Annotated in this window: 49 protein-coding genes (1 of these 49 running past the window's edge); 14 read left to right on the top strand and 35 right to left on the bottom strand. The window is 39.8% G+C overall.

All coding sequences use genetic code 11. The annotated features are described in order from the left end of the window. The 7 genes from C727_RS0104260 to tatA all read right to left on the bottom strand — a co-directional run. A protein-coding gene (locus tag C727_RS0104260) for a c-type cytochrome (RefSeq protein WP_420196316.1) crosses the window boundary here: on the bottom strand, positions 1 to 116 show its start. It extends 334 nt beyond the left edge of the window; 116 of the gene's 450 nt are visible here — the first part of the coding sequence; the start codon lies at positions 114 to 116; its stop codon lies beyond the left edge, outside the window. A 94-nt stretch (positions 117 to 210) separates the two neighbouring features. Further along, complete coding sequence (locus C727_RS0104255) at positions 211 to 1,566, bottom strand: DUF4397 domain-containing protein (protein ID WP_017444384.1); 1,356 nt, start codon at positions 1,564 to 1,566, stop codon at positions 211 to 213. A gap of 120 nt (positions 1,567 to 1,686) precedes the next feature. Continuing rightward, the gene (hemB, locus tag C727_RS0104250; protein WP_017444383.1) at positions 1,687 to 2,685 is read right to left on the bottom strand and encodes a porphobilinogen synthase; all 999 of its coding nucleotides are present in this window, start codon (positions 2,683 to 2,685) and stop codon (positions 1,687 to 1,689) included. Between the two features lie 6 nt (positions 2,686 to 2,691). After that, positions 2,692 to 3,513 carry a TatD family hydrolase gene (locus C727_RS0104245; protein WP_017444382.1) on the bottom strand — a complete coding sequence of 274 codons (822 nt, stop codon included), beginning with the start codon at positions 3,511 to 3,513 and terminating at the stop codon, positions 2,692 to 2,694. Beyond that, complete coding sequence (tatC, locus tag C727_RS0104240; RefSeq protein ID WP_017444381.1) at positions 3,500 to 4,234, bottom strand: twin-arginine translocase subunit TatC; 735 nt, start codon at positions 4,232 to 4,234, stop codon at positions 3,500 to 3,502. The genes C727_RS0104245 and tatC overlap by 14 nt, the downstream gene beginning before the upstream one ends. Further along, positions 4,227 to 4,574 carry a Sec-independent protein translocase protein TatB gene (tatB, locus tag C727_RS17945; protein WP_017444380.1) on the bottom strand — a complete coding sequence of 116 codons (348 nt, stop codon included), beginning with the start codon at positions 4,572 to 4,574 and terminating at the stop codon, positions 4,227 to 4,229. The genes tatC and tatB overlap by 8 nt, the downstream gene beginning before the upstream one ends. Further along, positions 4,574 to 4,828, bottom strand: coding sequence for a twin-arginine translocase TatA/TatE family subunit (gene tatA / locus C727_RS0104230; RefSeq protein ID WP_017444379.1), 255 nt, complete (start codon positions 4,826 to 4,828; stop codon positions 4,574 to 4,576). Before tatA ends, tatB begins: the two co-directional genes overlap by 1 nt. 140 nt (positions 4,829 to 4,968) lie before the next feature. Here tatA and C727_RS0104225 point away from each other — a divergent pair, with 140 nt between their 5' ends. Together C727_RS0104225 and C727_RS0104220 are read left to right on the top strand one after the other, a co-directional pair. Then, on the top strand, positions 4,969 to 5,856 hold the full coding sequence (locus C727_RS0104225; RefSeq protein WP_017444378.1) for a hypothetical protein: 888 nt from the start codon (positions 4,969 to 4,971) through the stop codon (positions 5,854 to 5,856). Between the two features lie 117 nt (positions 5,857 to 5,973). Further along, complete coding sequence (locus C727_RS0104220; RefSeq protein WP_017444377.1) at positions 5,974 to 6,618, top strand: DUF2959 family protein; 645 nt, start codon at positions 5,974 to 5,976, stop codon at positions 6,616 to 6,618. 80 nt (positions 6,619 to 6,698) lie between these two features. On the opposite strand, the gene C727_RS0104215 is transcribed toward C727_RS0104220, so the two are convergent. From C727_RS0104215 to C727_RS0104200, 4 genes are all read right to left on the bottom strand, one after another. Beyond that, the gene (locus tag C727_RS0104215) at positions 6,699 to 8,351 is read right to left on the bottom strand and encodes a porin family protein (protein WP_017444376.1); all 1,653 of its coding nucleotides are present in this window, start codon (positions 8,349 to 8,351) and stop codon (positions 6,699 to 6,701) included. Continuing rightward, positions 8,329 to 9,204: an XrtA-associated tyrosine autokinase gene (locus tag C727_RS0104210; protein WP_017444375.1), complete on the bottom strand. Its 876-nt coding sequence runs from the start codon at positions 9,202 to 9,204 to the stop codon at positions 8,329 to 8,331. Before C727_RS0104210 ends, C727_RS0104215 begins: the two co-directional genes overlap by 23 nt. 11 nt (positions 9,205 to 9,215) lie before the next feature. After that, on the bottom strand, positions 9,216 to 10,829 hold the full coding sequence (locus C727_RS0104205) for an XrtA system polysaccharide chain length determinant (protein WP_017444374.1): 1,614 nt from the start codon (positions 10,827 to 10,829) through the stop codon (positions 9,216 to 9,218). 97 nt (positions 10,830 to 10,926) lie between these two features. Next, a complete protein-coding gene (locus C727_RS0104200) occupies positions 10,927 to 11,565 on the bottom strand; it encodes an XrtA/PEP-CTERM system exopolysaccharide export protein (RefSeq protein WP_026052552.1) in 639 nt (212 codons plus the stop codon). Between the two features lie 472 nt (positions 11,566 to 12,037). Here C727_RS0104200 and C727_RS0104195 point away from each other — a divergent pair, with 472 nt between their 5' ends. From C727_RS0104195 to C727_RS17930, 5 genes are all read left to right on the top strand, one after another. After that, entirely contained in the window at positions 12,038 to 13,456 is a 1,419-nt protein-coding gene (locus C727_RS0104195) for a TIGR03013 family XrtA/PEP-CTERM system glycosyltransferase (RefSeq protein ID WP_017444372.1), read from the top strand. A 3-nt stretch (positions 13,457 to 13,459) separates the two neighbouring features. Further along, a complete protein-coding gene (locus C727_RS0104190) occupies positions 13,460 to 14,308 on the top strand; it encodes an XrtA system polysaccharide deacetylase (protein WP_017444371.1) in 849 nt (282 codons plus the stop codon). A gap of 14 nt (positions 14,309 to 14,322) precedes the next feature. Further along, complete coding sequence (gene xrtA / locus C727_RS17940; RefSeq protein WP_017444370.1) at positions 14,323 to 15,843, top strand: exosortase A; 1,521 nt, start codon at positions 14,323 to 14,325, stop codon at positions 15,841 to 15,843. 8 nt (positions 15,844 to 15,851) lie between these two features. After that, entirely contained in the window at positions 15,852 to 17,306 is a 1,455-nt protein-coding gene (locus tag C727_RS17935; RefSeq protein WP_017444369.1) for an oligosaccharide flippase family protein, read from the top strand. A gap of 87 nt (positions 17,307 to 17,393) precedes the next feature. Then, positions 17,394 to 18,488, top strand: a complete 1,095-nt coding sequence (locus C727_RS17930; protein ID WP_017444368.1) for a right-handed parallel beta-helix repeat-containing protein — start codon at positions 17,394 to 17,396, stop codon at positions 18,486 to 18,488. Here the strand turns inward: C727_RS17930 and C727_RS0104170 are convergent. From C727_RS0104170 to C727_RS0104160, 3 genes are all read right to left on the bottom strand, one after another. Beyond that, a complete protein-coding gene (locus tag C727_RS0104170) occupies positions 18,454 to 19,056 on the bottom strand; it encodes an acyltransferase (protein ID WP_017444367.1) in 603 nt (200 codons plus the stop codon). The genes C727_RS17930 and C727_RS0104170 overlap by 35 nt on opposite strands. Continuing rightward, on the bottom strand, positions 19,049 to 20,254 hold the full coding sequence (locus tag C727_RS0104165) for a TIGR03087 family PEP-CTERM/XrtA system glycosyltransferase (RefSeq protein ID WP_017444366.1): 1,206 nt from the start codon (positions 20,252 to 20,254) through the stop codon (positions 19,049 to 19,051). Before C727_RS0104165 ends, C727_RS0104170 begins: the two co-directional genes overlap by 8 nt. Positions 20,255 to 20,330: 76 nt before the next feature. Continuing rightward, positions 20,331 to 21,665 carry a VanZ family protein gene (locus C727_RS0104160; protein ID WP_017444365.1) on the bottom strand — a complete coding sequence of 445 codons (1,335 nt, stop codon included), beginning with the start codon at positions 21,663 to 21,665 and terminating at the stop codon, positions 20,331 to 20,333. A 254-nt stretch (positions 21,666 to 21,919) separates the two neighbouring features. On the opposite strand from C727_RS0104160, the gene C727_RS0104155 reads away from it, so the two are divergent. From C727_RS0104155 to C727_RS0104140, 4 genes are read left to right on the top strand one after another with little or no spacing between them, the layout of a single operon-like run. Then, positions 21,920 to 23,254: a putative O-glycosylation ligase, exosortase A system-associated gene (locus C727_RS0104155; RefSeq protein ID WP_017444364.1), complete on the top strand. Its 1,335-nt coding sequence runs from the start codon at positions 21,920 to 21,922 to the stop codon at positions 23,252 to 23,254. Next, positions 23,238 to 24,416 (top strand): glycosyltransferase family 4 protein, encoded by a 1,179-nt coding sequence (locus C727_RS0104150; RefSeq protein WP_162131385.1) that lies wholly within the window; start codon positions 23,238 to 23,240, stop codon positions 24,414 to 24,416. Before C727_RS0104155 ends, C727_RS0104150 begins: the two co-directional genes overlap by 17 nt. Further along, the gene (locus C727_RS0104145) at positions 24,416 to 25,204 is read left to right on the top strand and encodes a hypothetical protein (protein ID WP_017444362.1); all 789 of its coding nucleotides are present in this window, start codon (positions 24,416 to 24,418) and stop codon (positions 25,202 to 25,204) included. Before C727_RS0104150 ends, C727_RS0104145 begins: the two co-directional genes overlap by 1 nt. A 1-nt stretch (position 25,205) precedes the next feature. After that, a complete protein-coding gene (locus C727_RS0104140) occupies positions 25,206 to 26,423 on the top strand; it encodes a hypothetical protein (RefSeq protein WP_017444361.1) in 1,218 nt (405 codons plus the stop codon). Here C727_RS0104140 and C727_RS0104135 read toward each other — a convergent pair. The 19 genes from C727_RS0104135 to C727_RS0104045 all read right to left on the bottom strand — a co-directional run bounded on the left by C727_RS0104135 (position 26,392) and on the right by C727_RS0104045 (position 50,680). Then, on the bottom strand, positions 26,392 to 27,669 hold the full coding sequence (locus C727_RS0104135; protein WP_017444360.1) for a glycosyltransferase: 1,278 nt from the start codon (positions 27,667 to 27,669) through the stop codon (positions 26,392 to 26,394). The genes C727_RS0104140 and C727_RS0104135 overlap by 32 nt on opposite strands. 2 nt (positions 27,670 to 27,671) lie before the next feature. Then, on the bottom strand, positions 27,672 to 29,186 hold the full coding sequence (locus C727_RS0104130; RefSeq protein WP_017444359.1) for a lipopolysaccharide biosynthesis protein: 1,515 nt from the start codon (positions 29,184 to 29,186) through the stop codon (positions 27,672 to 27,674). Positions 29,187 to 29,201: 15 nt separating this feature from the next. Further along, positions 29,202 to 30,128 (bottom strand): glycosyltransferase family 2 protein, encoded by a 927-nt coding sequence (locus C727_RS0104125; protein WP_017444358.1) that lies wholly within the window; start codon positions 30,126 to 30,128, stop codon positions 29,202 to 29,204. Next, entirely contained in the window at positions 30,121 to 31,227 is a 1,107-nt protein-coding gene (glf, locus tag C727_RS0104120; protein ID WP_017444357.1) for a UDP-galactopyranose mutase, read from the bottom strand. The genes C727_RS0104125 and glf overlap by 8 nt, the downstream gene beginning before the upstream one ends. Continuing rightward, the gene (locus C727_RS0104115) at positions 31,224 to 32,138 is read right to left on the bottom strand and encodes a glycosyltransferase family 2 protein (RefSeq protein ID WP_017444356.1); all 915 of its coding nucleotides are present in this window, start codon (positions 32,136 to 32,138) and stop codon (positions 31,224 to 31,226) included. Before C727_RS0104115 ends, glf begins: the two co-directional genes overlap by 4 nt. Continuing rightward, the gene (locus C727_RS0104110; RefSeq protein WP_017444355.1) at positions 32,135 to 33,238 is read right to left on the bottom strand and encodes a glycosyltransferase; all 1,104 of its coding nucleotides are present in this window, start codon (positions 33,236 to 33,238) and stop codon (positions 32,135 to 32,137) included. Before C727_RS0104110 ends, C727_RS0104115 begins: the two co-directional genes overlap by 4 nt. Continuing rightward, on the bottom strand, positions 33,231 to 34,304 hold the full coding sequence (locus C727_RS0104105) for an acyltransferase family protein (RefSeq protein WP_017444354.1): 1,074 nt from the start codon (positions 34,302 to 34,304) through the stop codon (positions 33,231 to 33,233). The genes C727_RS0104110 and C727_RS0104105 overlap by 8 nt, the downstream gene beginning before the upstream one ends. Continuing rightward, the gene (gene asnB, locus C727_RS0104100) at positions 34,297 to 36,213 is read right to left on the bottom strand and encodes an asparagine synthase (glutamine-hydrolyzing) (protein ID WP_017444353.1); all 1,917 of its coding nucleotides are present in this window, start codon (positions 36,211 to 36,213) and stop codon (positions 34,297 to 34,299) included. Before asnB ends, C727_RS0104105 begins: the two co-directional genes overlap by 8 nt. Before the next feature lie 15 nt (positions 36,214 to 36,228). Next, positions 36,229 to 37,272 carry a FemAB family XrtA/PEP-CTERM system-associated protein gene (locus C727_RS0104095; protein ID WP_017444352.1) on the bottom strand — a complete coding sequence of 348 codons (1,044 nt, stop codon included), beginning with the start codon at positions 37,270 to 37,272 and terminating at the stop codon, positions 36,229 to 36,231. Continuing rightward, entirely contained in the window at positions 37,262 to 38,263 is a 1,002-nt protein-coding gene (locus tag C727_RS17925; protein WP_017444351.1) for a polysaccharide deacetylase family protein, read from the bottom strand. The genes C727_RS0104095 and C727_RS17925 overlap by 11 nt, the downstream gene beginning before the upstream one ends. Beyond that, on the bottom strand, positions 38,244 to 39,386 hold the full coding sequence (locus C727_RS0104085) for a glycosyltransferase (protein WP_017444350.1): 1,143 nt from the start codon (positions 39,384 to 39,386) through the stop codon (positions 38,244 to 38,246). Before C727_RS0104085 ends, C727_RS17925 begins: the two co-directional genes overlap by 20 nt. After that, entirely contained in the window at positions 39,386 to 40,333 is a 948-nt protein-coding gene (locus C727_RS0104080) for a glycosyltransferase family 2 protein (protein ID WP_017444349.1), read from the bottom strand. The genes C727_RS0104085 and C727_RS0104080 overlap by 1 nt, the downstream gene beginning before the upstream one ends. After that, positions 40,330 to 42,867: an RIFT barrel domain-containing protein gene (locus tag C727_RS17920; RefSeq protein WP_017444348.1), complete on the bottom strand. Its 2,538-nt coding sequence runs from the start codon at positions 42,865 to 42,867 to the stop codon at positions 40,330 to 40,332. Before C727_RS17920 ends, C727_RS0104080 begins: the two co-directional genes overlap by 4 nt. A 2-nt stretch (positions 42,868 to 42,869) precedes the next feature. After that, a complete protein-coding gene (locus tag C727_RS0104070) occupies positions 42,870 to 43,964 on the bottom strand; it encodes a GNAT family N-acetyltransferase (protein ID WP_017444347.1) in 1,095 nt (364 codons plus the stop codon). 7 nt (positions 43,965 to 43,971) lie between these two features. After that, complete coding sequence (gene prsT, locus C727_RS0104065) at positions 43,972 to 46,734, bottom strand: XrtA/PEP-CTERM system TPR-repeat protein PrsT (RefSeq protein ID WP_081579177.1); 2,763 nt, start codon at positions 46,732 to 46,734, stop codon at positions 43,972 to 43,974. 171 nt (positions 46,735 to 46,905) lie between these two features. Beyond that, positions 46,906 to 47,667 (bottom strand): flocculation-associated PEP-CTERM protein PepA, encoded by a 762-nt coding sequence (pepA, locus tag C727_RS0104060; RefSeq protein ID WP_017444345.1) that lies wholly within the window; start codon positions 47,665 to 47,667, stop codon positions 46,906 to 46,908. A gap of 152 nt (positions 47,668 to 47,819) precedes the next feature. After that, positions 47,820 to 48,680, bottom strand: a complete 861-nt coding sequence (locus C727_RS0104055) for a ThiF family adenylyltransferase (protein WP_017444344.1) — start codon at positions 48,678 to 48,680, stop codon at positions 47,820 to 47,822. Positions 48,681 to 48,721: 41 nt separating this feature from the next. Then, the gene (locus tag C727_RS0104050; RefSeq protein ID WP_017444343.1) at positions 48,722 to 49,570 is read right to left on the bottom strand and encodes a PEP-CTERM/exosortase system-associated acyltransferase; all 849 of its coding nucleotides are present in this window, start codon (positions 49,568 to 49,570) and stop codon (positions 48,722 to 48,724) included. A gap of 327 nt (positions 49,571 to 49,897) precedes the next feature. Further along, positions 49,898 to 50,680, bottom strand: a complete 783-nt coding sequence (locus C727_RS0104045) for an ElyC/SanA/YdcF family protein (RefSeq protein WP_017444342.1) — start codon at positions 50,678 to 50,680, stop codon at positions 49,898 to 49,900. 52 nt (positions 50,681 to 50,732) lie between these two features. On the opposite strand from C727_RS0104045, the gene C727_RS0104040 reads away from it, so the two are divergent. The 3 genes from C727_RS0104040 to prsR are packed head-to-tail and all read left to right on the top strand — an operon-like array spanning position 50,733 to position 54,963. Continuing rightward, complete coding sequence (locus tag C727_RS0104040; protein ID WP_017444341.1) at positions 50,733 to 51,509, top strand: S1 family peptidase; 777 nt, start codon at positions 50,733 to 50,735, stop codon at positions 51,507 to 51,509. A gap of 50 nt (positions 51,510 to 51,559) precedes the next feature. Then, positions 51,560 to 53,596, top strand: coding sequence for an XrtA/PEP-CTERM system histidine kinase PrsK (gene prsK, locus C727_RS0104035; RefSeq protein WP_017444340.1), 2,037 nt, complete (start codon positions 51,560 to 51,562; stop codon positions 53,594 to 53,596). Between the two features lie 2 nt (positions 53,597 to 53,598). After that, positions 53,599 to 54,963, top strand: a complete 1,365-nt coding sequence (gene prsR / locus C727_RS0104030) for a PEP-CTERM-box response regulator transcription factor (protein ID WP_017444339.1) — start codon at positions 53,599 to 53,601, stop codon at positions 54,961 to 54,963. A gap of 19 nt (positions 54,964 to 54,982) precedes the next feature. Here the strand turns inward: prsR and C727_RS0104025 are convergent, their stop codons facing one another. Both C727_RS0104025 and C727_RS0104010 read right to left on the bottom strand, forming a co-directional pair. Further along, positions 54,983 to 56,071 carry an XrtA/PEP-CTERM system-associated ATPase gene (locus C727_RS0104025; protein WP_017444338.1) on the bottom strand — a complete coding sequence of 363 codons (1,089 nt, stop codon included), beginning with the start codon at positions 56,069 to 56,071 and terminating at the stop codon, positions 54,983 to 54,985. 803 nt (positions 56,072 to 56,874) lie between these two features. Then, on the bottom strand, positions 56,875 to 57,671 hold a 797-nt coding region (locus C727_RS0104010), incomplete at its 5' end, for a glycosyltransferase family 8 protein (protein WP_017444335.1).

Raw genomic sequence — 57,671 nt, 5'->3', positions numbered from 1 at the left:
ATATCTGCTGCAAATGTGAAAGGCGCAACAGCAATGCTAGAAACTAACAACAGCTTCTTAAAATTAAGTTTATTTAAAATACCCACGTATTTTCCCCGTTTGATAGAAATATTCATTTTTACTACAAACGATTATACCGCAATTTTTTGCCTGCTTGCAGATCATAATTAACCTGTTCCTGATAAAGTCAAAAACAGGTTAAACTTTGCTTTACATGGCCACTCTGTTAATCACAGAAGGGCTACCCTCTACCGGTGTATCAGTATCGCTTGCTGGTTCGGCAAAAATGATCCAATCGCCGGCTTCTGCATCTGTTGAAAAATGCACGTTGAGCTCTTCCGCAATGACTCTAGGCGCCCCTTCTCCGTCGTCAATTGCGACATAAATATCATAATAATCAGACGGTAATGCAATACGGGCAACGTCACTGAGTTCAGTATTTGTAATACGATAACTAGTGGTTTCAAAACTTGCGTCAGAGGCAACAAAGTAGATATCAACTTCATCATCACCCTGGTTATTTAACAAGTTAACAAAAGTTACCTGATGGTTAGTTGTGCTTGGGCGCTCGGTATTATTAAACGAAACATCATCTAGCTTACCGTCTTCATCACGATAAAATACCAGTGTGGTATCTTGACCTGCTGAGAAGTTATACAGCGCACCGTTAATTGAAGATCCACTTAAAACGACCTTGTAAGTCCCTGCTGTTAACTCAGTTGATAATTCAGGCAAGCTATCCGGATCTTGCGGATCTAATTGTTCGGTCGTTGCGCCTTTAGTAAGTGTTAACTGTGTCTGACCTAAACTCTCTGCGCTATTATAATAACGGAAGAATGAATTCAGACTTTCGTCTCGGTAAACGGTTGGACTAGTAAATGAGTCAACTAGACGCGCCATGGTTAAGATCTTATCACTGTTTAAAGTTTCGTTTTTCAAAACAAAATAGTATTGAATTTCGTCAATAAAAGTGGCATCCGGTGAGGTGTATAAAACTTCGCCTTGGCTGTCTTCAACTTGAATGTAATAAGTATCACCTTCTAGTGTTTCTGTTAACGACTCACCATAAGCTAATGTAAAGGTTTCAATTAATTCATTATCTTCGTTTTCAATGAATTTGATGGTCACAGTATCGCCAAAATCTTTAGCAAGATGAATTAAATTAAACTCAAACTCTTCATCGTCTAGATCTCGGCTTTCATAAGTAAATAACAAAGGCTCATCGCCGTTGGCCAACTCACCTACAGAGATTAAATAATTACGTTTGTCTTTTCCTAAATCCAATTCGCTTTCATACAAGGTTTTGGTGACATCACCTGCTTCTTCAGTTTTTAACGCTATGGTTTCAGAGCCTGCAGGCAATGTTTGACGCGTAGATTTATTTTCATACGAAACTGATGTTACTAAGCTATCATCATAATATAACTCAACCTGAGCGACATCTGACGATAAATTATAATAAGTCAGGAAACTGGAATCGTTGGAGCTGCCTGAATCACTACCGCAGCCTGATAACATAGCGGCACCCGCTACTAGTGCGCTAATCCCAACACTTTTTATTTTCATGAGCACCCCTTAGTCACTCTTATATTTTTGCATTACTGCAATAAACTAACATGTAAAAATTTTATTCTGTTTTGACAAATCGTAGAACCAGCCAATATGACAGAGTCATTGACAGATGGTTCATTCAGTTAACCAAATTGCGACATCTTTTGCAAAATAGGTCAAAATTCCATCGCAACCCGCCCGTTTAAACGCAAGCAAAGATTCTAACACAGTTTCTCGTTCGTTTAGCCACCCATTTTCAGCCGCAGCTTTAATCATCGCATATTCACCTGAAACCTGATAGGCAAAGGTCGGATAATTAAAACTTTGTTTAACTCGGCTGACAATGTCCAAATATGGCATACCTGGTTTAACCATAACCATATCAGCACCTTCTTCAATGTCTAAACCAACTTCTCGTAGGGCTTCATCTGAATTAGCTGGATCCATTTGATAATTTTTTTTGTCAGCGCCTTTTAAGTTAGCCGCAGAACCAACTGCATCTCTAAACGGGCCATAAAAAGAAGAGGCGTATTTAGCGGCATAGGATAAAATACGGGTATTTAGGTAGCCTTCAGCTTCCAGTGCTTCTCTAATTAATTTAATTCGCCCATCCATCATGTCGGAAGGGGCAACCACATCGGCGCCTGCTTTTGCATGTGACAAGGCTTGTTTAACTAACACTTCACAGGTTTCGTCGTTGAGAACATAACCCATCTCATCCACTATGCCATCTTGCCCATGGGTCGTAAATGGGTCAAGAGCGACATCTGTTATCACACCGAGATCCGGACAGGTTTCTTTTATCGCACGCACGGCCTTTTGCGCAAGGCCATCATCAGCATAAGCTTCTTCAGCATATAAACTCTTTTTTTCCACCGGTGTGACGGGGAACAAGGCAACCGCCGGTATGCCCAACTCAACTAACTGCTGACATTCTTTAACTAAAAGGTCAATTGATTTACGTTCCACTCCTGGCATAGATGTCACGGGTTCGCGTCGGTCTTTACCTTCAACAACAAAAACAGGGTATATTAAATCTTCAACATTTAATTTATTTTCAGCCATTAAAGCTCGGCTAAAGGCATCTTTGCGCATTCTACGCATGCGAGTTTTAGAAAATTGTGCAATTGCCATTATCTATTATTCCTCATTAATTTTTACCGCACTGTCTAAATTAAAAAACCGGACACTGTTTGCAAAAGTGGCACTTGCGACTTGCGCCAAGCTGATTGATTTAGCCTCTGCGATGGTTTGCGCGATCCAGGGTAAATAACTGGGTAAGTTACGCCGAGTTTTCGGTTTGGGCTGGATGTTTCTAGGTATTAAAAATGGCGCATCCGTTTCCAAAATGATCCGTGACAGCGGGATCTTCGGCAATAAATCTTTTAAGGCCTGTCCTCTCCGTTCATCACACACCCAGCCGGTTATACCAATGTAACATCCTAGATCTAGATAAGCTTCAAGTTCGGTTTGATTCCCAGTAAAACAATGCACTAGTTTTGGAACAGCTCGCAAATCTGTCTGTGCAATGAGCTGATAAAAATCTTGGTGGGCGTCACGTTGATGAAGATATAAAGGTGCCTGTAGACGAGACGCAATATCAAGTTGTTTTGCAAAAACTGTGCGTTGAACCTCTTGTGGAGAATAATTCCGGTTGTAGTCTAAACCACATTCACCAATGGCAACTAAACTATCATGTTGAGTATATAAATGTTCTATTTGGCTAAAGTCCTCTGCTTTTGCCGCTACAGCATCATGCGGATGAATGCCAACTGTGCTGAATAAATGGTTTTCAGTTTGGATAAATTCAAGATTGGCTTGCGCTTCAGCCAAATGACTCGCAATTAATAATTGATGTTGAATGCCAGCATCTTTACTGGCTCGCAAAACATCTAATCTATCTTTATCAAACTGGCCGTTTAGCAAATTAACACCAGCATCAAACCAATTAAGCGGTTTCATCTGTCTCTTCTTTTTTTTGGTAAAGTTTTGATACGATCAAACCCACTTCAAATAATAACCACATAGGTACCGCGAGCAGTGTTTGCGAAATAACATCTGGTGGTGTTAATAACATGCCTGCGACAAACACACCGACCACAACAAACCGTCGCTTTTGTGCTAACGAAGCAGGCGTTGTCATACCAGTCCAAACCATAAGAACGATAGCAATTGGGATCTCAAAAGCAATACCAAACGCAAAAAACAGCTTTAAAACAAAGTCCAAATAACTATTAATGTCAGTCGATACAGTAACACCTTCAGGTGCAGCTCCGACAAAAAACGGAAAAGCCAACGGGAAAACAACAAAATAAGCAAACGCCATACCCAAATAGAATAACAAAGATGAGCTGAATAATAACGGCGCAACCAGTTTTTTTTCGTTATTGTAAAGTGCTGGCGCGATAAATCCCCAAACATGGTACAGAGCGTACGGCATGCAAACAAAAATCGATAACACCATAGTTAATTTAAAAGGTGTTAAAAATGGTGTTGCAACCCCGGTAGCTATCATACTAGTAGATTCTGGTAACGCTTCAATCAGCGGCAGCGCAACCCAATGATAAATATCATTGGCAAAAGTTACAGACGCTGCAAACACGATCAAAACAGCAAGAATGATTTTAACTAAACGGTCTCTAAGCTCGGTTAAGTGACTAACTAATGACTGTGACTCACTCATCTGGTTGATTCTGCTTCTTTTGGCTATTTATTTTAGGTTGGTTAAATTCTTCTTTTAAATGATTAATCTCATCAGCCGCTTTTTTAAGCTCAGAAATTGCACTCTCTTCTTGGTCGGTTAAATCTCGCATGCCTTTTTCTTCAGCGCGTTTTAGATGCTCGTGCAATTCGCTCACTCGCATTTCATGATTGATATCAGCTTTAACGTTATTCACTGTCTGTTTAACCGAACGAACCGTCGACATCACCGAGCGAATAGCGCTGGGTAAGCGCTCTGGCCCTAACACCACAAGTGCCAACACGGCAATAATAACAAGTTCCCAAAAACCAATATCAAGCATTATTTTTCAACTTTTTGCTGATCTTTTACTCGCTCAGCGTTCGTATCAGATTTATCTGAATCAAGTTGTCTTTTTTGTTCTGTGCTTTCTGAATCTGTTTTGCTGCTGTCATCATCACCATTATATTCTTTTTTGAAACCTTTAATCGCAGCACCTAAATCACCGCCAATGTTTTTAAGTTTTTTGGTTCCAAATAATAAAATGACAATCACTAATATAATGACTAATTGCCAAATACTAATTCCACCCAACATAATTGACTCCTGTTTTTGTGGCAGACTGATGATCTATGCAGTATGCTCAATTATTATAAATTTAAATTGTTGTGTATATTAAATTAACAATGCAGACTTGGCTACACATAAGCCTATTAATAATTTTTTACTGTCCCAGGGTGTTAGCAGCACAAGCTGACAAAACTTCGCATACCTGGTATGACAGTTGGCATCAACAAGTTAACTCATCGATTCACAACAGTGTTGTATGGTTTGACAGTTTTTTTGTTACCGATAAAACAAACCCACAAAATATTTCTAAATCCCATGCTAAATTTACCTTAGCTTATGTCCCGTATGAGACACAGTTGGCAAATTTTGAGCACCAGTTTCGCATAAAAGCTAAACTTCCTAATTTAAAAGATCGCTGGGATATCATTTTTTCTGATTATGATGAAGATGATGAACGTAATCAAGCCGATAAAAATATTGCGGCGGCCAGAGCAAATCGCCGCAAGGACAACCCAAGCTTGGCTCTGCGCTTTAACCGTTTTATAAAAGATAACAAATATTTATCAGCTCGAGTTGGTATCGATGGCGGTTCTGATATTTATTTTAGAACACGCTACCGCAGAACATTTAATTTAACCAATGCAACAGAGTTGGAGTTTGAACCTGCCCTTTATTATTATTTGGACCAAGGCTATGGGGCGCGTTTCAACCTAGACTATAACTATGCTTTATCTTCACAAAGTTTATTAAGCTTTGCTAACGGGTGGGAGTATATTCAAGATGAACCTTTTTCGGAGTGGCGGCATAGTTTGTTACACTACTATCAGTTTGAATCGAACGCGGCCATGGTCAGTGGTTTTTTTTCTCATGGGCTCATTAATAAAAATGACGATTATTTAGTAGAAAACTACGGTTTGTTTTTTCGTTACCGATGCCAAACGATGAGAGAATGGCTGTATCTGGAAATTGAACCTTTCGTCCATCATCCACAAAAAATGGATTATGCTCAGACTTTTGGCATTGCTTTACGACTTGAAATAAATTTTTCGCACTAATCCACAATATTTTGCAAATCTTTAGCAATCTGGGTGCGTAGATATATACTTATATTCATCCGTTGTCATACATATAATCTCAACGGCATCCGGCATTCACATATGGAGAAAATTTTTATGAAGCCAATTTTACATTCGTTATTCGTTTTTAGCATTCTGTCACTGGCTGGCTGTCAATCCGCTTATTATTCCGCTATGGAAAAAGTCGGTTATCACAAACGAGACATTCTGGTAGATCGTGTTGAAGCAGGACAAGAAGCCCAGCAAGAGGCAAGAGAAGAGTTTACCTCTGCGTTAGAAAAATTTCAGTCACTCGTTAATTTTAGTGGGGGTGACCTACAGGTTGCTTATGATGAGTTAAACAGTGAATATGAAGACAGTAAAGACGCCGCGGATAAAGTGCATAAACGCATTAAAAAAATTGAAGCGGTCGCAGAGGAGTTGTTTGAGGAGTGGGAGGAAGAGCTTGAATTATTTCAAAACGCCAACCTTAAAAACCAGAGCCAGCAAAGGTTGAGTGATACGCGTATGAACTATGGAAAGCTCATTATGAGCATGAAACAAGCTGAAAATAAAATGCAGCCCTTTTTAACTGCGTTACGAGATAATGTACTATATTTAAAACATAACCTTAATGCTCAGTCTATGGGGGCGTTGCGAGGTGAGTTACGACAAATTGAACGCGAAGTGGATGACATCATTCAAGACATTGAAAAGTCATTGGCCCAATCTAATTTGTTTATTCAGAGTTTAAAACTTTAAACAAAGTAAGTGCCAACCTGATTAACCAGGTTGGCACACGAGCATTCGCTTGGCGACGATAGAGTGTTCGTTTTGTAAAACTAAAACTGGTAAATCAAACCGACTCTAAGTCGGTCATCAACATAGTCTGCATCAAGACGATTAGCATCAAATTCTCTCCGTGATAACTCCGCCTCCAAGGTCAAATGTTGACTACGCTGAGAGCTCAATGTGAGTGATGTAAACATATTGTCATCTGTACGAGGTTCGCCAATTTCGTTGACTTCACCTAAGTACTCAATCCGATTTAAGCGGCTGCTAAACTCAAGCGAAGTCTGCGACGACAGCGCATACGCTAACAGCATTGTATAATCTTCGGAGCGCTGCTTACGTCCAGCCAATGAACCTTCAAGCACCTCCTGTTCGGTATAACCTATCCCAAGGGAGCCTGTTAATCGGCGCTGGTTATTTAAATATAATATTAGCCCCCCACGCTCTTCAAAAGTCACTTGGTCTTCAAGTTCGTAAACCGTGTTAGTAAAAGTGATTAACTGCTCATCTGCTGCAAGTTGGTAATCTGGTTCTAGGGGGATATAACAGCTGCCAATATCAAATTCATTGCTGTTACAGACTAAACTGCCCACTACCTCTTCATTAAATTGATCTAATGTATCAAGCGAGATACCTTCAATATAATAGGCGCGTGTTCGCCAAAAACGGCTGGCGTGATTTAATGTAAACTCGTAGTTTTCACCAAATTGATTGCGATCATAATTCAACATGAGATCAGTGCGCGGAGAAAAATACAAAGATAAGGTCCCGCCAATAAAAGAGCGAGTTTCTTCATCACCGACTTTCGAACGGTAGGCTAAAATATCTATGTTGCTTTTTTGCCCAAAGCGATAATTTATGCCAGTGCCATACTGCTGATATGCAAGGCCGTCAGATAAATCGTCCTGATTTTTAATCTCACTACGACTGACCCGAGCATTATTGCTCCAAGCCCAACGTTCGCTGAGCGGCACTTTAATTTGCGCGATTAGTTGATTTTGTTCAAAATCGGATACATCGACCCTATCTGATTGACTAGAACTAACTGATACCAACCAATCAACAGCACTATTGTAACCATTGCTCGCGGTCGCTGAAAACAAAGCACTTTTAGTATCATATGCGGTCGTTAAGTCATTCTGTGGTTCCGCTTGTGCTAAGTCAGATTTGTCCGCTTCACTTTGCATAATGCTTGCCTGAGCGACAAAGTTTAAAGATTGACTGCCAGCTTTTTTAAACTTTAAACTTGCTTGTTTCTGTTCAACCGCAGAGAGCGCCTCACTGCCAACGATATTATCGGCAAAAACACCATAGCGGCTATTAATAATTCGATAATCTCGCTGTCCAGAAGCCGACAAAAAAAGTCGGTCTTCGATGAGCTCAAGCTGACTGGCAGCATTATAATAAACCTTTTCCCAGTCGGGCTGATCATTGTTGTGATAAATCGCATCAGCCGTGACTGTTGAAGTGAAAGTTAAGCGTCGGCTAATATAATCTGTATCTAATATCGCTTTATATTGCTGAACCTGATCGCTGTGCTCGCCTTCACTTTCGGTAAAAATATTGTTATCTGTATCAATTTGCACCCAATGGTAATTTGCTTCAACTTGCGGAGTTAATTGCCAATCCCCCGCTTTCACCGCCGGATTTAAGACCGCCGCCAGTAGCAATGTTAAATACTTAGGCTTTGTGACCATTCGCATAGGCATATCCATAACCATAACCATAGCTCGCTTCTTTGTTAGATTTGCTTTTATTGATAACAAAACCAATTGCTTTTTCTTTGTCCAAATGATCAACGGCCTTTTTTAAATCATTTAGATTCGTACTCTCTTCTTCAACAACCACTAAAATTTGACCCGCAAAATGTGTTACCACAATGGTCTCATTAATCCCCAGTATCGGCGGTGCATCTATGACCACAATTCGATCCGGATAGCGTCGAGCAAACTCGTCAGCAAGTTTTTTCATGCGCTCGCTCGATAAGAGTTCAGTAGCCAGGTGATTATGCTTTCCGGCAGGAATAAATTTAAGGTTCGCAACATTAGTCGAATATATTATGTCGCTAACTTGGTCTGTTTCAGCCAAAAGATACTCCATTAAACCTTCATCGACTTGCCCCTCCAGCTGAAGTTTTTTCGTGAGTGAGGGTTTCAATACATCACCATCGACTAATAAAACGGTTTTATCCTGTTCAGCTGCAATACTAAACGCAAGGTTAATGGCGGTAAATGACTTACCTTCTTGTGGCACACTGCTCGTCACTGCGATTAAGTTAGCATCCGTAATGGTTTTAGAAATGGGGCCGAATGCATTGCTTAATAACTTGCGTTTAATTGCCCGCATTTCTTCGTTGATGATAATCCGATCGGCTCCTGGCGTGACATATCCCTGCTCGGCTAATTGCTCGATTGGTAACTCAACCGTTTTGCCTTGCCGCGTACTTGCTGTCCGTGAAGTGACTGAAGTCGAAGTTTCTCCATCTGACTGACGCGCCACTTGAGCCTCTTTTTTCGTTTGCCCCTGTTTGGCGAGCGCTTTTTCAATTGTACTCATATTTGATCGCCCTATAATTGACTTCGGATAGTGTCAGACACTGTGCTAATAAATTCACTATCTAATCTTAGACCCATAAGTGCCATCAAAGTAAATCCACAAAAAGTTAATAGCAACACCCCATTTAGGCTCCAAAATACGATCAGTTTTCTGTTTGCCTGCTTTTTCAGCTCGCGATGATTTACATGCGAAACTTTACCTAAAACTGGCAAACCTGTGACTCGGCTGATTTGAGAAGCCGAAACAACAATTGGGTTCAACTGGCTCGTTAAAAAGGCGACCATAACACCAATACCATAACCAAATATCAAAACGAGAATATTCAAAAGTATTCTTGGTGGTCCGCTAGGCCCAAGGGCTAATCTTGGTGGTTCTATGATTCTGAACTGCACATCATCCGACTGAAGATCGGCTTCTTTTGACATTTGCATTGACTCACGACGACTGAGCAACTCATCATATTTTCCTTTGGTAATATCATAGTCGCGGTTTAAACCCGACATTTGTGCTTCTATTTGCGGGATTAAGTCCATTTTTTCCTGTAGAGCATCAATTTTGGCAATATAAGAACGCTTACGAACTTCTAACGAAGCCAACTCATTTTTATATTCTTGTAAAGAAATTAATAGCTCTTCACCCACTTTACCAGAAACATTTTCGTTACTGTCAAAATCGGCTGAGGCTAATCGCTCGCGATAACTTGCAATTTTTTCTTCACGGAGTTGTTTAAGCTGCGCCAACATATTCTGGGTTTCAATCACGTCAGGATGGCGAGACGTATAACGAATTAATAACGAATCTAATTGTTGTTCTAAACTTTTAATGCGTTCGTCATATTCAGTTTCAATAAGGCTAGAGTTCGCATCTAGATTAGAAACTGCGGTTTGACTTGAGATATTAAGCGCGTCTTTTGCCTGTTTTATCCGCGACTGAGTTTCATCAATTTGTAAGTTAACTTCTTCTAAATTACTTTTTAATGTCGCTAACTGGCCGTGCACACCACCGGCACTTTCAACAAGAATGTCCGCATGTTTGCGGCGAAAGTCTGATAAACGGTTTTCCGCTTCTGTTAAACGTTTTTCGTATTCAGTGATCTGGGATTGTAAAAACTTAGTGGCTGTGTCTGAATCTTGTCGACTTGAACCCAAAGTTGATTCAACGAATAACGTAAGAGTTTCTTCGACCACTCGTTTAGCGACCGCAGGAGAAGGATCCTCATATTCTATTGTGTAAATATTTTCTCGCCCGGATGCTCTGAAATTAATTGCGTCTTTAAGATGAGAGATTAACGCCTCATATTCCGCGCGCGTTGAAGTTTGCAGATCAAGATCTGCATTACGGGCGATTTTTTCTAAATTTGGTCGCGATAATAAAGTTCTTGCGATTAATTGTAGCTCTTGATCAATATTGTTTTGCAAAGCGAGGCCGCGTAACAGAGGTTGCAATATTGAGCGCGTATCTGCGTATACTTTAGCCGATGATTCATAAACATTTGGCATATTGGCCACAAAAATCCAGCCAAGCGGACAAATTAACCAAGCAAAAATTAAAATATTGCGTTTTTTTAACCAGACGCCCTGCAAATATTCGAAAATGTCGTCTATTGTTTTTTGAATATTATCCATTAATTACACTCATCATAAGGGCTATTGCCTTATTTTTTCCGATCATTCAGACAAACATAAAATAAGGGGCAAAACAAGTCACCCCTTAAAAAAACGCCTAGAACCAAGCTTCAGGAATGATGACAATATCACCAGGCAAAATATCTACGTTTTCTTTGATATCGCCATAGTTGATTAAACTGTCAATATTTATGTCGTAGGTGTTTTGCTGACCATTTTCAATTCGAACTAATTTAGCACTATCGCCCGCTGCAAATTGAGTTAACCCACCTACTTCAATCATCAAGTCAAGTAAAGTCATGTTTTCGCGGTAATTAACAGCCTGCGGTGAGGTAGCTTGTCCAATCACTCGAATTTGCTCACTGTAAGGGCCAACAAAACCAGATATACTAACAGTGACGATAGGATCTTTGATGTAGGTAGCCAAGATCCGCTCTATGTTTCTTGCTAATTGAGTCGGTGTCTGGCCTGATACTTCTATATCTTCTACTAAGGATGTGGTGACTTTACCATCGGGTCTGACGATAAAACTCCCTGAAATTTCTGGATTGCGCCAAACAAAAATATTTAACGTATCTCCTGGACCAATTTTATAATCATAATTATTGATATTTGTTGTTTGGGAAGCATGAATAGTTGCATTTGGTAAGGTGTTGGTGCCCGCGCAGGCCGATAACAAACTCACTGCAAAGATTGGCAAAAAGTGCCTGCTAAAATGACGTTTCTGCTTCTTCATACGCTTTATATTCCTTTGTTTATAATATTTTAACTATTACGCTGCGCAACCTGATAAAGATCGAGAGGTCTCGCAAACCCTATTTTAAGGTGTAAACTTCATCTCCGACGTTAAACCTTATCCGAAATCCTCTGCTTTCTGAACAAAAATCTTACTACGTTTGAAAATTTAGTTCAAAATTTCGCAATCATCCACAAAAAATCCTGATAAAAGAAGACATTTAAGATAAAGTCTTCTATAAATATTAGTTGATTTGAGTTAAATATTTTTTATAGTCGTTCATCATTTATGGCTATCTAAAATGCGGGTAAAGTCAAAACTATAAAAGAATCTATAGTTGCGCTCATTGTCGTGCTCGCTCAAGCGTCTTCAAAATTTCACTGTTGTCTGCCCGTTAGTTTGGGTTAAAGTGGTACAGTATTACGATAAATATAAATGTATAAGGCGTAGTTACAAGGAATACAAAAAAATTATGGCAGCTTACACATATTCAGGTCACACCCATAAAAAGGTTAAACCTTTGATCGTTATAGAAACCACTATATTATTGATTGCTGGTTATTTAAGTCTCTACCTATCGTCTCTAAATTATCCATTTAATTTAACCGCACCTGTGACCAGTCATATAATCAATTTACTTATTTTTGTTGCTGTAGGACAGCTGGCCATTTTAGCCGTTGGATTATACGAATTAAGACTTAGGGAGTCATTTTCTGGGGTCGTCAGACGCTTATTAGTTGCATTAGGGATGACGTATTTTTTTATTGATGCCATTTTACTCAATTTAATCCCGGACCTAAAAATAAACCCCGCGTTTGTACCTCTGTCAGCATTTAGTTCGATTGTTATTTTATCTATCTTTAGATACTTCATTTTGCACAATGAGTGGTTTGGATTTTCACAAAAAGATATTTTAGTCATAGGCGCGGGTGAAAGAGCGTCGATAATCGAAAAACGTATGCGCCGGAAATCTGACCGCCGGAGTATTCGTGTTGTCGGTTTTGTACCTATGCCTGCGGATCCTGAAATTTTGATTAGCCGAGAGCCGTTGATTAATTTAGATTTGGATGAAGAGCTTGAGACCTTCGTTTTAGAAAATGATATACAAGAAATCATCATTGCCAGTGACGAACGCCGGCAAGCGCTACCTCTCAATACTTTGTTCAACTTCCGCCTTCGCGGTATAGAGATCACTGATATTTTAGATTTTATAGAACGTGAAACAGGTCAAGTCGCTGTCAATTTAATTTATCCAAGCTGGGTTATTTATTCAAACGGTTTTTCGACGAATAACCATTTACGCGACTCATTAGATTATCTGCTCAATGCAACACTTGCACTGCTCATTTTTATCGTGACTTCGCCAATTATGTTGGTCACCATGTTAGCCATTTATTTTGAAGACGGGCGCAAAACAGGTGCTTCGGTGTTTTATAAACAAGAGCGTATTGGTTTAGATGGTCGACCATTTAAAATTATTAAATTTCGGAGTATGGGACCTGATGCTGAAAAAGGCGGTGCCCAATTTGCGCAAAAAAATGATGATAGAACAACCAAGGTCGGTGCATTTATCCGCAAATACAGAATTGATGAATTACCGCAGCTATTTAATGTTTTAAAAGGTGAAATGGGGTTTGTCGGCCCTCGTCCAGAGCGGCCTCAGTTTGTAAACGAGTTTATTAAAACAATTCCTTATTACAATCAAAGGCACAATGTTAAACCCGGTTTAACGGGCTGGGCGCAATTAAAATATCCCTATGGGGCAAATAATAATGATACGACAGAAAAATTAAAGTTTGATCTATATTACATTAAACACCGTTCTATTATGTTCGATTTGCTTATTCTATTGCGGACCGCAGAAGTTGTTTTATTTGGTAAAGGGCGATAAACCATGAGTCGCATTCAGCCAAGCAATATCACAAACGCAATGACAGTTGACGTTGAAGACTATTACCACGTCGCTGCATTTGAAGAACAATTTAGTCGCGATCAATGGGATTCATTGCCGGCTCGGGTCGAAAAAAACACCTATCGTTTATTAGATATTTTTGCCGAAAATAATTGCCAAGCAACCTTTTTTATTTTAGGCGCTGTTGGGGAAAAGTACCCACAACTACTGCGCGATATCCATCAACAAGGGCATGAAATAGCCAGTCATGGGTATGCGCACCAAAGAGCAACAACACAGAGTAGAGCCGTTTTTCATGAAGATGTTTACCGCTCAAAAAGCCATTTGGAGGATACAATTGGTGAAGCAATATTAGGTTATCGCGCACCGAGCTTTTCAATTGACGAGAGCAATCAATGGGCGTTTGAAGTGTTGACTGAGCTTGGTTTTAAATACAGCTCCAGCACTTACCCGGTTAAACACGACTTGTACGGCACACCGGACTGGCCAAGATTTAAATATACACGTGATGAAGGCATTATAGAGATCCCTGTACCTACGTTAAAGATAGTCGGTAAACAAATGCCAATTGGTGGGGGAGGATATTTTCGTTTGTACCCAACTTGGCTGGCACACTTTTTAGTCGATAAATATCTGAATAAAGAGCAGCAGCCTTACTCTTTTTATTTTCATCCGTGGGAAATAGATCCTGATCAGCCAAGGGTAACAGATGCACCGTTTAAATCTAAATTTCGTCATTATTTAAACTTGGATAAAATGGAAGGTCGCTTAAAAACCTTGTTACAACGCTATCAGTGGTCAAGTATGAAAAACGTATACCAAATTAAATAATAGGAAGCTAACGCATGGCAGCATCGGCCCCCAAAAGCACACGAGTTAATTTTATTTCGAATAAATTCGATCTGACGCTGATTATTTTGCTGTTATGCTGGAGCCTTGTCTTTCATCAAGGGCTGATGTCTGCTTACCAAGTTTGGGTAACATCGGAAATATTTAATCACTGCTTGTTTGTTATTCCGATTGTGCTTTTTTTGCTGTACCGGAAACGTCAACTGCTTCTGCAATCAGATATCAAACCTAGCGCTAGCGTTGCATTATTAGGTTTGCCCATTATCGCTGTATATATTTTTGCCGTCGTGGGTGATATTGGTCTACTGATGCATTTAGCGACGTTTTCTTTCTTTCCGCTTATTTTTGTTAGTTTATTCGGCGTAAAAAGCGCTCTAAAAGTCGCTTTTCCATTATTTTTTAGTTTTTTTGCAATTCCGGTCGGTGAAGCTTTAATTCCCTATTTACAACAAATTGCAGCAACGATCTCGGTTTTTTTATTAAACCTATCTGGTATTGCCACCTATGTTAATGGTCTGTATATAGAGATTCCAGCAGGACGATTTTTAGTCGCTGAAGCCTGCTCAGGAATTAGTTTTTTTATTGTCTCTATTGTATTTGGCTGCTTGTACGCGCACATTCATTTGCACAGTACAGCTCGTAAAATCGGCTTTATTTTTCTGTCTTTTGTCGTTCCTATTTTGGCGAACGGGATCAGAGTTTATGGTATTATCGGAATCGCCCATTTAAGTGATATGGAGTATGCTGCTGGCGCTGACCACCTAATTTATGGATGGTTTTTTTATTGTTTTGTGCTTATTTTACTGCTCTTCATTGGCCGCGCGATGCAGTCAGAAGCAGCCCCTTCACCAGAAAATCAAGATACGTCGCGGCACCCAGCTATTAACTTTAAAGTGAGCAGCCTGATGTCTGTTGCGGCATTATTAATCGGGTTAATGTTATTACAATGGGGCTGGCTGCAAAAACTGGCTAGCGCACAACCTGATCTTTTAATCCCATTAACTTTTAACACAAGCAATCACGATAAAAGCGCATCAGCACTAGCGGTTGATTACTCAAAAGCCGATCGAGTTTATTTGTTCAATAAGAAGCAGCATGGCTTCGAATTTGAAGTGCTTATCGCTCAATACGTGAATAATAGCGACGGAGAGTTAGTCTCTGGCTTGCAAAAACTTTATGCCGAAAACAAGTGGAGCCTGATCAGCCAAGAACAAAGAGCCATTAGCTCAACAAGAAATATTCGTTTAAGTTATATTACGTCTCCAATGGGTGAGCGTCGGATAGTGGCCGATTGGTATCAGATCAATGTATTCGCTGGTGCCTCGGCGATAAAAACTAAATTGCTACAAACCATTAATACGTTAACAGGTCAAAGTAATAGCGGCTTTAGAATCGTCATATCAACACCTTTGCCAGCCGACACAAATGACGTAGAGATCATTGAAAGGCTTTTACAAGAAGCCAGTTTTTTAGCTGACAAAATTGCCAATGAATCTTTCAATGAGCAAACTCAATAGGCCATTCATTGGGACTCGCAAAACAACTACTTGATAGCGCTTTTTTTTCTGCAGGCAGCAAGCTGTTAACTCGTTTTTTGGGTTTAATTAGCACCTTGATCGTGGCTCGAATCTTAACACCCTCTGATTTTGCGAATGTTGCGGTTGTCTCAATCTTACTTTATTTGTTCGATACCCTCTCGCATGCAGGTAGCGAACAGTATGTCATGCAAAAAACACGTTTGCTGCGCCGTGAATTAGCTTCAGCATGGAGTTTTAACTTACTAATTAAGTTATTTATGAGTCTAACCTTAGTAGGTTTAGCACCTATATTATTAACTTGGTTTAATAAACCTGAACTCACTCAAGGTCTGCAAGCCGCTGCGCTTGTATTGAGTTTAAACGCTTGTGCCCACCCAGCCATTATGCAATGTAAAAGAGCTTTGGATTATAGGCCAATTTTTATTCTGACACTCGCACACAAAGTCGCTGCTTTTATAGTGCTAATTGTTTTAGCATGGTATCTAAAGTCTTTTTGGGCATTCATTATTGCCGACCTAGTGGCCGCTTCAATCTATTGTGGTTTGAGTTATCTTATATTCACTGGCAAAGTGCGTTTTACACTCAAATATTGCAAACCTCAATGGGATTTTTCTAAGTGGATGATAGGAAAAGCTTTATTAGGTTACTTGCGTTCCCAAATAGATACGCTAGTTGTTAGTTATTATTTTTCTAAAAATATTCTAGGTCATTATTATGTGGCGCGGGACCTAGCTATGTTGCCGGCTCACACCTTGTTGGGACCCGCACTGGAACCTCTAATTTCTGCATTTAAAGATCAACAGTTAAAACCAAGTGAGCAGATCTCGGTACAAGTTAACTTAATTTTCACTGTCATTTTAGCAGTCTTGACACCTACTTGTTTATTTATGTTCTACTTTGCTGAGCTTTCAGTACTCGCTCTATTTGGTGAACAATGGCAGTTGGCCGCAAACCTTTTAAAGCCACTTTCATTTTTGCTTTTTTATTGGGTCATTTTATTGATTGCTGAAAACTTACTTATCTCAATCGGAAAAATTAAAGCTATATTTATCGCCGACATGTTTGCACTTGTTTTTATCGCTTTAACGCTAATAAGTTATGCGCTTAGCGCACCTGAAATAATGCAATTAGCCTGGCTGAGGGTTGGTTTGGGCGTATTGAGCACATTCATTTTAATCGTCTATTTATATCAGAAAATAAGGTTTTCGTTTTTTAATTTATTTGTTAGTGCGACTAGCTATGCGCTAATCAGTTATTTGTGTTTAGTACTTGTCCGACCTCTGGCTAATTTATCAGAACTTCATTTTATGAACTTTTTAATGACTGGTTGTACGTTTTTAATATTGTACTTACTCTTTATAGTATCCGTACTTTTTTTGTTTCGCCGTCATCGCTATTTCCAACCGATTTGGCACTTAATACTTGTTAAACTGCCGGTTTGAATCTAAGCAGGTGTCAAAATTTAACAATGAATGCTGCTCAGTAGCTTTTTTAAGTGGTTTACTTAGCGCTTTGGATAAGGATTTAAAATGAAAATTTTTGTCTCATTATTTTTGATGCTCGTTTTTGCTCCATTAAATTATGCAAAAACTTTTTATGTCAGTGAAACCGATCAACTCCTCCAAGCAGTCAAACAATTAAATAATAGCGGTAGCGGCGGCCAAATTTATATTTACCCCGGCCACTACTATTTATCAGAAACGTTAACTGTCACAACAGATAGAGTTCAGATATCCCAAGTTCCTGAATTAAGCAATCCAGTCATTTTAGATGGTAAGCTTGGCAGCATTCAGGTGAATAATTTAATTTTAGTTGCAGCAGATGACTTTAAGCTCTCAGGAGTCACTTTGCAAAATGCAAAACACCATTTAGTACAAATCGCATCTGAATTAGGTGCCAATCGACCTCGCTTTGAGCGAGTCACTTTTAGGGATGCCTACCAACAATTATTAAAAGTTAGTTATGATACTAACATACCGACCCAATACTCGAGTGGTGGTGTGGTCAGGAACTGTTACTTTTATTTTTCTAAAGGGGTAGCATTTCAGTCCTATACTGGCGGTATAGATGCACACGCTGTGCAAAACTGGCAAATTGTTAACAATGTTTTCAAAGATATCAGCAGCCCGAGTGAAAGTATTGCTGAACATGCTATCCATCTTTGGAATAATACAAAAAATAACCGCATTCAAGGCAATGTCATTATCAACTCAGACCGCGGTATAGGTTTGGGATTAGGTGAACCGGATCCGGCAAAATTTAAATTTGGCAATCATGGCGGCTTAATAGAGAATAATTTTATTTTTCATAACAACAATCAAGCGCCTTTTGCCGATGTTGGCATAGGCTTAGAGTCAAGTCCTGAGACTATCGTAAAAAATAACTGGATTTATTTAATGCACGACTACCCGAATGCTATCGAGTACAGGTTTTCCAAAAGCAAAAATATAACCGTCAAAAATAACTATATTAATAAAAAAATCATTTCCCGAAATGGTGCTTCCGCGGCCGTATCAAACAATAAAAAACTCGACCAATACGATTTTTTAAGTGCATTGCAAGCACACTTAACTGCTATTAATATGCAGGTCAATCCGCCGTCTCAATCCCTCGACGGGTTTTAATGACTTTGGCTGGATTGCCAGCAACAATTGAAAAATCCGGCACTGAATTGACCACAACCGAACCCGCAGCCACAACACATTTTTTGCCGATACTGGCCATGATAATGGCCTGATTGCCAATCCAACAATCTTCACCAATGTTAATTTGCTCAAACTGCCCGCCCTGCTCTCGAACCGGAGTTTCGATGTCAGTGAAGTTGTGCTGCCCCTTACCACTCAAAATATGAACGCCACTACCAATTAAACAATCTGCTTCTATTTTGCAGCTCCCTATATTACATTGAGGGCCAATATAGACGCTGCGGCCAATCTCTGTTTGGATTTGTGAGAATAAAGTAGCAAAACCTACTTCTATGTTGGTCGCGGTATTTGGAAAAATGCTTTGATAAAACGCAGCGCGCATGTAGATGCCGATTTTACCAGGCCATAGGCTATAAAATTGCGAAAATGAGGCGAACAAAGCATTTTTATTGATCGGTAGGCTGGCCAATGCAAAATACAAAAGTAAAAAAGGCAAATTTAGCAATTTAAAAATAACTCTTAAGCCACTTTTTAAAAGTTTACGCACGCTCTGCTCCTAACATTTGATGTAACTGTGCTAATTGAGTCTGCCAGCTGTATTTGTGCTCAATGCACGCGCGCGCAGCAATCGCAAGTTCAGCTGCTTTGTCTGGCTGTTCAATCAAACGATCAATTTCTTTTGCAAATTGGCTGGCCGTATTTGCTGTAATTAGTCCATCAGCCGCCTCACACTCAATACCTTCAGCACCCATGGGAGTTGCGACCACAGGAATGCCACAAGCGAGTGCCTGTAATACTTTATTTTGCACCCCTCGTGCTAATCTAAAAGGCGCTACAAAAATACGTGCGTTATCATAATAGGGGACTATATTTTCAACAAACCCCGTCACTTCAACGTCTTTATTTTTGGCCAATGCGGTCACCGCAGGGGTTGGATTCATGCCTGCAATAATAAATTTAATCTCAGGATGATTGTGTTTTAATGTGGGCCAAACATGGTTGACAAACCAGATCACAGCATCAACATTCGGTTGATAATCCATAACACCCGTGAATAATAGCTCGGGTGGCTGTGGTTTTTGATGATAATTACAAACCGAAAACATAGATAAATCTATGCCGTTGCCAATCGCCACTGCTTTGCAAGGGGTATCAAGCTGCTTTGCGAATAAAGCCACCTCTTGTTCGGAGACAAACAAACAGTGGTCAAAGGTATTATGAATTCTATTTTCATACGGGGCTAGTAGCTGCCACTCTCGCTTATACAAATATTGCATTGGCCAAGTAGCATGTTCGCTGTATTGACGCCATTTGTCTGAATCCAGATCCATAAAATCCATCATTAACTCAACGTTGGAGTTTTTGATCGCCTGACTTTGTAAAATATATTCTGCCATACTGCTTGCAGTGCACAGAACAGCATCATACGTTTGCTCCCCAAGCATTTGATCAAAAAGCTTTTGCAATCCATTGTTATAAAAATTAGCGACACTTAAACTTTTTTTAGTTAATAGTGCTACCAGCATTTTTAATTTTCTCCAAGGCTGAGCAAATACAGTCACTTGGCAACCCACTTTTTGTTGCAGGCGATCGGCCTGAATGCGGTCGTCTGATGCCTCGGCTGGAGCCAGCAGAGTCACTTGGTGGCCCATCTGAATAAGGTACTCAATTTGATGATATGTCCGTATTTTTTCACCTTTATTTGGTGGATATGGCAAGCGATGTGCTAGAACCAGTAAATGCATAATCTTTCCTTATAAACCTTGATTTAGAAGCCAGATGATATTTGCGCTCTGCAAACCTATAGTTGATTTAAACGCTCTAACGCATTTTAGAGACACTATAATTAGTTAAAAGGCAAACTAAAACCGCTGCAAGCCAAGATAACCCAGCATCAAATAAGGTAGCTGTTTGCTGGGGCACAGCTATCTGCACAATTTCCAATGCGACAAAGATCGCAAATATCAAGGCTAACAAACTATATTGTACAGCATAATATACAGACGCTTTTACGCGCCGGGTAAAAAGCGCCGTGATTAATCCAAACGGCACCGCCAGTGCTACTTGCCAAAAAAGGTGTTCAATAGCAAAAAAACTTTTTGCATAATCTACATTGGTAAACGGGTTTGTAAAAAAGTAGGGGATTGCTGGTTTAATATGCTCACTCTCAAATGTCAGTGAATAAGGAAAGACAAATACGCTAATAAAAATCAAACTTGCTGCGAGCAAACCTGTCAAGTATAAAAAAATATGTTTTTCTAACCGGCTACGTTTATTTTCTGCAACGACATCAATGACGTCCAACCTAGGGAAAATAACCACCACAATAGTCGCACCCAATACAGCCAACAATAAATCGCTGACATCTGTCGTTCGACTATATATAAAAAACTGAAATAACAAGATGGTAAGCGCTAAAAAGAAAGTCCGTATCACTATTTGAAAACGAGTAAACAAACCATCTTTAGCAAGTAAGTAACTCACAGGTAACCAAAGGATAGCGTTCGCCACTAAAGACCACCACGATGCTTGCTCTGTTAATTGCTGATGAAAGGGCATAAGTACTAATCGCCCTTCAATCAGCTTGCGATATAATTCTATTGGATTGATAGTGATATCTAATGGATATAGATAAAAAACGATTAACACGCCTAAATACATTAATAAATAAGAGCGAAACCGACGGCCATAAAAACGCTCTGTTAGATCAGTTAGCAGCCAATAAAACCTAATGCGCAAGCGCCACCATAATAACCAGCCACATAAAACGCCGAACATTTCAGCCACCACATCATTGGCCGCTGACGTGCGAGTTTGGATAAAAAGCTGCAAAAATTCAATCAATAAAGTTAATACAAAAAAACCTAAGGTAAACAGAAGAATTTGATAACTGTGCTTTTTTTTGATGCCAATGATTTGATTACTGGCCGCAAAAAGGAACGGAAGCGGCAAAAATAGCAAAAGGTTACTGATCCACGCCGAGTATGAATCAATAGCAAAAGGCGAGTGGGTCCAGGCATGCTCGTAGGCTTCAGCTAAAGTGAGTGGTTCAACTTTGAACGGCAAGCAACTGACAACAACCAAAAAAGTCAAATATAACCATGCTAACCGAGACAAATAATTGAGCTGTCGATGTGTAATTTTTTCTATATCCATTCTTAGAGACTCAGCCAACCACTACTGACCTGACGCATGCTAATAAGGTACATTGTTGAGGCTTATGACACAATTAATAAGTTAATTTTATTATATTTTACAATTGGATCTTGTTTCTCTGCTCAATTTAAACCAAACTCATATCTAAAACACAACTAACCGAAATAAAACAATGGATTTGGATGTTGAGGGCCTTGGTAAACTGATTGCCAGTGTCATGTTATTTATAATAATAATTTTTTACAGTAAAAAAGATGATCTCTGACCTGTTTGCATTGGCGATCATATCTCTGTTTATTATCTTTGGATTTAAACGGCCTTATGTCGCATTAAGTGGATTAATTTGGATTGATAACTTTCGCCCGCAAGAGTTATCTGTAAGCTTTTTAAATGGTAAACCATTATCCGCTTTGTTTACTGCGTATTTTTTATTGGTATTACTGATAAATCTGCGCCAAGTCAAATTTCCTTCCTCTATTCGTTTTTATGTTTTAAATATTTTCTTTTTAATTTGGATCACCCTAACCACAGTTTACTCACACTATCCCGAACTCGCTTGGCTGAAACATGATTCGGCATTTAAAATTATTTTAAGCGCCTTTTTTATTCCTTTAGTTTTGGTGGATAGGCGCTCAACTGAAATGTTTTTATGGGTTAATGTAATTACCTTTGGTACTTTGTCATTTTTTGCTGGCGTTAAAACTTTACTTGGTGGTGGCGGTTACGGAGTAAACCTAATTGGCACTTTTGGAGGGAGTTTCTGGAGTGAAGGCAGTACCCTAGCCGCCATGACAATGGCATTAGTGCCTTTATGTTTAATATTAGTTCATAGCCAGCTAGCCAACTGGAACAAAAAATTAAATTGGGTTTTATGGGGTTATGCATTTTGCGGTTTTTTAACCGTGGTTGGCACCCAAGCAAGAACGGGTATCGTTTGTATTATTGTATTTGTTCTTTTGCAAATTTTAAAATCAGAAAAAAAATTACGCGGTCTAGCCATCGCGCTTATTTTCCCACTGATACTCATCCCATTTGTGCCCGACTCCTTTTTGCATAGGGCGAATACAATAGAAAGCTCGGAAAATGCAGCTCAAGATACTTCCGCCATGGGCCGGGTAGCCGTGTGGTTATGGACATTAGATTATTCGCTGGAACATCCAATTATGGGCGGTGGTTTTTTCGCTTACCGAGATAACGCGGGGGAGTTGGCGCAATATAGTGGTAGTGAATTTGTTACCATTGATACCCCCTACCCTAAAGCATGGCACAACATGATCATTGAAGTACTCGGAACCCAAGGGTATGTCGGCTTGTTAGTCTTTTTATGTTTTATCGCCAGTACTTTGTTCGCTCGCCTACCTGAAAAAGATCCGCAACTAAATACTAATTGGCGTTATAGGTATAACAGTGCGATTAAAGCCTCTCTGCTGATTTTTTGTGCCGGCGGTATGTTTGTGAACATAGCGTTTTATCCGTGGATATACTATATGTTTGGCATTTCTATCGCATTAAAAAACCAGCAAAAACTCGCAGATCAAGCGTTTAACAATGCCAATAAAACCAAAACACCTTATGAAAATAGCTATTGATTGCCGTTTTATCACACGAAAACAAAGAGGCATGCCTGTTTATGTATTCCAATTGGCGAGCCAACTACCCTATTATTTACCAGACCACAAATTTATCTTATTAATTAATACCGCTTTTGAACATAATGAGATGCCAGATGAATATCAAGCTAGATTGGAGCAACTAAAACAAGCTCAAAACGTAAGCTTGCTGGATATTCAAGCCAGTGACGACTTCTCATGGGAGCAAAAACTTTTACCAAAGTATTTATCTGAGTATCAAATCGACTTGTTACATATGCCGGGCAACCGAGTATGCATCCCCACAAAAGTGCGGCAAATTGCAACCTTTCATGATAGTTTAGAGTGGACCGAACTCAAGAATATTTATTCTTTTAACAATGTGGACGGCTGGTCGAATAAAGTCTACCTTTTTAAAGTTCGCTGCTACCTTAGATGGGTATATTGGTGCGGGCTTAAAAAGGTTGATCATGTTTTAACAATTTCAGCATCAGCACAAGCTGATCTCATTCATCAATTTCCCAGTATCAAAAATAAAATAAGCTATGTTCATCATGGTGTGCCTCAAGACTTTATTGCGGATGATAGTTTAGATCAGTTAAATAAACGCAAAGGAGTGTTAATGCTTGGCGGCGATAGTTACCAAAAAAATCCTGTGAATGCGATTAAAGCCTGGGCAGCGCTACCTAGCGAGCTAAAAGATAAACATCCTTTAACCATCGCAGGTTTCACCGGCGGTGAATCTTCACTTATTTATCAAACATTGAATGAGCTAAACCTATTGCAAACGGTAAACCTAACAGGTTGGATAACCACCCCCGAACTAGTTCGCTTATTTCAACAAAGCGCAGCCCTGCTATTTGTTTCGCGCCATGAGGGTTTTGGCTTTCCATTAGTGCAAGCAATGGCCTGCGGAACACCGGCGATTATATCGACTCACCCTGTGTTAACTGAAATTGCATCTGAAACCGCATTAAGTTCAGACGCCGACGATATAACAGCCATTTCTCAACAATTGAACCGCCTACTGAGTCAAGCTGAGCTATGGCAAACAATGCACCAAACCTGTTTAAAGCGGCATAAACAGTTTAGTTGGCAGCACTGTATGACTAAGATTGCTGATTTATACCAACAGCAATTGAATCAAATTAAGGACAAATGATGAAAATAGGCATTTTAATTCCATTGAAAGCCAAAGCGGTTGCCAAAAACTGGCAAGAAGTTGCAAATAGCGCCTACCAAACCGTTCAGTCTGTATTACATCAAACAAATAGTTGTTTTTCGGTCGCTTTGGTCGGTCACGACTGTCCCGAAAATTTAACCCAAGTGACCCATGCTGGCAAACCTGTTTTTGTCCCCTTTGATGCTTTCCCCCCGCCAGTTGTCAACCCAACTGATGAAATGTTAAATCAAAAAAATTACGAAATTGACCGTTGTTCCAAAATTCTTAAAGGTATGCAAGTATTGGCTGAACGCGACTCGGATATCACCCATTGGTTCGCTTTAGACGCAGACGATCTACTGCATAAAAATTTTGTAAGTACGCTCATTAAAGCCGGTGACCACCAAGGTTTTATAATCGAAAATGGTTATTTTTATTTTGCCAAGTGGAAAATTTTTAATGCAACTAACGAGTTTTATTATTACTGTGGCTCTAGCGCTGTCATTAGCCAATCGTTATTTACTATCCCTGATACGCTAACTAAAGATAGTTATAGGGGTATGCCATTTGGCGCTATCTCACACGTTCACATGAAAGAATACTTCGAAAAAAATAATTTAATTTATTTTATCCCTCAAGAAAAATTGTTGATGTATGTACGAGCTAACGGAGATAACATCAGCGATGGTTATTTAGATTCTGGTTATAAAAAGCTTCGTGCATTCGCCTCTATGCTGGCCAAATATAGCTATCTCTCAAAATCAGAAAAAAAAGCGTTTGGACTCTAATATGAAATTTTTTTATATCTTAATATTAAGTATCTTATTTAGTCGAGCTGCTTTTGCGAACGAGTTGCCAGCACAACTATCTATCGATAACTTCAAATTTGTCGGGGCCTTTCGAGTCACCGATGAAGTCATTAATGGCTCATCTTTTAGTTTTGCAGCTGGGCCAATCGGAGTTCATGAAAAAGGTGGCAGCCTCTTTATGATAGGTCACAGTCACCAAGCCATGTTAGCCGAGTTGGTTGTCCCTGAGCTGGTGAAATCGAGCAACCTATTTGATTTAAAAATTGCTAAACAGGTCAAACAAGCTTTTGTGCCTCTCCTTAGTTCACCTAAATTAAAAGAAAAAAACACTCAATCTCTAAATACCATAACTGGGTTATTTCATCTTGATAACCAACTATTCGTCAATGCGGTTGAATATTACGATGCACCGGCCGATAATTCGGATACCTCATTTATCATTGAGCAAGCTGATAACCTTGAAAACTCAGCTTACAAAGGTTTTTATAAATTAGAAGGTGCAGCTCATGCCGCCGCTTGGATTAGTGAAATCCCTCAACAATGGCAAAAAAAATTAGGGGGCTCTCACATAACAGGCTCATCAAGCTTTTTAGCCATTAACTCACGCTCAAGTATGGGACCTTCTGCGTTTTCATTTGATCTTAAACAGGCGTTAGCTCTGCCAGAAGATTCGACCATTCAGACCAATGCAGTACTTGATTACAGTCTCGAACATAAATTAATGGACGACTTGTATAATGAGTCAGGCAAAAATGATTTATGGAATGAGTTATCTGCTGCCGTCTATGGTTTTATTGTGCCTGGCACTGATACTTATGCTGTATTTGGTACCCAATCCGGTATCCGTTCTAAGATAGGTTATAAAATAAAACAAAAACAAGGCAATGTCTGTGCAGGCCCTTGTGCTTATGATGCTACAGATAAATATAACTATTATTGGTTTTTTGACGTTAAAGAGTTAGCAAAAGCACATGCTGGAGGTATTCAGCCGCACCAAATAAAACCTTATGCATGGGGACAATTTAAAGTCCCTTTTCAATATGATGCATTTGCCAAACAAGATTTATTTGCGCCTATCGCAGGCGCTGCCTGGGATAAACATAAACAAGTATTGTACTTAGTGCTATCTGGAGCGGGTCGTAGTTCTTTGTATAACCGCACACCGGTTATTGCCGCCTATCGGATACAAGCCGATTAAATACCGCAGCCAACTGCGCGGCTTGGGCCTGACGTTCTAATTGACGACACGCCTTGGCATTTGCTGGCTGCACATTGGCTGTTTTATGATAATGTGACATCAGTCGATCCGCTAACCCTTCGATAGAGGTGCTTTGCCCAATATCTGCACCGCCTGTTTTTGCAAGCATTTTTCCCGCTTCACTGTCGCTAGGTAAATCTGCCAGGATAGTGCTGCCACTGCCAACATACTCAAATAACTTACCGGGTAATTGCATATGGCCAACTTTGCCTTCAGGAATAGGCAAATATAACAAGTCGGCTTCCAACATCATTTTAAGTGCCTGTTTATGTGCAACCCGGCCAAATTCAACCATGTTATTTTCAAGATCGAATCGGTTCGCTTGTTTGTCCTGATAACCGGCAGTATATAGCTTGATTTTCAATTCAGGGTGTTGCTTTAGGAGATAGCTGATGGCCTCCAATAAACGGGAAATATTGTAACCATCTTTCCAAACGCCTGTATAAACAATATTGAAAGTCGACGAGTCTAAAATCGGTGCTAACTGTTTTGCAGCAAGAAATTCATCCGGTTCATAACCATTTGTTATGCAATAAAATCGATCTTTTTTATGGGCAGGGACCTGTTGATCTAACATGAGTTTATCAACAAAAGAATCTGTCGTAGATATCACCGCATCAGCATTGTCCAGTAGTTTGTTTTCTAATGCCGTATTATGTTTATTTACTGTTTGAGACTCCCAGCCTAAATCTGTGTTGTTCCACAAATCTCGGTAGTCTAAAACCATAGGCAAACCAGTTTTTTGTTTTAATTTATCGGCGATTAAAAAGCTGCTCCAAGGCATACCCGTTACATAAACCAGATCAAAATGTTGTTCTTTATGCAACCTAATTGCAGCCTGTAATGCTGTGGGTACCCAACCAACATACTCGTCTGGCGTCTGCTGCAAACTGCGCAGACGCCACTCCAAGCCGGATTTAATTTTGTTTTTTAGAGGTTTGGGCAGCCAACTGGTCAACTGAGAACACATTTTTTCGCTTTGCATAGGTACTCTATATACGGGCACATGCTTATCTACTTCATTTAACAAAGCTGGATCAATACTAGGATCAGGCGGGTTTTTAACTGTTAAAACATAAGGTTGCCAATTGTGTTGCAATAAATTATTGGCAAATTTCACACTCCGCTGAGTACCTGAATTAGCAATCGGTGGAAATAAATAAGCAATAAAAAGTACTTTTTTCATCTCTAATCCTTCAACGGTGTCCAACGATACAACCAAGCAAATCGGCTCACCAAAGACACACCAGTCGCAGCATCTATTTGAGTGAGTATTCCTTTAAAAAAACGACTAAATAGATAAACTAAAACAATCAAATAGCTTAACGCCCCAACCAAGATTGCAGCGAATAAAGCAAATAGCATAGACCCAGTGTTGGCCATTAGCATTTCTTTCGTTAACATTGCCATCCCGCCACAAACGATGGATGCGACTATCACTGGTGCCAGTTGTGATAATAAATACCCGACCTTTCCATTGGTTAATTTAAACGCGTAATAAACCCCAAGATAGTGGGGTATGGTACCTAGTGTCATTGCCAACGCAACGCCATTTAATTGCATTTTTTGTCCCAAGAAAAAAAGCAGAGCCGCAGTTATTAATAATGAAAGCACCGATATTTTAAAAGGTAGATCAGGCCGATTACGGTTTAATAATACCGCCCCACTTGCTTGCGGAACGACCCTTAACAAGGCACTTGCGCATAATATTTGCAGCGGTATGACTATTGACACCCATTGTTCCCCCCACATCAGTGGGACTAAAATATCAGCAACAGCAGCAAGCCCTACCAATAATGGGAAAGTAATGAACGACAAAATAGCGGCCGCTTTAGCGTAACCAGTGATGAGTTTGTCATCATCATCTTGTACTTTAGCTAATAAAGGAAATAGCGCATTACCTATCGGTTGGACCACCCTCAATTGAAGTAAGTGAGGGATACGGTAAGCAAATTCGTATAGGCCAAGTGCGCTTGTACCTAACATTCGTCCAACTATCAAATAATCTAAGTTTTGGTTCAGGTAATTAACAATTGAAAAACCTAAGCCATTGATGCCAAATCTAAACTGATATTTAAAGGAGCGTTTATCAAACTCTAGACTAGGTTGCCAACCTGCTAAAACAAACATTAACAAGGCAGTCACAAAGCTCCCCGCTAGCATAGTTATGACAAGAGACCAATACCCCAAGTCTGTGGTGTAGGCTAAAATAACGGCCCCAACCGACTCTAACAAACAAATAACAACATTAATGATGTTAATGGTTTTAAATTTTAAGCGTTTTATTAACAAAGTATTTGAAACAGAGTCTAGGGCTGAAATTAAAAAAGTGAACGATATAACCTGTAATACAGGCACAATTTCATCAGATTTCCAAAACTCACCGGCTAAAGGTGCACCTAAAAAAGCTAATAAAAACATCACAAACTTAACTAAAGCGATGGACCAAAATGAGGTGCTTAAATCAGCTTGAGTAACTTCTTTTTTAGCTACAATCGCACTACCAATACCCGCGCAAGAAACTGCGTAAGAGACAAACTCATACGCTAATAATGCCATGCCAAAAATCCCAAAATCATGGGGGGTCAATAAGCGTGCAAGAAATATACTCGCTGTCAATCGAATAAAAGCACTTGCACCACCACCAAAGAGCTGCCAAAAAGCAGCACTCCCGGCGCTTCGAGTTAAATTTTCATCTGTCATTTAATAAATCTCGTTTTAACCTTTGTGTTTATGTTCTGGATATTTGATTTTCGGTTTAAAACGAGTCGAATCAATCAGCCCAGTTATTAATAATTTAATTCGTTTTAATTTACGGTCTTCAGCATGAAGCAAAATTTGTTTAATATGTTTTAGGTTTTCACAGACGTAATTCAGCCAAACTTTACGGCCATAAAATTTTAGTTTGATATATCCTTGGTTCCGGTACAATAAATAAAACCACCCTAACCGAAAATCAGCACTCTCAGTGATGATTGATAATCCTGATTTCAGTACTCGTTTATGAACAACAATGCTTTTATTCACTAAGTAGCAACGGTATTTCTGGCTTAAACGAACGGTAAATTCGGTATCATCACCCCAAATAAACATTTCTTTTAGTGGCAACCCATTTTCAACTAAATGCTGATTGGGTAAAAACACTGAAACAAAGGTCGCATTTTCAACCGCAATTAATCCATCTTCAATCCGTTCCCCCCAATTTGAATACCCTGTTGAGTTTGGGCTAAAGTCGATCTCAGGTACATTCATCACCTCGCCTTCTTCAGAAACGACTTTACTTGTTAAAAAACCATACTTGTCGACAACCTTTTTTTCTGCTAACAGCAGCTCTTGCAAGGCATCTGCCTGAGGGAGTGCATCATCATCCATAATCCAAGAATGACTAAAACCAAGCTCAACAGAGGTTTTAAGCCCCTCATGGAAGCCCCCTGCGCCGCCAGTATTCGTGGTCATATGGACAGGAAATATGGGTACAGGTTGCCCGTGCAAGCCATCTAAATAACTTTGGGTATCATCCTCAGAAGCATTATTGACAACCACTATACCTGCTAATGGAGATGATTGGGCTAATAAATGCTCGATACACCTTTGCAACAATGCTCGGCGGTTAAATGTTACAACTACTGCACATACATTATTCATCTAATAAACCTTTGCTAGTCTTTAACGCCGAAGCAATCACTTGATGCATATCATAATATTTGTATTCAGCTAAACGGCCACCAAAGGTCACCTGGGTTAATTCTTTGGCCTTTTGACGATAGCGTTTGTACAATGCCATGTTTTTTTCGTTGTTGATTGGATAATAAGGCTCATCACCCAGCTTCCATTCTGCCGGATATTCCTTGGTGATCACCGTATGTTTAGTGACACTGCCTGAAAAATGTTTATGCTCTATAATGCGAGTGAAAGGTATTTCGCGCTCAGTATAATTCACCACCGCATTACCTTGGTAGTTTTCACAGTCTGCCAAGGTCTGATGTTCAAATTTAAGCGTTCGGTATTCCAGCACACCTTCGCTAAACGCAAAATATTCATCAATAGGGCCAGTATAAATCGTGTGGTTGGCTAAAGCCTGCAACGATTTTTTGTCAGTGAAAAAATCACACTCTAAGCGTACTTCGATGCCATCTAACAACTTATCAAACAGCTCGGTATAGCCATTTTCGGCAATACCTTGGTAACGATCTGAAAAGTAATTATTATCGTAAGTCATTCTCAGCGGCAAACGTTTGATTATAAAAGCAGGTAGCTCTGTCGCATCCCGCCCCCACTGCTTTTCGGTATACCCTTTTATCAGCTTTTCATAAATATCTCGACCGACCAATTTAATCGCTTGTTCGGCTAAATTTTCAGCTTCTTTGCCTTGCATCTCTGCTGTTTGTTCTGCGAGTTTTTTAGCAGCTTCAGCCGGTGTCACCGTGCCCCAAAGCTGATAAAAAGTATTCATATTAAAAGGCAAGTTATATAATTTGCCTTTGTAATTTGCCAATGGCGAATTTGTGAATCGATTGAAGCTCACAAATTGGTTAACGTAATCCCATACTTCTTTATTATTGGTATGAAAGATATGCGCGCCATATTTATGAACAGGGATCCCCTGATGATCTTCGGTATACACATTGCCACCAATATGGCTTCTTTTATCGACCACCAGCACTCGTTTACCCGCTCGGGTTAGCTCATGCGCACAGACGGATCCAAATAAACCGGCCCCTACAATCAAATAATCGTATTTCATTCAGCGTCCTTATTAGACTTTTTAATTAAACGTTTTACAGCTGTATTGAGCAACCGCTTAATACGCATAACAGAAGTCGGCTGCAATTTGAAAGCACAATACGCACAGTACAATGCATAAGCATAATCTTGACTATCTTCTGCAATATAAGAACAAATAGAGTAAGAGTTTGCTTTTGCATTTTTTCTGTTGGACAAAAATGGCTGGGCCGCAATCTGCGAAAAAACAGTGTCTATCAACTGCATATGTAGTGGCAAAATGTGGCGCGCTTTTCGTGAGGTAGAACCTGGATACACTCGATAACGAACCAGTGGTTCATCAATCATTTTTAATGGTTCCAATAAACTAACCGACAACCACAATTGCCAATCTTCCAGTGCAAGCAAAGATTCGTCAAACCCACCGGCTTGCCAGAATAAATTTTTTTCAATTAATACCGTTGAGGTAGTTAAAAAGTTGTCCAACAAGAGGGCTTCAAACACATGACCTGATGATATTTCACTTAAATCACTGCGTTTAGTCGAGCCATCATGTCCATAACCAAAATAAAAAGAATCACAAGCACTCCACCGGCCATCTGCTAAATCCTCTACTTGTTTAGCCAGTTTATTCGGTAACCAAAGATCGTCTGCATCCACAAATGCTAACCAATCGCCAGTCGCTTGTTTAGCGGCTAAGTTGCGCGCGGCCGAAACACCTTGATTATTTTGATTCACAAATCTTATTAAAGGATATCGACTGCTCATATCATAGAGCTTTTTTAATGTATTATCTTTAGAACCATCATCTACAACGATGATTTCATGCACCGGATAAGTCTGCTGTAAAACTGAGTGCAACGTCTCTTCAATGGTGTTTTCCGCATTGAACGCTGGAATGATAACGCTAATAGTATGGGCTTTATCTATCATGCAAGGTCCTCATATAAATTTGCGTATGCACTCGCCATTTGTTGCACACTAAATATTTCATTGAATCTTTGTTTGGCCTGCACGGAATATTTTTGCTGTAACTCTGAATCCGCTGCCATCTTTAGCATAGCGCTAGAGAAAGCTGCGAGATCATCGTTTGCACATACTTCACCGTTAATTTGATCGGCTATCACTTCTTTGTTTCCGCCCGCATTTGTTACTATGCAAGGTTTGCCCAACGACATGGCTTCTAATAAGGTCATCGAGGTCCCTTCGCTCAAGGAGGAAAGTAAAAATATATCCATCAAACCTAAAAAAGCCGAAGGGTCTGATTGATACCCTGGCATAATGAGCGAATCTTGGATGCCTAATTGATTCGCCAGTTTAATTATGGTGTCTTTTTCTTCCCCATCACCAACAATTAACAAACGCGCATTAGGGTATTTTTGCAAAACACTCGTAAAAGCCCTTAACATAAGTGGGTGATTTTTAATCGGATCAAATCTCGCTATGGTGCCAAATACCAGGTCTGTGTCTTTAATGCCTAATTCTAACGCTAACGTCTGAGCAATTGAGGGGGCTACAGAAACCGGCTCTATGCCATTATAGATAACTTTAATTTGCTTTTTGGGCAAATACTCAAATTCACTTAACGCCGCTGCTGTGGCTTTTGAAATCGCAGTAATATGCGCCGTAAAACAATTTAAAATCGGGTTAACGATCCGTCGCTTCCAGCTCCCTCTATCAGGATAAAAACGTCCGTGCTCGGTAAATATCACTTTAGCAGATGTCCCTAAACTAGCCAGCGTGCCATAAACCCAAGGCGTATACTGATGGCAATGAACAATATCTATCTTTTGGCTTTTGATAACCTTGTTAATTTGCCGGATGAGCGCCCGGTCGAAACCTGGTTTGCGGTCAGATTGAAAAATTGCCAAACCTTGTTTTTGCAATTTTACCCCCCAAGGTCCTAACGGGGATTCAATACAAAAGATAGACATTTGATAACTGGGATCAGACCCTTTTAGCAAATTGATGATGACGCGTTCCGTGCCACCAATCCGCATGTCATAAGTTACGTGAAGTATTTTTTTAGCCATGCGGGATACTCCTTTGTTCCACTTTTTGCGATTGTTTTTTTAACTGGCTACGACTACAGGAGAAATTAAAACGAGATCGCATTTGCATCACTGGCTGCTCAATTAATCGAAATAACACTTCCGCCGCTAAACATGAAATAATCGCAGCAAGGAAAAAATAAATAACAAAAGGGATATCTGGAAAAAAACGACGTGCCAGCGCCAATGCCTCAGGATGCAATAAATAAATTGAATAAGATCTTGTAGAAATATATGCAATAAAAGCGTATCCCCAAAACCTTTTATTTGCTTTATCTGTTGCCCAAATCAACCAACTTGCAAATAAAAAAGCCAGGGCCAATTTATCAGCTTCTAACCAATAATTGCCTAGCCCCCACCTAGCTAAATAAAATGAGCAATAAATAATACTTGCTAAAATTGCCAACGGACACGCAAAGCGGGCTATTTTTTTCCAAAGACCCGGAAAATCAAAATATACCTGCGCCATTAGTATGCCCATTAAACAACAATCCCAGCGCACGTGGGTTTCTATATCGGTTTCATACCAGCCAAGGGAACGAAACACCAAAGGCATTAATAATAATATGGTTAAAATGAGTGTTCGGACATGTTTAACAAGGCGTACTAAAAAGACTACGATAGGGGCGATGCAAAGATAAAACTGTTCTTCGACACTTAAAGACCAACTAACCGCGAAAAACGGCAAATCTGTTTGATAGTTTTGTAAAAAAACAAAATACGAAAGTGGAATCGTAAAGCCGTCTTTTGTGAGTGATAGTTGCAACAAAGTAAAGATAAGTACCGCATAATAAGCGGGTAAGGTTCGCATCCAGCGCCGGATCCAAAAACGAACAACTTGAATATCGCCATACTTTTGCTGCTCAGCAAACAATTGGCTACCGATTAACCAACCCGACAGAACAAAAAATAAATCAACCCCAGTGCCGCCAAACTGTAATGGTGCTAAATGTGCCGGCGCACCATAACTTAAGACTGTATGCGCTAAAAAGACGCTGAAAATCGCAAAGGCTCGCAACAAGTCGAGTCGATATACACGTTTATCCATCAAGTGCTCCAGAACTCGGCTGACAAATATAGTGATCCCACCACATTTGAAACATTAACAAACTCCAAAGTACGCTGGAGTGATCATGCGTGCCAGCTTGATGTTGCCGCCATAATAGAGCGAGCCCTTGTTGGCGAAAATAAGAGGTTAATGCTGGGTTATTTTTCAAAATTTTATCTTCGGCGAGGTTTTTGAGATCTTCTCGAAGCCACTGAGCTAAAGGCACACTAAAACCCATTTTTTTGCGTGTTAAAATTTCTGACGGTAACAGAGGTTTTAAAATATTTTTTAGAATATGCTTTTTGTCACCGTCTTTTAGCTTTTGATGTGATGGCAAAGACACCGCATATTCTACCACCTGATAATCCAATAATGGCGCTCTAACTTCTAGCGAGTTAGCCATACTCATACGGTCTACTTTAGTTAAAATACCGCCGGGCAAAAATGTTTTTATATCTGTATATAAAATTTTGCTTAAATGGTCATCCGCGTTAGCTTGATGATATTTATCTGTTGTAATTTGGCTAGGATGATAACCTGCCAGCTCGTCAGCCCGATCTGGTTTAACTAAAGTTTGCCAAACTTCATCAGTAATAAATGCGTTAGAGTGATAAAATCCAGTCGCTGGGTCGCTCGCTAGGGTTTTTAACAGGGTCACGGCTTTGCGCCCAGTTGTTGTTTGTTTTAATACAGGTGTGGCTGCCACCAGCTTAGCAAGCTTACCAGCGATATGCTGATTAAACCATTTAGGTAATTGATTACGGATTTGGTTTTCTTTGGCATCAATCGCATATTTTTCATAGCCTGCAAATATTTCATCGCCCCCATCACCCGACAGTGCAACAGTCACTTTTTGTCGAGCCAATTGCGAAACATAATAAGTTGGCACCAAAGATGGATCGGCAAAAGGTTCATCAAAATATCCGACAATGTCAGCTAAACTATCGGCTACCTGCTGGTTGACAAAAAATTCATGATGGTCGGTTTTTTTTGCTTCTGCTACCGCCTTAGCGAACTCTGTTTCATTAAACGCTTGCACGTCAAAACCAATTGAACAAGTCGTCACTGGTGTTGGTGATTGTTCGGCCATCAGTGCAACAATACCACTAGAATCTACACCGCCACTTAAAAATGCACCTAAAGGGACGTCAGCTAACATGCGACTTTTAGTACAGTCTTTTATTAATGCTAGCAAGTCGGCTTCTTGTTGTTCAGCGTTTTTTTTATTCTTTTTTGAAAAATCCAAATGCCAATATGAGTGACATTTAATTTCACCTTGTTTAAAGCTTAAATAATGACCAGGTTCTAACTTATAAACCTCAGCAAAAATAGTTTTTGGATCTGGAATATATTGATATGCAAAAAAGTCGTATACAGCATCTGTCCGTATTTGTTTCGGGATACAGCCAGCTGCCATCAAAGCTTTGAGTTCGGATGCAAAAAATAAGTCTGAACCATCAAAATAATAATAAAGTGGCTTTTTGCCGAGTCGGTCACGTGCAATAAAAAGCTCTTGTTGCTGTTTATCCCACACTGCAAATGCAAACATACCATTTAATTGTTTGACACAATCATGTCCGTAGGCTTGGTAGGCTGCAAGTATGACTTCACTATCTGTATGGCTATGAAAACGATACCCCGAACTTTCTAAAGTTTCTCTAAGATCTAAAAAATTATAAATCTCACCGTTAAAAACTAAACTATAACGGCCATCAGAAGTATGCATTGGTTGTCGACCGGCGTCAGATAAGTCTAAAATACTGAGCCTTTGATGGCATAAACCTATCCGCTCTTCTAGAAATGTACCTTGGGCATCTGGACCTCGGTGTGCAATTGCTTGCCCCATAGTCATTAAAGTATTTTCATCACCAGCGTATTGATAACGAGTAAATCCGGCTATTCCACACATAATCTGTCCTATTTTTTATAAACTTATATACTTCCGTATTTTAGGGCCGGCCCAACAAGTCAGAGGGAGTGGTAGACGTTGCCAAGTTTTTTCTACCGTTGCTCGTAATCGCCCACTTTGTCCACTCGCCTGATCAATTTGCCAGCTACCCGCATTGTCCATGGTTTGCCAATTTAACAGTTCGGGTTGCGCACCCCATTGTTTTTTAAAACGGTAAGTCCCTTGCGAAAAAGTAGAGCGCCCAAAATCAAATGTTGTTATACCAGCATCCGCGACCGCTTCCAATAATCGCCAATAAAGCAGCATATTCGGAGCTAAACGATTAAATTTACTCAACGTAGACGCCCATGGAATACTGGCGCAGCAGGATGTATATAGGACTATCCCTCCACCTACTACTTCTCCGTTTGCATAAACATTAACGATAAAAATATTATTTTTATAGTGCTTCAAAATTTGTTCAAACCAACAGCGGCTATGGACCGGAGAACCTAATTCACGCATATTGCGACAAAAAACTTGGTAAAAACCGTCGAGCAAATCACTATCATGACCAACCCGTGCAGTGAGCCCATTCTTTTCCGCTTTACGAATTTGGCTGCGAAGTTTTGATTTAAAACCATCCCATAGTGCTTGTGAGCTATCGGGCAAATTTAATAACATTCTAACTTTGCGCTCAGTCATATCTATCCCTTCGTCTGGCGATACCTCACTTGCGCGATATTCAAGCTCTTTAATTTGTTGTTGTTGCATTATCTGTTGCGCAGCTTGCAGTAACTGACTTGAGATCTCTGTACTGTCAGCCAAAACAGCCCCCAAATCACAAAAGGGTAAACTGGATAAGTGTTTACCGAACAGAGGTTTTTTGAATTCGACTAAAGGCAGCACACCAACCACTGCGTCATTTTGATAAGCCATTAAATAAATTGGCGTATGCTGATAGCTGGCTGCCACTGCCAGTCCCCAGCCAAATAAATGATAAGCGGTTGCTTGCGGGTGTTTATTTACATACTCGTCCCAAGCGAACTGGTCACTCGGGCTCGCTTTTTTAATTTCCATTTAGCAGTTCCTTATTTGAGTGATCTGCCGCTTCGCTAATGGTACAAAAATCAACCTCTGCGACCTTGTTTAAATGGGCTATCAACTCAGCGATTCGACTTTTCAGAACAACTGAATCTTCACCTTTTTTCATAAAGCCGGTTGCATTTGCTAATAAACTTGAACTATGCATATACATATGAATGATACCTATGTTTTTTTGCAGTAATTTATCAGCGAGCTCGATCATTTGTGCGCCAGTTGCAAGCTCCGGACACATATAGAGCTTTTTTAATAACCCCAGATGCCATGCCAGACCCACGGGTCTAAACCAACGCCAACAATCAGCAGCGAGCTTTTCATACAGTTTTTGTCCTTGGACAAAGTCATCTCGATTAAAACCAACAGATACCGGCAGTTCCATTATTTCGCGTTGATTACCCGACCGGTTCGGGTTTTTCCAGTCAGGCCAATAGGGTTCGATGGGTGCACCGCGGCAATCAAAATATTTATGTTGATAAAACGGGTATACACTTGAATCTAATGTATAACCTTGCGCACTCAAGAGTTTTAAAACCTCTCCGTTAATCCCCCAGCGCCCAGTTCTAAATGCTTTGGGCTGACGGTTAAAAGCTTCGCTCAACTTTTCAGTTAACTGTTTTAACTTTTCAGCGACCTGGTGCAATGGCAAGTTGACAACGTGTGATTCTTTTTCTCTCGTCGAGCCATAATAAGGTGGATTACACCAAGGGTGAAGATGGGCAGCTAGCTCACTATCTTGACATGCTAAAATCTCTTTTAGGCAAGCAGCGCTTTGCTGGTTGTCTGCAACGGCATAGTCGACAAAATAACTGGGCCTAACCCCTAAACTTTGACAAAAAGCATGAAAATCAGGCAACTGCTGGATGTTATTCACTGAACAGTTTTGTTCAGGGAAGCCACCAGACCAATCCCACTCTTCTTCTGTATCTATCGATAAAACAAATTTAACTTTAGGTTTTGTTTTGTTCATCTGGGCTGTCATCCTTTAGCATATTTTTATAGACGGCCAGATATTCATCTGCCATGCGTTGTGCCGAATAGTGCTGGTGCACAAACTCCCGGGCTGATTCCGCTAGTTCGTTTGCAAACTTAGGATCATTTAGCAGCTTTTGCCAGTATGTTAACAACAATTCTTTGTCTCCTAACGGAGCAAGCAAACCCGATTGGTTATGTTCGATCAACTGATCAATACCAGCAATCTGGTATGCCGCCACTGGGATACCCATTGCCATCGCTTCCATTAAACACCTTGGTATGCCTTCTAAAGTAGATGTCATGACAAAAAGATCAAAACTTTTTAAAAGCGCTAAGCGATCATTCCTAAACCCTAAAAATGAAATTTTAGCAGCACTATCGAGCGTATTGGCGTAAGCTTCTAGTGCCACTCTATCTTCGCCATCACCGAGTAAAACCAATTCAATATTTGGCTGGGTTTGCTGCAATTGATCAAAAATATTTAATATATCCAAGATATTTTTTCGACTGATCATTTGGCCGATGAAACCGATTCTTTTTATCTCAGATTTATGTTCCTGCTCCGCTGCGACACGAACCGCCTCAACCTCACTTAAGTCTACGCCATTTTGCACATAGACCAACTTATCCTGTTTAACCCCCATGTTAAGCACATCGCGACACAAAGCTTTAGATAATGGCACGACTAAATCCGCTCTTCGCATTGCTTGGGCACCTAACCAAATAAACAGACGCAGCTTTAAATCACTCGAATTTTCAAATCCGTGCGGTGTCACTAGAGACAAGATCCCCGCTTTACGAGCCGCTAATACACCTAAAATATCGGATTTATATCCGTGAGTATGAATGATTTGGTAACTTTCTTTTTTGATGAGTGCAGACAATTTAGCTATGACTCTGTAGTCAAACTTATGCGCCATAGGTACCCGATGAACTTTGAGCCCGAGTTTTTTGTATTGCTCGACCAACTCAAGTGTTTGATTATCAGCCTCTAATGGGACCACTAGATCACAAACAACCGCAGATTTATCAAAATGGCGAGCAAGGGCCAACGTCCAGCGCTCAGCACCATAAAACCCAGTTGAACAGATGATTTGTAATACTCTTATGGGTTGCATCATCCTTGCCTTATATTGATTGTTTTAAAAATACCTAAACAAGTGCCCCAACATCTTGCCGGGAAGTACACTGCATAAAATAAACTCGCTCGGAAAAAATTAACTTCAGTTCTCCCCCCTTTGATAGCTCTTAAAGCGTACAGAGCAATAGGTAACAGCCACAGAACCAATGCACCAAGGAACATCATATATGTAAGGGGCAAAAATATGATGCTGAATGACAAAAACAAAGTGACCCAAAAAGGCACCAACAGGCTCGGCCATTCGCGCAGTGGTATTTTGCGTCCTTGCAAAGATAATAAGTTGGATTGCCCACGCCAGATTTCTTTTTTAAATACCACTGCTAGTGTTTTGTCTTCGCCAAGGTGAATATGGTCAGTGACCGCTGTACGTTTGATCTCTCCCAGCTTGGCGACAGCTTGAGTAAAATAAATATCTTCACAAGTTGTTAAGTGAGCTGGGAAGCCACCACTTTTAATAAAAGTATCACGTTGTAAAATTAAGTTACTGCCCGGTAAGCTATCGACTGCTTTTTCTATGCCTTTGTTGGCCAAATTTGCCCTTAATTTTTCGACCCAGGTTGCCGTTTTGGGCAGACTCTGCAAACTGCTCAACATGACTAGGTTAGGCTCACTAGCCAATTTTTCTATCAATAACTTAGCCCAATCAGCCGGCAGCTGAATATCCGCATCTAAAAACGCTAAATATTCACCTATACTTGCCGCAGCACCGATATTTCTTTGTTCAGCTATGGTTAGGTTTTCATTCGCGATCAGCAAATTTACCCTTTGCTCGCCGCTCATAGGCAACTGTTCTGTGGTTAAATCAGAATTTTTACTCACTAAAAGGATTTCTTTATCTACGCCTGTTTGCTGCCAAATAGATTCTATCGTCTGGATTAACAGATCAAGCCTTCCTTTATGAGGGATTACAAAAGATACCTTCATACAATCCTTGCTTTTTTTAATATTTTTTCGATTTTAGATGACCGTTTAGCCAGCCAGTGTACTTCTCGTTTAATGGAGAGTTTTTTTAACCTATGCCAAAATTCACTAACTACGTAGCGACCTGAAACCGCCTTAGACCACTTTTTAATTGCATAAGTCTGCCGAGGTTTGCTAATAGGTGGAAATTCATTCTGTTCAAAATATTCTACAAAGCCATGATTCTGCATTAATAACGCTAAAATTCGAGTATCTTGGGTTTCAGTTGTTTGCGCTAAATCGGCCGCAATTCGCTGGGAAAAGCTGAGCGCTTTTTGCCAACAATGTGATCTTAAATCTAAGTTATCTGCATAAAGTGCGGCCCATACAAATACTTGCACTTTTCGCATCTCTTGCCCTGTCCAAGTATGGTTGGGGTATTCTAGAATGTCGGGCTTGTCTAAATAAGGTGTTTCATGCACCAACATCCATTGAGCATAATTGAGTAACGCATCTCGTGCATAATAAAAATCGCTATCTTGTGCACAATTTTTAGTTTTAATATATAAAAAGCGACCAACAGCTTGCAAAAGCACAGTGTAAAACCAATGATTTTCAACATCGCTTAACTGTCTTTCGTCCACGCTTTCTGCTGGGTGTATGGTTTGCCGTATTACCATAGCCGCTTTTTGCAAATATTGGAGATCGCTGCTAACAAGGTACGCATCTAAATATGCGTTAATTAAGTTACCAGTTCCTCGGTCAAGCGGATAATGGCCGTTAAAAAGATTTTTTCGGCCTGCTTGTTTAGATTGTTTTAGTGCCAATATCCATTCAAGTATTCCACCACAGCCATCATAAATAGCCTCTATCCAAGCCGCTAATGCCAACACGGTTTGTTTTGATTCAATATTTCCGGTCAATAAATAGTGCTCAGCTAAACCACTCGTATAACAGTGCTGCCCGCCTGGCCCGCCGCCGCCAGCATGATCCATATATGCGCCTTGCGTATGATATTTTGAGTAGGTTCTATGAGTCGCAGTTTCAGCTGGCAGATAATGATCTGTATGCCAAAAAAGTCCCTGATTATATTCGGATTTATCATTTATCGTATGATAGATGTCAATATCTTTTACATGTTGTGCTAAATCTTGTGCTAAGGTTAACCAAGCCATTTCACCACTTCTTAACCACTGGCGTAAAAAACCGTATATTGGGTCATACTGGTTATTATAATGAGAAACAAAAATGTCATTGCCTTGATAACCACGCGCCTCGTGATCAGCGTATAGCTCCCCAAAGTTTCGCCAGCCATACTCATCTAAAACTTCACGTTTATTAAAAAAATTCTGCTCGCCATTTATGCCCAATTGAATCAGTTGCTCAACTGGTGACAATGGTAATGAAGTGGGTAGCAAGATCCCCGATTCATCAATCCATTCAGAAGTGTGCTCACCTAGCACTTGTTTTGAATTAAAGTATGTGATGCTGGCATTTTGATGTTTTGGATAGATACTAAATTTAAACGTTTTTTGCTCGCCTCCTTGCAAAATCTCGTATTGAGCACTGGCTAACTGTTTAAAAAATTGACATTTGATTAAGCCCTCTGAAAGCTCTACCGCTGCAGGGAAATTCTGCCAAAATTGTGCCATGGTTAAATTAAAACCATCACCAATTTGCACATTAAATCCAGCTCGCTTGCCTGTTTTTACAAGATTGTTTCCAGCAAATACCGCAAAACCATTTTTTTTATAATTAATTTGACGATATTTATTCAAATGAACGGGTGACTGCCAGTTTTCCCCACCGCTGGCATACTGCTCTAGACGTCCTTCAGGTAGCTCAAATTGAGCATTTTTATTTTCACCATCAGCAATATTAGCTTGTTCGTTAACTTGTAGTCTGTGATTACCTTGCTGTAATAGTTGAAAGCTAATGTCAAATGACGCAAGTTCAATTGCACCTGCGTCTCCTAAATCCCACAACCCGTTATCATGCTCTGCTGGGTTAGGGTTTACAATGCTAACTTCCAACTCCGTCAAGCCATTATAGAAAAAACTCTTCCCTTTAACGCTAATTTTTAATGGCTCTACCAAGTGCGTTTTTAGCTCGCCTTGGAAGTTGAAATTTTTGCTCAATGCATCTGTTTCAATCTGTTTGTCTGTAAAAATGGCCACCGGCTTGTCGCCACTGGCAGTGGTCAAACTGATTTCATTAAGCCGCCAGATCCCCTCTATGCCAGCGATTTTTTCTACCGGATTAAACTTTTTATCGGCCGATAATTTTTTAATATCTGTGTCTACTATTAAAGAATATGTATTATGTCGACTCGCTGAGGCTTGAAAGCAGAAAAATAAGACGTTTTTGTAGCTGCCATCGGGCCAAACAGTGAGAACTTTAACAGAGAGTGGTAGAGGCTGTCCTGTACGGTCCAACAGGTGAATATATTCGCTGTTTGCGACAACACCTTGTTTAAAAGGCAAAGAAAAACCACAAACCTCATCGCTATTTGTACCTAAAAACTCCAGCGGTATTATTATTTTTGTGTTTTCGGGCATGTTCAACTATTTCCATTTAACTTGTTTTTATATTTTTTGGCGCTCACTATCAGTCGCTGGAATACATTATTTTTACGTACTGAATAAAGAATTTGCGCTCCCTGCTGACTGCTTAAAGATTTTTTATATCGGTTTTCCCCTGCCATGAAATCATAACCACTGAGGCCTTGTGCCGAAAAAAACTGGATCGCCATCATGTGAGATAAAATCCCAGGTTTGATCGAATTTAGATCTGGGTGGTAATTAATACCGCTCAAATAAAATCGGGCCGTAGTGCCATCCCGTAAACAATATAAAATGGCTAAAGTGGTTTTACCCAGACAAACCTTAAGTAGATCAACTTTATCGACGGCAAACAATTTATTGATTAAGTTTTTATGAAACTCAACAAAACGAGGGTTTTTAAAACCGCTATCAGACCATCTTTGCATATGATAGCGCCCCGCTTGTTCAAACCAGAGCTGAGCTTCGCTCTCAGTAGTAGCCCTCTCAACATTTAATTCAGCAATGGCTTCACACTTTTTTAATGCCCGTCTAATTTGTGATCTTGTATTGCGCGAAAAGCTTTTTAATAAGCAGTCTACCTCTATATATTCAGGTTTTAAATCTAACCAAAAGCTCGGGCTGACAATATTTTTTTCAATAATAAACTCATTCGATCCCTCGAGTACGTGAATAGCAGGTGTTAATCCGACAACCAAACGTTGAGCTCTATTGGCCGCAAAATACCCCAAAAAAGCATGCCAAACTTGGGCTTCAAAATCTTTGGCATAAATTAAGTTGTTGTATTCTGGCCAGATTTGATCTATCTCTGTGCACCCTGCTCTGTTTAAAAACCAACAGTCACCTGCTGAACGCCAAAAGTCTTTTTTATTCACCAATAACGCTAAACCTACGATTTGTTTATCTCGCCGAAAAGCCAAAAACAAGGCATCATCAAGTTGGCTCGTGAAAGTTTCTAACCACTCGATACTCGTGAAAACACTATAGGTTAAGTACGTTTTAGCTTGACGATATATCATGAAGAAGTCGCTCTTGTTTGAGACGACTTCAACCTCTACTTTAGGCTCGGCTTGCTGCTTGCGCTGATCCAACACAACCAAATTACCTCAACTCTATCCCCCTAGCTTTTGCAAGTGACTGTACTTTTTGGCGCACCTTGTTTGAATCAAGCTTATAAAGCTCTCCCAGTACATCAACGAGATCGGCCTTGGGGAATTTTTCTAACGTCGCTATATATGCTAATGCAATCTGCTCATTTTCTGGTTCTAAATGAAATGCTTGAGCAGCCGTCTCTTTTGCTTTCTGATAGTTTTTTTGAGACATGTAAATAGTGGCTAGAGTATCTAATACGTTTGCGTTTTTACTTTCTGTCAATTCTTTTGCTTGTAGCGCAAATTTTAACGCTTCATCGGTTCGTCCCTGCTGGTTAAGCAACCAAGCGGCATTATTTAGACTTGTAACATCTCGATTGTTTTTTAACGCTAAATACTTATAAACACTCGTTGCTATGTCAGGGTCATGCTGTATTGCTTGCGCTGCAAATACCCTTGCCATTTTGTTCGAAAATGACTTTTCTGATAAGTAGTGCTGTTTTAAAAATTGATAGCCTTTGTCATCTTGCTCTAGTCCAGAATAAGCTCGATAAACTGATTCAACCGCCAATCCCGGATTAGAGGATTTATTGTAACTATCAAGTGCCAACCGGAGCGCATCCGAATAATCTGCTTTCGCAAGCGCAAGTTTGCTTTTCAGCAAGCCAATTGCTTCGGTATCGGACACTTTTTCTAAAGCCTCTATCTCGTTACTCGCTTGTAGGCTTTGGTTAATTGATATCAATAATTCAATTTGTTTAATCTTAAAACCAACGTCATCAGGAAATCTGTGGAAAGCATTTTGTAAAGCACCTAAAGCGTCATTTGGTTTTCCTGAAACTTCGTAAAAACTAATTAACCGGCTATGAGCCTGTCGTTGATTCGGCATTTGTTTAACCCAATCTTGCAGACTAGATTGAGCTTTATCAAATTGAGACGTATTGATATAAGCTTCAACCAATGATGACCAATATAACTCGCTTTGTTTGAACTCTGCTTTGCTTTTAGCCAGCAGCTCGAGGGCATCGGTGCTTTTGCCGTTTAGCATTAAACTGCGCAGGTAGGCAAAATAAACAATACCACTATCCGGCTGTGCTTGATATTTACGCTTTAGCACCTCAACTGCCTGATCAAGTTGCCCCATTGCAGCATACCCACTCACAAAATAGTTATAGCTACCTAAGCTATCCGGATACTTGTCAAGCAGCAAGTTTAAACGCTGAGTTGCGCTTTTTGTTTCGCCATTCTTAATTTCGTTGAAAGCCGTATAGACTAAATAGAGTGGATTTTCGGGATCTTGTGTTTTAATTTTGTCCAGGTATTGTTCTGCTTCGGCAGTTTTTTGTAATGAAAAAGCACTGAGCGCTGCCATATTGAGCGCAATCATATTATCTGGTTCGTCGACTAACCATTCCGCTGCTAACTCCGAGAGTTTTTTAAAATCACCTTTTGTGTACAAAGCTTTAGCAAGTGCAGCTCTAATGCTGGCATTGTCCGACATTTTTTCAGCATCTTCTAATTTTTGGGTATCTTGACGAGTTAAAAAATCTAACAAGCCTAGTTGTGCCATAGACTGCGGGTTGTCTGGGTTTAGTGACTTAAACTTATCAGACATTTTTTGTGCCGCACTGTATTGACCGTTACGAAGCGCTTGCGATGTTACAGATAAGAAAAAAGGCAAATCCTGCTCGCTAACTGAATCTTTTCCTAATAACGCACTCACTGCTTCATCGTCATAGCCCATTTTTAACTGAACAGCTGTATACATGCGTTGCAATTCAGGTGTTAAACGGCTTACGGCTGAAAGATTTTTAAAGTTCTCGTAACTCTGCTCAAACTTTTCTAATTTGAAATTTGAAACTGCTGCAACCACCAAGGTTTGCGGATTTTTACTGCCCCGACTCAAGGCAACTTCGGCAAACTGTTTTGCCTGTTGATAGTCTTCTTTTTCAAACAAGATAACAGCTTTTAAGGTGTTACTGTATGAATGATTAGGATACGCCTTTAAGAGTTTATCAACCTGTTTTTCGGCTTTATCAAAATCCTGATTACGTACTAATGCGTCTGCATATAAAATAAATGCTTGAGGGTAATTTGGAATAAGTTCAAATAATGCTTGGTAAGCATCAGCCGCTTTTTGTGTATCTTGGTTAAGGTTAGCAACATAGGCCGCTAATTTTAAATATTCAATATTTTTAGACAACTTTGTTTTGGCATTAGCAATCTCATTCTGCGCATCGGAAACTTTTTGCTCTGCAACCAGTTGATGAACTCTAAATAGTGGTTGATAAGTGCTGCTGCTATTTTGTAGCCCTTGCGCAATATATTGCTTAGAAGCTTGATCGCTTCTATTTTGGCGACTGATTAAAAATCGATAATAGTTGATTTCTCCTATATCTAACTGATTGTCAGCCTCTTCTATTTTTGAAAATAACTTTTCCGCTTCAGTATAACTTTCGGTATAAAATAAACTTTTTGCATGCAAGAGAGCAGCTTGTGGATTTTGGTTGATTGTTTGATAGGCTTTACTTAATTCTTTTTCAGCAAACAAAAAACTGCCTTGATTAAAATAAATTCTGCCCAATAAAAATCTGGCTTGAGTATTTTCAGGTGCTCGGCTAATTGCATTTTTTAATTGGATCACAGCCTCGTCAACTTCACCTTGCGAGACATTTTTTTGGGCTTGAGCGATCAATTCTTCTGGCGTAGACGACTCGAAACATGCTGCAAGCGAACAAGCTAACGCGATCGAAATAAGTTGGCGTTTCATCATGAATATCCTTTAATCCTCTTTAGTTTAAGATTAGCTTAGTGAAATATCAGGGGCAAGAAGAAAAGCGACTTGTGTGATTAAATGCTTGTTTCTAATCTTCCATCTGTTTTTTAAAGGCAAAAAAAAGAGCCTGCAATTGCAGACTCTTTATGATTATAGGTTGAACTCAAATTAAGCTTTTTTACGGCCTAAACCAGTTAAACCTAATAAAACTAAGCTCATGATACCTAAAGAAGCTGGTTCAGGTACAAACACAGCACTTACATCACCGATAACGGTTTGAGTACCCGCTGTATCAAACTCATCAAAATCACCATCTACAGTAACTCGTACATAAAATGGGTCCGGTGATACAAAATAGTTCTCACCATCAGCAGTTAAAGTAAAGTCGAAAAAGCTGAAATCAAAAAAGCCACCAAAAGCACTATTTAAATAGGCATAACCAGTGCTTAAACTTGTTGAAGCTAACAATTTATCGTCACTATTATTAACCAGTGACACTGAATCTGAACCAGTCGCACCAACTGTACCGTTTGTATCAAAGTTAGTGTCTAGGAAAAGAGAAAACGAGCCAGAAGTCATATACAAGTCAGTTTCGTTAGGGTTTGCACGTGGAACACCTACACCAGTAGCGTCAAACAATGCATAAAGACCATAACTATCGCCAAGCTGTACAGAGCCTGTGATATCTGAAGTGCCATCATTTGTCAAAAGTTGGCTCATGGTTGCAAAAGCATGTGCTTCAAAATTACCAGATCCATCAAAAGTAATTTTTTCTACATAAGCACCATTCAGCTTATCAGCAGTGACGCTTGAAGAGCCACCATAAAGGCTTTCGTCAATAACAAAATCTTCTAATGCGGCTGACGCGTTAAAAGACATCAGAGAAGCGCCAACGATTGCTGCGCTGCTTAGTTTAGTAAAAATATTCATATCAAATGCTCCATTAAATTAGAAAAAACGCTAGTACCACAGCTACCTAGACAATGCACACCCTGTGCCAAAATAAAAAAAACCATAAAAATCAGAACACTAAATAAAACCTATCGCTCCGAGATAATTTCAGCGTAAAATATGCTGACACCCTAATTGGCTTTCAATACAACTTTTTTAGCTATCATAAACACGAGTTTTTGGATTGGATTACGGTTTCCCCATGGGCGCCAAGTTTTAACCATTTTATTTTTATACGCGTCAAAGTGTAGACCGTGCGGGGCGGTCACCAGCTGTCCTCTGTTTAGCAATATCTTAACGGCAAATGACGCAGCCACACCAGCACAGAGCTTGACTCCCATCGGTAGTGACGGTGCTTTTTTAGCTAAAAAGTCGCTGGTGCTGGGATCAACCAAATAGCTTTTTTGCATTAACGATGGGCTCAATCCAATTAAGAATTTCACTAGCTCCTCATTTTCGTTGCGGCAGTCTGCAAACCTAAAGTACTCTTCATACCCCATGCTGTCAGAAGTAAAACAGAGGGTTGCAGCACCCATTCCTATCGGCGCAGCCACTATTACTGGGATATTTTTGTCTTGGCACTTTTGATAAACAAGTTTTCGGGCTTGATGGGCAAAAAAATCCAAACTATCTATATAAACATCCGCACCGTCTAAAAACTCATCCACATTATTATTGTCAATCCCTGTCGGGAACGTTTTGACGTTTAAATTAGGATTAATGTCCAATGCGACTTCTTTCATTACCGCCATCTTGTCCCGCCCTAAGGTGGAAACAAAAGCGCCAGCTTGGCGATTGAAGTTGTGCTCTTCAAAAACATCAAAATCAGAAATATTAAATGCACCGATACCTAAACGAGCTAAAGTCACTATATGCTCACCGCCAACCCCACCAGCCCCGGCAATTGCAACCCTTTTGGACTGTAGACTCAGCTGTTCGGTATTAGTCAACCAACCAATGTTTCGAGAAAAGGCATTTTCGTAATTGAACATAATAAGGTCCTTTCACACTAAGCAAAAAATAAGCGTTCGGGTTACACGGCAGCTTGGCTAAGCTGACTACTAGAGTTGTTAACTTTGTCTTGCTTTGACAAGGCTGCTTCGATTTTTTTCATCAACCGACGGAAGCCAGGGCTGAGTTCACGCATCAGCATCGCGTGGCTGATATAATAGGGCGCGCGACGGCCATGGAAATTAACTATCGGGCCAATCTGTTTAAACGAAATACCAACAAACTTTAAACTGCGAGCTAATCTAGGCTCCATCATTACAAAACAGTGCTCTATGCCTTTTTGGTTGGCAATTGAAGCACAAGTTAAATACAGCCCTACCGCAATAAACGGAAAACACCTAAGCTCGGCTTCAGAGTATGTGCTTTCGTTAATAGCACCTGTCGCAGCGCCATTATGTTTATCGACGTTACGACGTCGGAAATTTTCAGGGATAGCTAACCGCGAGATCTCACAAATCTTTTCCCTCGGAAAGTCGTTTGGGTGAACTTCTTTATTGTCAATCGAGTTTAAACAAAACGCTTCTATTGGTAGCTTTTCGGATGGGTCTGACGAAAGCACTAAACGTACGGTTCCCATAATATCGCCACTTTCTTTGTGACGTATCACGCTATGGATAGAGTGCTTATCAAACTCATCTTTTTCGTGGCCATCTTCCGAAATCGGCAGAAAATTGAGTTCAGAACAATATACTTGATGCCTTACTCTGAAGGTCGCTTGTTTAAGCCCTTCATCAATCGCTAATTCTGGTTTTAAATATTTAAAAAAGTGTCCGCTAATCGAGTGCACTTTACGATCTGCAAATAACCTAACAAACGTTTTCACAATAGGGCCAATAATTGGTTTTTCAGCCAACTTTCTGAGTTTTTTCATCGCAGAGCCTACTAAAAAGATAAAAATAAAATGCTGTGAATAAATATTACGGTGTGTAACCACTAAAGCTCAGGATAGTCAAATGCTAGTTTCATCCGAATAAACACCTTAGAAACTGTATAGCCCAGAATTAGAAAACTTGCTTCGGGTTTAAACCGCAAACCACAAATTTTTAAAACAAGCAAAAATCGAGCCGAAAGTTAAAATTTGTTATAAATCAAGGTGAAAAATCAGGGTACTAAACTGCAGATAAAAAGATGTAAAGAATATCGACACTTGCTCCGCTTTAAAAAACCCAAAAGGTCTAAAAAAATACACAACAATCAATTACTTACGGTCTATATTTTTAAACATTTCCCAGAGGTTTCCAAGGCTTTCGTACATGGCTCTTTCACTTGCATGAAGTGCACTTACAGATGGAAGAAATAAACGCCAATTCCAATGTATTTCAAAACTACTCGTGTATTCGCTGGGTACTGGGGTATATAAAATACCCTCGCGCCTAAATATCTTTTCTATTCGTCTAAAGTGACTTGCCGAACTAATGAGCAGGTTTATCTTGTTGTGACTCAGCTGGCGTAAACTTTTTGCCTCGTCTTGAGTATCTAAATTACTATCTAAAATTAATATTCGCTCGCGCGATAAACCCAATTGTTGCAAAAATTCAGCTGAATATGCAGGATGGCTGAGCCGTCTTTGCTCACTCTCTTTCATTCCACTTAAAACGACTTTTGCTTGGGGATACTTCAAGCTCAGGCGCTTGGCTTCTACCAAGCGGTATAAAGAGCATTCGTGAATATTTGCGACTATGGGTAAATTCGAGTCTTCTGAGTTATAACAACCGAGGACTATAATATTGTCTACATGCTTCAAATGATCTCTGTAAACAGGAACTTCTTTTTCAAAACTGTTAATCCATAACGCTGAAATGAGTGGTGAAGATGCCAATAAAAACAGACACCCAGCTAGAGTTAAAAGGAGGCGTGCAAGTTTAAGGTTGGCGCTGCTCCGATAAAGATTCCAAACGCCCCAAATAAAGAGTGCAGAAATGATAGGTAACGGGGAAATCAGCACCCCCACCAGTTTTTTAAATGCAAAAAGTATATCCATCGGCTAGTATACATGTCACGGAATATGCCATCAGTGTAAAAAATATTATTCAATGAAACTAGTTATCGCTTTATTATTTTTTATTTTCTTTGTGCAACCACGTGCATTATCAGCAAATACTTTAATGGATGTCATTCAACAAATTAAACCCTCTATTGTCGGGATTGGGTTTTATTCGCCGCTCAGCCAGCCACGAGCTAAGCTCACTGGGACAGGTTTTGTTGTCGGTGATGGCAGCTTAATCGCAACTAATTATCATGTTATCCAAGATATTTTAAAGCCAGAAAAAAAAGAGGGGCAAAGCTTAGTTGTGTTTGTGGGCAAAGGTGCTCACGCGAACTACCAGCAAGTTACTTTGGTTAACTTTGACAAAACTTATGATCTAGCATTGTTAAGGCTTGCTGATCAGACACTTGCCCCTGTGACTTTATACAATGACAATCACCTCGTTGCGGAAGGCAGTGAAATCGCTTTAACCGGCTTTCCGATGGGATTTGTACTCGGTTTATACCCTGTGACGCACAGAGGAATAGTCTCTTCTCACTCTCCTTTAATAATACCACTGCCCAATTCAGGACAATTGACAGCAGCGGCTATCAAGCGGCTCAAAGACCCATATTTGATTTACCAGTTAGACGCCACCGTATACCCTGGAAATAGCGGCAGTCCTGTGTATTTAAGTCAAAGTGGTGAAGTCATTGCTGTTGTAAATAAAACCTTTGTTCAGGGTAATAAAGAAAACTTATTAAAAGAACCAAGTGGAATGACTTATGCGATACCGATAAAACATTTAAAAGCCTTGCTGGCCAAAGCCAACAAAAGCCCTTAGACCTATACTTTAATTCGACTCATCTATTTTGATTCAACGGGAAAAGTAATATGGAGTTTTTTCATTGGGCGGGCTACGCAGGTGCCGCGTTCAGTTACTTATTATTAAGTTTGTTAGCACTCGCTAACCGGCTATATTCACCTGCCCAGAGCCGTATTATTTTGTTTGCTGCAGGGGGCGTAACATGGGCGGTTGGCAATCTTATTTATCTCTTGTATGCAGATAGCCTTTACACCAGTTGGCTTGAGAGTATTCGCTTTTCGACAAGCTTATTATTATTGATTGGGATTTTACAGCCAAATCGTTCTATTAAAGCTATTTTATTAACCTACGCTGGTTTATTACCTATTCTAGTATTAGTCATCCCTCTGCTGGGTGTTTTTGTATCGGGGCAACTGGTTTTTGACTATATTGCGTTTTTATCGGCCAGCATAGCCGCCCTCGTGCTGATCGAAATCATATACAGACGCAGTAAAGATAGTTTATCTGAGTTTAAACCTCTATTGATCGGATTAGGTAGCATAACTGTTTTTGATTTTGTTATTTTTTCGGAAGCGAGTTTAGTCGCCCATATTAACCCGGACTTCTGGCTGGCCCGCGGCTATTTACATGCGCTACTCATTCCACTGTTGATCTGGACGATTAAACGCAATAAAAGCTTAGCAGTGAGTATTTATGTGTCTAGGGAGATGGTATTTCAAAGTAGTTTATTATTGGTTGCCGCTCTCTACCTCAGCGCAATGGCAATCGCTGGTTATTATATAAAAAGCATCCAATCGCAATGGACCATGATGCTACAAACCATCTTCATGGTGTTAGCTTTTACATTACTGTTTGCGCTGTTTGTTTCTGAATCATTAAAACGTAATTTGAAAGTATTTTTAGAAAAACACTTTTTTGCCAACCAATACGATTACCGAGCCCAGTGGATGGCATTGACGGAACTCCTTAACAAGCCACTTAATAAAAGCGATAGTTTTTATCATCGAGCAATTGACGCATTTCTGTTTGCCAGTGATTATAAAGATGGGGTTTTATTAAAAGTTAAAAACCAAAACCTCATTCAGGTAGCTGGTTCTAAAAAAAACCTACAACATGAAACAGATGAAAATCTTGAGGCTATACGGTCTCTCGTCCCTTATATTCAAAAATCACACTGGATCATTGATATAAAACATCTAATAAAGCATCCAGATAGTTACCCTGAAATTGAAGTTAAGCGCAATTTACTAGCGACCTGCCAATTCAGTTTATTAATTCCAATTTTTGAACAAGATAGATTATGGGGGCTTGCATGCTTAAACCCACCGGAAAATAACAAGTTAAAGTTGAATTGGGAAATAAGAGACTATCTAAATGTGGTCACAGCTCAGGTCGGGCACTACTTGTTTCAGCACGAAGCAAACAAAATAATGACAGAAAATGCTCAGTTTGCAGCCTTCAATCGAACCTCTGCTTTTGTTGTTCATGATTTAAAAAATGTCTTGGCACAAATCGAGATGATATTAAGCAATGCTCAAAAGCACAAAAGTAATCCAGAATTTATTGAAGATACCTTTGAGACCTTGGGATATACTCAAAAACGTATGCATAAAATGCTAAATCAGTTAATGAACAAATCAGCTGAAGATGAAAAAGAAAATTCAAAACGGGTTTATTTAAAACCTTTATTAACGGCTTTAGTAGAAAATAAATGCCAGAATCAACTACCTCATCCGCAGCTAACGGTTATTGGCGAACCTTATTTTGATACGGATGCTGAAAAATTTTCGAATGTTCTTTTTCATTTAATTGATAATGCTCAACAAGCAACTGAGGATAATGGGAAGGTAAGCGTAAGCGCTCAACAGCAAAACAATAAAATTAAAATTGTAATTGAAGATACCGGTGTGGGAATGACAGAGGACTTTATTGCCAATAAGCTTTTTATGCCGTTTGTCACAACCAAAGGTAATGCAGGTATGGGGATAGGTGCATATGATGCTAAACTCTTTATAGAAAATGAAGGCGGTGAATTAACGGTGACCTCTGAAATAGGAAAAGGTAGCCGGTTTGAAATATGTTTTACCTTGAACAAGGAGATATAACGATGAGCAAAAAATTATTAGTCGTCGACGACGATAAAGGAATTCAAAAACAGCTCAAATGGGGACTTTCAGATTATGATATTGTTTTTGCAGACGATAAAAAATCAACTTTAACCCAAATCAGACGTTTTGAACCCGAAGTGGTTACACTCGATTTGGGACTACCACCAGATCCCGCTAATGCTTCAGTAGGTCTAAATATCTTGACTGAAATACTATCTATTTCACCAGCGACTAAAGTCATCGTTTTAACTGGAAATACGGATAAAACAAATGCGTTAAAATCTATTGAATTAGGCGCTTATGATTTTTACCAAAAACCGATAGATATAGACACACTAAATACCATCATTCAGCGAGCTTTTTCTTTAGTCGGGCTTGAGCGTGAAAACAGACGGCTGAATAAAATTAGCTCTTCTATGAATGGCATCATAGGCTCTAGCCAAGCGATAGAAAAGTCAGTCAAACGCGCGGAGAAAATTGCCAAAACTGAGATCACCACGCTCTTATTAGGCGAAAGTGGTACTGGTAAAGAAGTTTTTGCCCGTTCAATTCATGATCACAGTGATCGGGCCAATAAACCTTTTATTGCAATCAACTGTGCGTCAATCCCAGAAAACTTACTCGAAAGTGAGCTGTTTGGTTATGAAAAAGGGGCTTTCACCGGCGCAGCCAAAACAACCCAAGGAAAAATAGAAACCGCTCAAGGTGGTACTCTTTTTTTAGATGAAATTGGCGATATGCCACTCCCTTTGCAAGCAAAAATGTTACGCTTTTTACAAGAACGTGTCATTGAGCGAGTCGGTGGTCGCGAGGTGTTACCCGTCGACGTCAGAGTGATTTGTGCAACGCATAGAAACCTGCAACAGATGGCTCAAGAAGAAACATTCCGAGAAGATCTTTTTTACCGAATCAGTGAATTGATCATCAATATTCCGCCACTGCGTGAACGAGATACCGACATCCTGTTATTAGCTAAAGCCTTTTTAGATAGCTATAACCTTCAATATAAAAAATCAATAAAGGGGTTTAGCGAATGTGCAAAACAAGCCATGATGCAACATCCATGGCCTGGCAATATTCGCGAATTGCAAAACAAACTTAAAACCTCTGTGGTTTTGGCTGATGGGCCAGTTATTACAGCCGAAGATATGGGTCTACAGGTTCCAGAGAACGAAATAAAAATAGATGAGAGCAGCTCTCTAAATTTAAGAGAAGTTCGCGAGAAAGCCGAATCAAGTGCAATCCGGCAAGCCTATCACTTATCTGAAAAAAATATGACTAAAACAGCAGAGTTATTAGGTGTTACCCGACCTACGCTATATTCGTTAATAGAAAAGTACGACTTGAGCGACCTAAAGACTTAGTGTGCTCAGGAAGTTAAAGTCAGTCCTGTTCCGGTGTCAGCTTTTTTAACTCTTTTAACTTACGGTTGATAGCATTATCGATATAGCGACTGACTTTTAACTTGTACTCTATATTGGTATTTAGAGTTTCTTTTATGTCATCCACCATGTTTCTAATTTCACGAAGATCTTTCGCCAACATTTGGCTATCAGAGCTTACTTCTTGTTGATGATTCGGAGCAGCTAAATCAGTTAGTTTAATATCTTGCGATTGATCATAGCTTGTTTCAATTTGCTCATCAGTACTCGATATATTGGTGCTTTCTTCTTTAATTTCGGCAATGACTAAAGCGGTTTCTTGTTCAGTAATAAACGACTTTTCTTCTAAAAATCCGTAAAGTAATACTCGATCACATAAAGTATTTATACGTCGTGGAATACCGCAGCTATAACTATAAATGTTATCAATTGCTGCACTTGAAAATACAGCTTTATCCTGATCGCCTGCCGCCGCATGGATTCTGAAATGAATGTAAGCTCGCGTTTCATCAAGAGACAAAGGCTGCAAATTACATGAAGCAACCACTCTTTGTCTAAACTGCTCCATTGCAGGTAATTGAAGTAAATTACGCAATTCAGGTTGCCCTAATAAAAAGCTTTGCAACAAGGGTTTTCCTTCTAATTGAAAATTAGACAGCATTCGCAACTCTTCGACAGATTCCAACGGCAAGTTCTGAGCCTCATCAACCAGCAATAATGCTCGCTTACCTTGGTGGTGTAATTCAGAAAGCCGCTGCTCTATAGCCTGCAATAATGAAGCTTTGCTTTTATTTTCAGTCTGTAGGCCTAACTTAGAGGCTGTCATGAACACTAGATCATCAGGGTTAAGCTTTGGCGTGACTATTTGGATTGCCACTAGATCGTCATCTATTGAGTTCATCAAGTTATTGGCAATCGTTGTTTTACCCGTGCCAATAGCGCCAGTGATGACAATAAAACCTTCTCCTTGAGTGATACCATACTTTAAATAAGATAAGGCTCTCGCATGCAATTTACTCGCAAAAAAGAAATTAGGATCTGGGGTTAAATGGAAAGGCTTTTCGTTAAATCCATAAAATTCTTCATACATATTATTTTGATCCTAACTTTTCAGTGATTAAGGCTAAACGTGAAAAACATCGACAATATAAACCAAAACAAAATCTTAGCCTAAAGTAGTTGGAAAACCAACTGCTGAGTTTTGGTACCTGTGTTTCACTGAATAAATGATCGGAAATAACCTTGCTATCAAGATTTTCACCGCCGCAGGTGTTGGCGACACCCCGCAAACATTGGCGGTACTTGCAAATACGTGCACCTTGCCCGGTGCTCAATCGAGGATTTCCTCAAAAAGACGCAGCAAGTACTTCCATATATGCTCGACACCGGCTCCCTGCCGGTGACGCTTTTTTCGAAAACAGCCCGATATCACACCTATTTCTTGCGGTGTTTTCAGTTGTGAGCAACCTTGTTGGTGCAAAGTCTGAATTTTCATAAGCTCTTCTTTTATGATCAAAGTGCCCCCGAAAAAGCACTATATTGAAAACAAGTGGATCAGATTTCAATTGTTGGAGTGGATCAATTTTGCATTGTTGGTAACAGTTTGGAAGTTGTTCGCAACGCCTTCGGCGGTGCGCACCTACGCGTTTCTGCGGCATTTGGGGTAAATGTCTAGTGTCCACCGCCAATTTAAAGCGTGTTTGCGAGGGTGTATACGGTTAGGCGCAGATCAGGCTGACAAATCTCGAGCAATAAACCACAATTTCAAAGGACAGGTTAAACACCACTTACCAACAAATGAACATATAACAGTAAGTGATGACTAAACCGCTAATAGTGGTTTAGTTAATGTCACAGCGCATATTAAAGTGTTCAAATGAATTTAGATCCACTTTATCTAGCTCTGAACAATGCCTTTAAAAATAGCCTTGTTGCAATTTTTAGGGGTGGACCCTTCTTTAGATTCTCACAGTACTTTATGTACCAATCGAAATCGAAAAAACTACAATTGGTGAATTCTTTCCACCAAAATTCACCTAATAAGACATTCTGGTTCCATGGTTTAGCCCCAATGTAGTGTATAACTGCTATATCAATTTTATTGGTATGGCCGCTTACTAATAAACGTTTAAGAGCTGAGGGTGAAAAATTATACCGTTGAGGAATATCACAGTACTTGCGTCCCTTGAAAACTGAATTGATAATATCTTGATCTTGAAATTCGAATTTATTTTTAGCTGCTAGCTTGCTGCAAGTATCGATGTCATCATGGGTGATCTTTTCACAATTTATAATTAGCACGCCTGCGTTGATATAAGAATCGCCCCATCCTTTTTGCATTGAATACCTTTGTCGTGGTGGAGGGGATTTAACACCAGCAAAACAGGAGTCACCGATATCCCATTGATACAGTTTGGTTAAGTCTTCTAAAAAAATGATATCAACATCCGCATAAAGTATTTTTTTATATGTTGGAAGGACAACGGGCGCCCATAACCTTAAATAGGTGCTACTTGTTATACCTCGAGTTTCATGCCCTTTAGTAAAGAATTCTCGACAGTCTATAAATTTTAAAATCAAGTTTGGTAAATCATGGATTGATCTTGCTATAAATGCCCTATTTTCAATGCTTAGATCATTGAAAAGTATGAATACCTCATAGACAGTTGATTTATTTGCAGAGCGAGAAA

It is taken from the genome of Gayadomonas joobiniege G7, assembly GCF_000300815.1.
Taxonomy (GTDB): domain Bacteria; phylum Pseudomonadota; class Gammaproteobacteria; order Enterobacterales; family Alteromonadaceae; genus Catenovulum; species Catenovulum joobiniege.
Note: the sequence above shows the minus strand (reverse complement) of the source record. Positions and strands in the feature narration are given on the sequence as shown.

Bases quoted from the DNA above. Each gene is read 5' to 3' on its own strand.
- C727_RS0104110 (WP_017444355.1), bottom strand. From the start codon at position 33,238: ATGGCTAAAAAAATACTTCACGTAACTTATGACATGCGGATTGGTGGC.
- tatA (WP_017444379.1), bottom strand. From the start codon at position 4,828: ATGTTGGGTGGAATTAGTATTTGGCAATTAGTCATTATATTAGTGATT.
- C727_RS0104025 (WP_017444338.1), bottom strand. From the start codon at position 56,071: ATGTATGAAGAATTTTATGGATTTAACGAAAAGCCTTTCCATTTAACC.
- C727_RS0104040 (WP_017444341.1), top strand. From the start codon at position 50,733: ATGAAACTAGTTATCGCTTTATTATTTTTTATTTTCTTTGTGCAACCA.
- C727_RS0104085 (WP_017444350.1), bottom strand. From the start codon at position 39,386: ATGCAACCCATAAGAGTATTACAAATCATCTGTTCAACTGGGTTTTAT.
- C727_RS0104125 (WP_017444358.1), bottom strand. From the start codon at position 30,128: ATGAATAATGTATGTGCAGTAGTTGTAACATTTAACCGCCGAGCATTG.
- C727_RS0104105 (WP_017444354.1), bottom strand. From the start codon at position 34,304: ATGGATAAACGTGTATATCGACTCGACTTGTTGCGAGCCTTTGCGATT.
- tatB (WP_017444380.1), bottom strand. From the start codon at position 4,574: ATGCTTGATATTGGTTTTTGGGAACTTGTTATTATTGCCGTGTTGGCA.
- C727_RS0104140 (WP_017444361.1), top strand. From the start codon at position 25,206: ATGAAATTTTTTTATATCTTAATATTAAGTATCTTATTTAGTCGAGCT.
- C727_RS0104255 (WP_017444384.1), bottom strand. From the start codon at position 1,566: ATGAAAATAAAAAGTGTTGGGATTAGCGCACTAGTAGCGGGTGCCGCT.
- C727_RS0104115 (WP_017444356.1), bottom strand. From the start codon at position 32,138: ATGATAGATAAAGCCCATACTATTAGCGTTATCATTCCAGCGTTCAAT.
- C727_RS0104045 (WP_017444342.1), bottom strand. From the start codon at position 50,680: ATGGATATACTTTTTGCATTTAAAAAACTGGTGGGGGTGCTGATTTCC.
- C727_RS0104080 (WP_017444349.1), bottom strand. From the start codon at position 40,333: ATGAAGGTATCTTTTGTAATCCCTCATAAAGGAAGGCTTGATCTGTTA.
- C727_RS0104210 (WP_017444375.1), bottom strand. From the start codon at position 9,204: ATGAGTACAATTGAAAAAGCGCTCGCCAAACAGGGGCAAACGAAAAAA.
- C727_RS0104145 (WP_017444362.1), top strand. From the start codon at position 24,416: ATGAAAATAGGCATTTTAATTCCATTGAAAGCCAAAGCGGTTGCCAAA.
- C727_RS0104165 (WP_017444366.1), bottom strand. From the start codon at position 20,254: ATGCATTTACTGGTTCTAGCACATCGCTTGCCATATCCACCAAATAAA.
- C727_RS0104130 (WP_017444359.1), bottom strand. From the start codon at position 29,186: ATGACAGATGAAAATTTAACTCGAAGCGCCGGGAGTGCTGCTTTTTGG.
- C727_RS0104215 (WP_017444376.1), bottom strand. From the start codon at position 8,351: ATGCGAATGGTCACAAAGCCTAAGTATTTAACATTGCTACTGGCGGCG.
- C727_RS17920 (WP_017444348.1), bottom strand. From the start codon at position 42,867: ATGCCCGAAAACACAAAAATAATAATACCGCTGGAGTTTTTAGGTACA.
- C727_RS0104055 (WP_017444344.1), bottom strand. From the start codon at position 48,680: ATGTTCAATTACGAAAATGCCTTTTCTCGAAACATTGGTTGGTTGACT.
- C727_RS0104190 (WP_017444371.1), top strand. From the start codon at position 13,460: ATGAGTCGCATTCAGCCAAGCAATATCACAAACGCAATGACAGTTGAC.
- xrtA (WP_017444370.1), top strand. From the start codon at position 14,323: ATGGCAGCATCGGCCCCCAAAAGCACACGAGTTAATTTTATTTCGAAT.
- C727_RS0104155 (WP_017444364.1), top strand. From the start codon at position 21,920: ATGATCTCTGACCTGTTTGCATTGGCGATCATATCTCTGTTTATTATC.
- prsR (WP_017444339.1), top strand. From the start codon at position 53,599: ATGAGCAAAAAATTATTAGTCGTCGACGACGATAAAGGAATTCAAAAA.
- C727_RS17925 (WP_017444351.1), bottom strand. From the start codon at position 38,263: ATGAACAAAACAAAACCTAAAGTTAAATTTGTTTTATCGATAGATACA.
- tatC (WP_017444381.1), bottom strand. From the start codon at position 4,234: ATGAGTGAGTCACAGTCATTAGTTAGTCACTTAACCGAGCTTAGAGAC.
- asnB (WP_017444353.1), bottom strand. From the start codon at position 36,213: ATGTGTGGAATAGCCGGATTTACTCGTTATCAATACGCTGGTGATGAA.
- C727_RS0104095 (WP_017444352.1), bottom strand. From the start codon at position 37,272: ATGGAAATTAAAAAAGCGAGCCCGAGTGACCAGTTCGCTTGGGACGAG.
- C727_RS0104205 (WP_017444374.1), bottom strand. From the start codon at position 10,829: ATGGATAATATTCAAAAAACAATAGACGACATTTTCGAATATTTGCAG.
- C727_RS0104050 (WP_017444343.1), bottom strand. From the start codon at position 49,570: ATGAAAAAACTCAGAAAGTTGGCTGAAAAACCAATTATTGGCCCTATT.
- C727_RS0104200 (WP_026052552.1), bottom strand. From the start codon at position 11,565: ATGAAGAAGCAGAAACGTCATTTTAGCAGGCACTTTTTGCCAATCTTT.
- glf (WP_017444357.1), bottom strand. From the start codon at position 31,227: ATGAAATACGATTATTTGATTGTAGGGGCCGGTTTATTTGGATCCGTC.
- pepA (WP_017444345.1), bottom strand. From the start codon at position 47,667: ATGAATATTTTTACTAAACTAAGCAGCGCAGCAATCGTTGGCGCTTCT.
- C727_RS0104160 (WP_017444365.1), bottom strand. From the start codon at position 21,665: ATGGATATAGAAAAAATTACACATCGACAGCTCAATTATTTGTCTCGG.
- C727_RS0104245 (WP_017444382.1), bottom strand. From the start codon at position 3,513: ATGAAACCGCTTAATTGGTTTGATGCTGGTGTTAATTTGCTAAACGGC.
- hemB (WP_017444383.1), bottom strand. From the start codon at position 2,685: ATGGCAATTGCACAATTTTCTAAAACTCGCATGCGTAGAATGCGCAAA.
- prsT (WP_081579177.1), bottom strand. From the start codon at position 46,734: ATGATGAAACGCCAACTTATTTCGATCGCGTTAGCTTGTTCGCTTGCA.
- prsK (WP_017444340.1), top strand. From the start codon at position 51,560: ATGGAGTTTTTTCATTGGGCGGGCTACGCAGGTGCCGCGTTCAGTTAC.
- C727_RS0104195 (WP_017444372.1), top strand. From the start codon at position 12,038: ATGGCAGCTTACACATATTCAGGTCACACCCATAAAAAGGTTAAACCT.
- C727_RS0104220 (WP_017444377.1), top strand. From the start codon at position 5,974: ATGAAGCCAATTTTACATTCGTTATTCGTTTTTAGCATTCTGTCACTG.
- C727_RS0104150 (WP_162131385.1), top strand. From the start codon at position 23,238: ATGAAAATAGCTATTGATTGCCGTTTTATCACACGAAAACAAAGAGGC.
- C727_RS0104135 (WP_017444360.1), bottom strand. From the start codon at position 27,669: ATGAAAAAAGTACTTTTTATTGCTTATTTATTTCCACCGATTGCTAAT.
- C727_RS17930 (WP_017444368.1), top strand. From the start codon at position 17,394: ATGAAAATTTTTGTCTCATTATTTTTGATGCTCGTTTTTGCTCCATTA.